Raw genomic sequence first — 55,756 nt, 5'->3', positions numbered from 1 at the left:
TCTTTTCCCTCCGAGGCTCGAATACAGCACTTAATTTCCGTGGCACTCGCGAGAATTTCATTAAGAATAGCTCTGATTTCACCCCGGTTTGGCGCCGTTTCCCGCATTTTTGCGGCTTTTGGCGCCAACAGCGACTGGAACTGACGACCGCAACAGGCGACTGAGGCACATGGCGAACGGCGAGCGGATTTTCGTCCAGGCGATCAAGCGCTATTGCGCAACCCATGGCATCGCGCTCCAGGTCCGCGCCGATGGCTGGCTGCTGGCGATGCGCCGGGGCGAGCAGCGCCGCTTCGCGTTCGGCTACGACATCGGCCTCAACAGCGCCATCGCGCACCGGCTGGCCAACGACAAATCGGCCACCGCCGAGGTGCTCACGCTCGAGGGCGTGCCTTGCATTCCCCATCGCCTGTTCCTCAATCCGAAGTTGGGCGAGGAGGTTGTCGGCGTCGCCTGGCGAGAGGCAATGCTGGCGCTGCTTCACGACAATCCGCAAGGTGTGGTGGTGAAGCCGAACGAGGGGACGTCGGGACGATCCGTCTTCAGGGTCACGACGGAAACAGAGCTCGATCATGCGGTTGGCGAAGCCTTTTCGATGAGCGCCGGACTCGTGATCTCACCCTATGTCGTGATCGAGGACGAAGTTCGCGTGGTGCTGCTCGATGACGCACCACTCGTCGTCTACAGCAAGCAGCGCGGCTCGGATTGGCGGCACAATCTCGATGCGGGCGCAAAGCCCGTACTGATGCAGGACGGCGATCTTCGCGCAGCCTGCGCAAAGCTCGCCATCGACGCCGCCAATGCCATCGGCATCACCTTCGCCTCGATCGACCTCGTCCGCGTCGACGGCGTCTGGCGCGTGCTCGAGATCAATTCCGGCGTGATGATGGAGACGCTGGCGAAGCTGCATCCGGAGCTGGTGCAGAGGACGTACGATGCGGCGCTGGATCGGGTGTTTGGGGACGAACGCTGAGCAACACGCGCGCTGGCGACTTCAACTCACCGCCAACCGATACGCGGCCTTGGCATTCACGCCGAACGCCTTCTCCCGCACCTGCGGTCCGAGCTTCATCAGGCAGGACTCCAGCGCGCCCTTGATCTCACCATAGCTTCCCGCGAGCAAGCATACCGGCCAGTCCGAGCCGAAGATCAGGCGATCTTCGCCAAAGCATGTCGCGGCGTGCGCGACGAACGGAAACAGCCGCTCCGCATTCCAGTCGCTCCACACCGCCTCCGTCGCCAGCCCCGAGACCTTGCACCAGACATTGCCGCAGGCCGCGAGTGACGCGATGCCATTGGACCATTCAGTGCTTCCGCCATCGGCGATCGGCGGCTTGGCGGCGTGGTCGAGCACGAAGCGCGCCTGCGGGAACGCTTGCGCGGTTGCGATCGCGGCCGGCAGCTCGCGGGTGCGGACCAGGAAATCGTAAGCGAGATCGTGCGCAAACACGGCCGTGAGGCCGCGCTGGACGTCCTCGCGCAACAACCAATCCGGGTCGGCCTCGTCATGGACCTGGTGGCGGATGCCGACCAGCTTGTCGCCGCCGGGCAAAGCGCGCAGCCGGTCCAGCGTCTCGCCAAGTGCAGCGTCGGTCAGATCAGCCCAGCCGACGACGCCGATCACCGAGGGCGTCGCATGCGCGATCCGCAGGAATTCCTCGGTCTCCGCCAGCGCGGAGCGGCACTGCACCAGGATGCTCGCGTCGATGCCGTTGGCTTTCAAGAGCGGCGCGAGATCGGCCGGACCGAAGGCACGCCGGATCGGCGTGAGCTCCGGCGCGTCCATCCAGGGATAGTCGGCGCGCGCGGGATCCCAGAAATGCTGGTGGCCGTCGATGATCATGCCTTACGCTCCGCCCGGCAATGGCGCGCGGGCGTCAACGAATTTTCGCGCACGCAGCTCCTGCCAGAACGCCGCCGGCACCGCCATCTCCGACATCGCGATGTTGTCGGCAATCTCCGCGGCGTTGCGCGCGCCCATCACGGCGACCGTGACCGCCGGATGGGCCATGCAGAACTGCAGCGCGGCGGCTTTCAGTTCGGTGCCATGCTTTCGGCAGAGCTCGTCGAGCGCGAGCGCGCGGGCGACGAGTGCCGCATCGGCATCCTGATAATTGAACTTCGCGCCCGGGTGCGGATTGGCCAGGATGCCGCTGTTGTAGATGCCGCCGAGCAGGACGCCGATGTGCTTCGCGGCGCAGACCGGGAACAGCGCATCCAGCGCGCCCTGGTCGAGCAGCGTGTAGCGGCCGGCGAGCAGGAAGCAGTCGACCGGAACGGCCTCTGCAAACCGGACCAGCATGTCCGACTGGTTCATGCCCGCACCAATCGCCTTGACGGTACCGTCCGCGCGCAGGCGCTGGAGCGCGCGGAAGGCGCCGGCGACGGCGTCGTCGTAGTGGTCGTCGGGATCATGCACGAGCAGGACATCGACGCGGTCGAGCCCAAGCCGCGCGAGGCTTTCCTCCACCGACCGCATCACGCCGTCATGACTGAAATCGAACACCGGCCGCTCGCGCGGCGTGCCCTTGTAATGCTCGTCCTCGGCGGCGGCGCCATCGGGCGCACGCAGCAGACGACCGACCTTGGTCGAGATGGCATAGGAATCCCGGGGCTGTTGCCGCAGGAATGCGCCCAGGCGTCGCTCCGCGAGGCCAAAGCCGTAGAGCGGCGCGGTGTCGAAGAAGCGGATTCCGAGCGACCAGGCGCGGGCGATGGTCGCCTCCGCATCGGCATCGCTGACGGGGGTGAACAATCCGCCGAGCGGGGCGGAACCGAGGCCGAGTGAGGTAACATCGAGAGAGCCGAGCCGCGACCTTTTCATTCCCATAGCCTCAACAGTCTTCTCCAAGCCAAAATCATCTCTCCCGCTTGCGAAAACCGCAAGCGGGAGAGGCACGCAGGAGCGCGGGGCTGGCGACGCTCCTACTTCAACATCTGCGCAACGTTGTCCTTGGTCACGAGATCGAGGCCGGTATAGACGATCTCCGGCACCTTCTCGCCTTTCTTGATGGCGAGCAGCGTGTCCATCGCCTTCTCGCCCATCTCAAACGGACGCTGACCAACCAGCGCATTGGCATAGCCATCGCGCAACAGCTCGAGCTGCATCTTCAGCGTATCGGCCACGACAAGCGTGAACTTGCCGGAATCGATATCTTTCTTGTACCTGGACGCGAAGGCCTTGAAGCCTTCGGGGGCGAACATCGGCCAGCCGCCGATGGGAACGATCGCGGCGAGGTCGGGCGTCGCGGTACGCATGTCAGTCATCTGCTGAACCGCCAGCGCGGGATCGTCGTTGCAGAACGTCGGAGAGCCCGCGACCTCGGTCCATTTCGAGCCCTTCAGCGCCTCGCGGACGCCATCGACGCGTTCGGCGAGGTTCTTGGCGCCGGGGCCACCCGAGACCATGGCGTATTTGCCGCCGTCGGGCCGCAGCTTCAGGAGCTGCTTGCCGAGGGCCACGCCGAACTCCTTGTTGTTGGTGCCGATATAGGCGATGCGCTTGGCGCCGGGCGCATCGGCGTCGAAGGTGATGACGGGGATGCCGGCCGCGGTCGCCGCGTCGATCGACTTGGTCATCGCCGCGACATCGGCAACCGAGATGGCGAGGCCGTCGACCTTCTGGGTGACGAAGTCCTGGATGATCTGGGCCTGCGTCGCCGGCTCGTGCTCGACCGGCCCCTTGTAGATGCACTCGATATTGCCGAGCTCCTTGGCACGCTTCAGGCAGCCGTCGCGCGCGAAGTCGAAGAACGGATTGTTCATCGCCTTGGGCACGATCACGAACCGGTAGTTTGCGGCAAACGCCGGCGTAGCCATTATCGCGACAGCGATGCCGGCAAGTAGAAATTTCCTCATCGTCTCCTCCACCCTTCTTTGGCGCCTGTCCTCTTGAGATCGTCCGGGAAGCGGACAGGCGGCATTTTCGTTGCCGTCCCGGAACGATTTCGTTTCAGATCATCCGCGAGCGGATGCGGTCGACCAATACGGCCAGGATGATGATCACGCCCACCAGGGTCTGCTGCCAGTAGGAGCTGACCTGGGCGAGCACGAGGCCGTTGCGGATCACCTCGAGCAGCACGCAGCCGACGATGGCGCCGAGCGGACCGCCGATGCCGCCGGCGAGATTGGCACCACCGATGACGGCCGCAGCGATCACGTTGAGCTCGTAGGACGTCGCCATGTTGGCCGGCGCCGACCCAAGCCAGCCGGAGATGATGATGCCCTGGAGGCCTGCGGCGAGCGCGCAGATCACATAGACCTCGATCTTCACCCGCACGACCGGGATGCCGGTGAGTTCAGCCGCCTTCTCGTTGCCGCCGAGCGCGAACACGTGGCGGCCGAACGCGCTGTGGTGCAGCACCACGGCCATCGCCAGCGCGAGGACGATCAGATAAATGAACGGCACGGGCACGCCGAGCACGTCGCCCGAGGTGAGCGCGTAGAAATGATCGGCATCCGGCCCACCTGGAAAGCTGCCGCGTCCGTTGGAGACGACATAGCCGAGCCCACGCACGATCGAGAGCATGCCGAGCGTGGTGACGAACGGCGACAGGCCGAGCACCGCGATACAGAAGCCGTTGACGAGGCCGGCGAGCAGCGCGACGCCGAGGCCGGCGAGGAGCGAGACCACCAGGATGAGGCCGGGGACATTGGCGAGCACGGTCTTGCCGTCGGCCGCCATGTGCACGAACAGGGAGCCCGCCGGCGAGGCGGGCGCCGACAGCTCGGTCATCACCATCGAGGTGACCATGGCGGAGAAGCACATCATCGAGCCGACCGACAGATCGATGCCGCCGGTGATGATCACGAAGGTGACGCCGAGCGTGGCAATGGCGATGAAGGAGAAATTCTTCGCCACGTTCTGCATGTTGCCTTCAGTGAAGAAGTACGGGCTAGCGAAATGCATGACCACCAGCAGCACTGCCAGCGCGAGCAGGACATAGCCGGTCTGGGACGCGAAGATGCCGCGCTGCCACCATCTGATCTTGCCGACATTCGAGAAGGTGATCGGGGATTCCATGGGCATGGCCATCACGCCGCCTCCTTCGCGCCGGTGATCAGGGCGGTGACTTCCTCGGGGGAGGTCTGGTGGATGGGCTTGTCGGCCCGCTTTTCGCCGCGGCGCATGACGATGACGCGATCGCACACCGCGAACACGTCGGGCATGCGGTGCGAGATCAGCATCACGGCAACGCCCTGCTCTTTCAGCCGGTGGATCAGGCCGAGCACCTGCTCGACTTGGCGGACCGAGATCGCGGCGGTGGGCTCGTCCATCATGACCAGCTTCGCATTGGAGAGCCGCGTCCGCGCGATCGCAACCGCCTGGCGCTGGCCGCCCGACATCTGCTTGACGAGATCGTCGGGGCGCGTCTCCGAGCGCAGCTCGCCGAACAGCTCCAGCGCACGCGCCGCCATCGCCTTGTGGTCGAGCAACGCGAACGGCCCGATCCTGCGCTTCAGCTCGCGGCCGAGAAAGACGTTGGCCGCTGCGGTGAGATTGTCGGCCAGCGCGAGATCCTGATAGACCACCTCGATGCCGACGCCGCGGGCGTCGATGGGCCGGTTGAAATGAACCGCGCTGCCGGCGAAGCGGATTTCGCCATGGCTGGGGCGGAAATTGCCGGCGATGATCTTGACCAGCGTCGACTTGCCCGCGCCGTTGTCGCCCATCAGGCCGACGACCTCGCCGGGGAGGACGTGCATGTCGACATCATGCAACGCGCGGATCGCGCCGAACTCCTTGCCGATGCCGGTCAGCTCGAGGACCGGTGTCGCTTGTGCATTTGTCATCAGCGGCCTTCCTCAGACGTAGCGGTTGACGAGGGATTCCAGATATTCCTGCCGACCCGAGCGCGGCTGCGGGTCAAAGCCCGGGCCGTGCGCGCGGTCGGCAAGGTCGGCGAGCGAGCGCTGGCCGTCGAGAATGGCGCGGCCCTCGGGCCCGGCCCATCCCTCGTAGCGTTTCGCGAGCGGCGCAGTGAGCACGCCGGCGTCGAGCATGTCCGCGGCGGCGAGCAACGCACGCGCGCAGGCATCCATCGAACCGACATGAGCATGGATCAGATCGTCGGGATCGATCGACTGGCGGCGGATCTTGGCGTCGAAATTCAGCCCGCCGGAGCTGAAGCCGCCGCGGCCCAGGAGCTCGTGGAACACCAGGGCGAGCTCGGGCACGTTCATCGCGAACTGATCGGTGTCCCAGCCGAGCAGATCGTCGCCGCGGTTGATGTCGAGCGAGCCGAACACACCCAGCGCCTCGGCGAGCGCAACCTCGTGATGGAAGGAGTGGCCGGCGAGGATGGCGTGGTTCTGCTCGATGTTGAGCTTGACGTCCTTCAGCAGGTCGTAACGCGCGAGGAAGCCGTAGCAGGTGGCGACGTCGAAATCATATTGATGCTTGGTCGGCTCCTTCGGCTTCGGCTCGATCAGGATCGGCCCCTTGAAGCCGATCTTGTGCTTGTGCTCGACGACCAGCGAGACGAAGCGGCCGAGCTGGTCGAGCTCGCGCTTGAGATCGGTGTTGAGCAGCGTCTCGTAGCCCTCGCGCCCGCCCCACAGCACGTAGTTCTGGCCGCCGAGACGGTGCGTCACCTCCAGCGCGGCGCGGACCTGGCCGGCCGCATAGGTGAATATCTCGGGATCTGGATTGGTGGCCGCGCCCGCCATGTAGCGGCGATGCGTGAACAGATTGGCGGTGCCCCAGAGCAGGCGCACCTTGCTTGCGGCCATCTTCGCTTCGAACAGATCGGCGATGGCATTGAGGTTGGCGACGGATTCCGCGAGTGAGTTCCCTTCCGGGGCCGCATCGACGTCGTGGAAGGTGAAGAAGGGCACGTCGAGCAAGCGAAACAGCTCGAAGGCGACGTCGGCCTTGGCGCGCGCCTGCGCCATCGCATCGGTGCCGTGGTGCCAGGGCCGCAGGAACGTCTCGCCGCCAAAGGGATCGCCGCCGGGCCAGCACAACGAGTGCCAATAGCAGACCGCAAAGCGCAGATGGTCTTCCATCCTGCGACCATGGACGAGGCGGTCCTTGTCGTACCAGCGGAAGGCGGGCGTGTTTCCCGTATCCCCGCCAGCGAAAGCGACAGGTACGCTTGTATCAAAGAATTTCACAGACGCGTTCACTCAGGCATACTCCTTCAACGCAGGATAAAGCTCGCGCCAGCGGCAATAGGCCTCGTCATAGGCCGCAGCCACGGATGCGCGCGGCGTAAAGCTCGCGAGCCGGCGCGGACGGGTGCAAACCGCAGCCGCGTCTTCGCCGGTGGCGGCGAGCCGTCCGAGCTTGGCGGCACCGAGCGCCGCCCCGACCTCGCCCTCCTCGACCCGGTGGACGGGAATGCCGAGCACATCGGCGCAGATCTGCGCCCACAGCGGCGAGCGCGAGCCGCCGCCGACGAGATCGACCTCGGCAAGCGGCCCGCCCGCCGCGCTCAGTGCCGCGAGATTGTCGCGCGCGGCGAAAGCGACGCCTTCGAGCACGGCCTGAACGATTTGGGAGCGCCCGGTCGCACCGCGCAGGCCGACAAAGGCGCCGCTGGCGGCGGCATCGTTGTGCGGCGTGCGCTCGCCGTCGAGATAAGGCAGGAATTTGACCGGGCTCGGTCCATCGACGCGCTCGCCGAGCGACGCCAGCAGCGCTGCGGCCGGAACCTCCATCACGCCCGCGAGCCAGGCCGGCGAAGCCGCTGCCGACAGCATCACGCCCATCTGATGCCAGCGGCCGGGCAGTGCGTGACAGAACGCATGGACCGCCGAGGCCGGAGCCGGTGCAAACCGATCAGTGACGCGGAACACCACACCGGATGTGCCAAGCGACAGGAAGGCATCGCCCGGCGCGATAGCCCCGAGCCCGATCGCGCTCGCGGCGTTATCGCCAGCGCCGCCGGCGACCACGACATTCCTAGCCATGCCCCAGCGTTGCGCGTAGTCCGGCGCGAGCGTCGCGCTGACCTCGCTGCCCTCGACAAGGCGCGGCATGTGATGGAGATCGAGCCCGGTGGCATGCAGCAGCAGGGGCGACCAGCGGCGCAGACCGACGTCGAGCCACAGCGTGCCGGCCGCGTCCGACATGTCCTCGACCATCTCGCCGGTCAGGCGATAGCGGACATAGGCCTTCGGCAGCAGCACCTTTGCGATGCGCGCGAAGATTTTTGGCTCGTGCCTGGCGACCCAGAGCAGCTTTGGCGCGGTGAAGCCGGGCATGGCCAGATTGCCGGCGATCGTGTGCAGCGACGGGCAGCGCCGCTCCAGCGCGACGCATTCGGCGTGCGAGCGGCCGTCGTTCCAGAGGATCGCGGGACGCAGCGGCGCTCCGTCCTCGTCCAGCAGCGTCGCGCCATGCATCTGGCCCGACAGCCCGATGCCGCGCACCCGCGCGACCTCGCGCGGATGGCGAGCGGCAAGATCGTCGACCGCGCCGACCGCCGCATCGGCCCAGCCATCGGGATCCTGCTCGGACCACAGCGGCGCGGGATGCGACAGCGCAAGCTCGCGCGCCGCCGTCGCGACAACCGCGCCGGCTTCGCTGACGAGCACCGCTTTCACACCCGATGTGCCGATGTCGATTCCGAGATACACGCCGTCCTCCCTTTCGCCTGTTGCGGTGCGCGAACTCAAAGCCGCCTTATCCGCAACGGGTCGTTTTGAATTCCACCTGCCGCTAGGGCAGATTGTCCCGCATCACGATGTCGATCCTGATCTTCTCCTGTTCGCGCAAGATCGGCTCGCCACGGGCGAGCGCGAGCAGCACGCGCACGGCGGCGCGCGCTTCATGTCCGGGGTTCTGCGAGATCGCGGCATGCATCACGCCCTGCAGCAGCAGCCGGCGCGTCAGCGCGGTGAGGTCGTGTCCGACGAACACCACCTGCTTGTCGCGGCCGGCATCGCTCAAGGCCTTTTCATTCAAAGCGTTGGCGACACCTTGGGTGCCGGCGCCGACATTATAAAGACCCACGATGTCGGCATGCCGGCTCAACAGCCGCGCCAACAATTGTTCCGAACGCGCGTCCTCGTCGCGTCCTTCGAGCACCGGCAGCACGCTGAGGCCGGGGAATTCAGAGGCCATCACCTGGTTGAAGCCAAAAATGCGCTCGGCATGGTCGCGCAGGCCCTGCGAACCCGCGACGATCGCGACCTTGCCGGACTTTTGTCCGACCAGCCGCCCGACCAGCGCGCCGGCGGTGCGTCCCGCGGCAATGTTGTCGATGCCGACATAATGGTGCCGGCGCGACGACGGCACGTCCGAGACCAGCGTCACGACCTTGGCGCCGGCATCGACAAGATCGTCGATGGCGGCGCGGACGCCGGGATGATCCAGCGCCACCACGGCGATGCCGTCGTAATCGTCGGAGAGCCCTTCCAGGGAAGCCGCGAGCACGGACGGATCGAACACGTCGGTTGCGACCGTCTCGACGCCGAGGCGGCGGGACGACAGCCAGCCCGACATCTCGCCGAGATAGTCCTGGATCTGCTGCATGAACGGATTCGGCCCCGACGGCATCACGAAGGCAAAACGGCGGGCGCGGCCGCGGGCGAGCTCGGCGGCGGCCACATGCGGCTGGAACGAATTGCGCTCGATCGCCTCTTTGACGCGCCGGACCGTATCCGGCCGCACGCCCGGCCGATTGTGCAGGACGCGGTCCACCGTCGCGAGGCTGACGCCGGCCTGGCGGGCGATGTCCTTCAGCGTCAGCGCGGTCGTGGTGAGCGTCTCGGCCATGGCTGAAGGCTAGCAGAGGTGTTTTGAGGTACGCAACTCATTTTGAGGGCGACAGGCATTTTCCGGCAGCTGAGTCCAGGAACAGCCGCTTCCGTCCGCCGTTTCTGCCCCGTGCGTAACGATATCACCCATGATCCCGGCGAGGGATTGAGCCCGACGCTCGAGCGCAACATCCAGGCCCTGGTCGAGCGCCGCCGCCGCGAGCAGCGCGGCGCCAAGGGTCAGGAAAAACTTGCCGATGCGATCACGGCGTTCACCGGCAGCATGGCGTTCGTCTACCTCCACGTCGCGGTGTTCGGCTTCTGGATCATTGCCAATCTGCACTGGCTGCCGGGAATCCCGGCCTGGGACGAGAGCTTCGTGGTGCTGGCGATGATTGCTTCGGTCGAGGCGATCTTCCTGTCGACCTTCGTGCTGATCTCGCAGAACCGCATGAGCGCAGCAGCGGACAAGCGCGCCGATCTCGATCTCCAGATCAGCCTGCTCGCCGAGCACGAATTGACCAAGGTTGCTCGCCTCCTCACGCAGATCGCCGAGCGGCTCGACGTCCAGCCCGATTCGAAGCGCGATCTGGAGGAGGCAAGCCGCGACATCGCCCCCGAGCGCGTGCTCGACAGGATCGAGGAGACGCGTTCCTGAGCTAGCGGCTCGCCGACAGATCCAGGGTCAGGAACAGGCTGTTGGGATCGTCGACATAGCCTTGGAACGGGCCGCAGAGGACAAAGCCATGCGCCCGGTAGAGCGCGTGCGCCGGCTTGAAATAATCCCACGAGCCGGTCTCGAGGCTGAGCCGCGCCATGCCGCGCGCGCGGGCTGCCGTGATGATGTGGCGGAGCATCTCACCGCCAAAGCCGCGCCGGCGCGTGGTCTCGAGCGTGTGCATCGACTTCACCTCGCCATGCGCTCCCGACAGCGACTTCAGCGCCCCGGTGGCGACCAGCGTGTCGCCGTCCCAGCCGGTCCAGAACGCGACTTCCGGGGCACGAAGCCCGGCGAGATCAAGCGCATGCGCACTGCCCGGCGCGGTCTGCGCTCGCGCCGCCGTGACGTGATGGTCGAGCAGCGCGATGACGCGCGGATCAAAGGTGTCGCCGGTGCGGATCTGCATCGTCAGGGCCTCACATCTTGCCGTAGGACGCGCCGCGGCGCGTGATGATGACGTAGCGCGCATCCTGTCTGGTCTCGTTCTCGAAGATCACCGCGCGCATCACGTCAAAATCGAGACAGTCGCCTTCGCGCAGGCGAACCGCCTTGGCGTCGATGTGCACGGCGATCGCGCCCTCCAGCATCAGGAGCTGCTGGGTGAAGGCATTGCGCCCCCAAGGGCTGTATGGCACCCGCGCACCCGCCGGCAAATCGACGACGATGATCTCGATGCCGCTCGCCGCGTCCGTCGGCGAAGCGTGGCGGCGGCGATAGCCGCTATCGGGATCGCGCCAGTGCGGCTGGTCGGCGAGCCGCACCAGCCGCTCCGGCGGCTTCTCCGCGAGCGCGACGACGTCGCTCAGCGTGACATCGAGCGCCGCGCAGAGCTTGTTGAGCAGCGCAGCCGTCGCACTGCTCTGCGCCCGCTCCACCCGCCCGATCATCGCCCGGCTGACGCCGGAGCGCGCGGCAAGCTCGTTCAACGTCATGCCGGCCTGCGTCCGCACCGTTTTCAACCGACGACCGATCGCGCGATCGAGCTTTTGCTGGTCCATAGCCCTATCCGAACGTTGTTTCGGCAGCCGCATTTGCTTGGGAGAGAGCCTAGTGCGGGAAACAGCGAATGCCGGGGATGAGATGCTAATATATTAGAATTTCGGCGCACGCGAATGCATCCTCGGCGCAAAATCCGTTCATCGTCCTCGGGATTCGACCGTCGCGTTCGTCCAGCGACAGGCGCTTGCGAGCCTAGCGCGGACGGCATCGACGCCGGCGAGCTCGAAGATGGCGCTGGTGTTGCGCCCCGCACCGTCGGTAACGGAGATAGACGCCTTTCCGGCGCGCAATGCGCGCACCAATTGGACCGGATCCTCCGGCATGGACGCCGTGCGACCGTCGGATGCCAATCGCCAACGCATTGGCCGCGCCGTGATCTGGTCGGGAGAGATCGCGACGTCGACTTCCCCTCCGCGCAACGCGCGCCAGAGGCCATTGGAGCCGAGGGACAGCTCGGTCCGCTGGTTACGGCAACGTAGCACGAGCATTTCTGGTGCATTGGCCGTCACGGGGGCAAGCGCATACAATTTGGCGACGAAGAGCGGCGAGAAGTCCCTTGGAGACGTGGTCTCGCTGATCAACCAGCCCTCGGCGATTGACGGTCCCGCGATTGCGTCGTCCCGATTGGCCGGCGTCATCGCCGGCGCCGGTTCAGCTTCGAGTGGCAACGGCTGCATATCGGCTTGCGGTTTGGAGGGGATATCGCTGGGTTGTCGGACCTCGTCTTTGTTGGCGAACAGGCTATCGAGGCACCGTTTCTCCGCGCTGTGTGCCTTCAGCCTGCATCCGAGACGCAGCGCGGTGTCGATGCCCGCCTGATCGCAGGCGGCTTCCGCTGCACGCGTCTGGGCAAAGCACTGGTCCAGACCCCTAAGCGTGCTGGAGGCGGATTGACCATGGGCTTCCGCGATCTCAAGGCTGGCGAAAAGGACGGCGGCGAGCCGTCTCATGGACGTCCCGTCCGATTGGACATTGGGGACTCCTGCCAGTTCTCAGCCGCCTTGAGGCGCTGGAGTCCGGGAACGCCCGCACCGGGATTGGCCTCCTTCCACTTCGGATCGAAGCCGGACGCGCGCAGCTGATCGAGCCTGCTGAACAATTCATTCACGAAAGCCGTGACCCTGTCATGGCGTGGGGTGCCAGGATTCCAGTTATAGGCGACCAGCACCGTCGGCACCGCGATCGTCTCGATATCCCGCCCTGCTTGCACCAAAGCAGGATAGTCGGCCGACGTTAGAGAGGCCGGCACATAATAGTCCGCCAGCTTGGCACCCCAGGGGACCGGCAGGAACTTGAAGCCGTCGTCCCATTTGCGTTTGACGAACGCGTCCACCGGCTTCGACGTGACGAAAACCACAGCCGCCATCTCGCCTTTGCGCATCTGCTCCAGCGCGGCCGGGTGAGGCACGAAGGCCTTCTCCACTTCGATGCCGAGACGACTGAAGATGAGTGGACCCGAATAGGCGGCGGCCGTGCCCTGCGTGTTGAAGTTCACCTTCTTGCCCGCGAGGTCGGCCAGCGAATTGATCTCTGGACGCACGAAGACATGCAGCTCCGACGGGAATAGGTTCATCACATGCACGATGCGCTTTCCTATCTCGGGCACCTGCGCGCGATACTCGTCGAGCGAATCGCTGTTGATGATCGCGATGTCGATCCCCTTCAGATAGAGCACATCGTTGACATTCTCGGTCGGTCCGCGCGTCACCACCGGAAGCACGTGCACCTTTCCGCTCTCGTTGACCACGCGCGAGATCTCGGTCGCGAAGCGGAGCGGTGCGCCTTCCAGGAGCCCGGCGGCTAATCCGACCGTGCCTGCATTGATGCGATCTCTCACGTCCTCTTCGGCCGTCCGCTGTTGAGCGGGCCGCACCGACCGGTTCCCTCGCGCGGGCGCCAACGCGACCGATTCCGCCGTCTGTTTGGCAGCGCCGGGCCTTGTGGCAGTTTGGGCGGACGCGGGCAACGCGAATAGCGACACGGCCAGCACGAACAGCAGCTTGCGCATCATCCCGGCCTCCCCTCGTTGGTTCCTGTCTACGGCCGGACGTAGCTCCAGCCCTTTTCCTGCAGCTCCATCATCCGCACGACACCCGAGGCAACCATGGAAGCCTCCGGCAGCAGCTCGAGCGGCTTGCCTTCCTTCTTTTCCATCCCCTCCCGAGTGACGCCGCATGCGGCGAAGCGAACCTTGTTCGGGAAGGCGAGGTCCGTCATGGCGTGAATGCGATCGGCGACCGGCGTCGTGTCCTTGCGCAGCATGTGCAATCCAGGACCGAACGCCACGATTTCGACGTCGGCCTCTTCGCCCTTCTTGCGGTAATAGTCGAGCACATTGGTGGCGTTGTTGAGCGCGAGATTCATCACGGCGGCGTCGTTCTGGTTGACCTGGATCACGAGCCGATGCGGCGCCGCCTTGACCGGGCGCACGGCTGCTTGCTTCCTGGGGATCATAGCGTGGGCAGAAGTCGCAGAGGCCGGCGGCTGTTGCACCGAGCTCATGGCATACACCGAACCGATTGCGAATGTCGCGAGCATAGCTGCGGCGATATGGATTCGTGCATCACGCATGGACCATCTCCGTCTGCGATTTGCGCTCGACCCGGAGTGCAACTCGCTTGATCCGGACCAGGCCCTCAGTGAGCCCGCAGGTGTTGCGCACTGGACTTGCGTTGGCGGTGACCCGGACCGGGAAACATGAACTCCCGGCCCGCCCTTCGACAGCCTGCAGTTCGTGCTAAGCGCAATGGATTAAGCGCAGCGAGCGTCAGCTCCACGTCCCATTGCGCCCGGGCGGATCGCCAAGGGAGACTTCAAGTCAGTGCGACTGTGCTGCGGCCAAGGCTTTGGAGCGGGCGAAGGGAATCGAACCCTCGTATGCAGCTTGGGAAGCTGCCGTTCTACCATTGAACTACGCCCGCGGATGCGCAGCCTGCGCCCGCTCTGATTAGCCGAGACGGCGCATCTCGCCAAGCGCTTTGGCGCAGCCCGCCTAGCCCTTCTTGAGTTTCCGTCAAGATTTTGGGTGCGCCGGATTGTGGCGGTGTTATGATCGCCTGTCTGGGGAGACGTGCACTGAGTGGGGCGTGTGCATGGTGGGGCGTGGCTACGCGATATTCGACACGACCATAGGGCGCTGCGGCATCATCTGGAGCAGCACCGGTATCGTCGCCGTGCAATTGCCGGAGGCGCGGGAGATCGACACCCGCCGCCGGATTTTCCAGGTCCATCCCGAGGCGCGCGAGCAGCGGCCTTCCGCGAACGCCGCGTTCGCGATCGAGGGCATCGTGGGCTTGCTGCAAGGCAGCGATGCTGATTTTTCCGAGGTCAGCCTAGACGCGAGCGGGGTGCCCGGTTTCAACCGGCGGGTCTATGAAGCCGCCTGCGCCATCCCGCGCGGGGAGACGCGGACCTATCACGAGATCGCCAAGACGCTGGGCGCCTCCGGCGCCGCGCATTCGGTGGCGCAGGCAATCGCGAGAAATCCCTACATGCTGATCGTGCCGTGCCACCGGGTGCTGGAGGCCGGCAATTACACCGACCGGCTCTCGCCCTATGGCGGGGTGATCTCCAAGCGGCGGCTGCTGTCGCTGGAGGGCGCCCATCCGATCGCCAGCAAGACGCTGTTCGACGTCCTGCTGCCCGTTGCCCCGCCGAGACCCTCCACCTAGATAGGCGGGATGGATGCAACCACGCTGCTGACCACGCCCTCGATGACCGTCTCCGAGTTTCGCTGCGACGCGGGACCGGACGACAGCCCGTTTGCGGAGTGCCGCACCGGCCATTCCATCGCCTATGTCCGCGCGGGCAGCTTTGGCTGTCATTGCCGCGCCGGCTTCTTCGATCTGGTCGCGGGCTCGATGCTGGTCGGCGCGCCGGGCGAGGAATACACCTGCACGCATGAGCACGTCTCAGGCGATGTCTGCCTGTCCTTTTTCCTCAGCGAGGATCTGGTCGAGGCGCTCGGCGGCCGGCGCGACGTCTGGCAGCTCGGCGCGACGCCGCCGCTGCCCGAGCTGATGGTGCTGGGCGAACTCGCCCAGACGGCGGCAGATGGCAACAGCGACCTCGGTCTCGACGAGATCGGTCAGATCCTCGCCGGCCGCTTCGTCGATGTCGTCTCGGGCAAGGCGCGCAAGCCGACGACGCCGACCGCGCGCGACCGCCGCCGGGCCGTGGAAGCCGCGCTGTGGATCGACGCCAATTCGCATGCCGAGGTCGACCTCGAACAGGCCGCGCGGCAGGCCGGGCTCAGCCCGTTCCATTTCCTGCGGCTGTTCTCCGCCGTGCTCGGCGTCACCCCTCATCAATATCTGGTGCGCTCGCGGCTGCGGCACGCGGCGCGGCTGCTGACCGACGACGACATCGCAGTCACCGACATCGCCTATGACGTCGGCTTCGGCGATCTCTCCAACTTCGTCCGCACCTTCCACCGCGCCGCCGGCGTCTCGCCGACCAAGTTCCGTCAGGCCTCGAAGGGAGAGCGCAAGATTCTCCAAGAGCAGCTCGCCCTCAACTGACTAGGTTCGTCTCCGGCGCGCGCCGATTGCGGCGCGCTTTGGCAATGGAGACGACCATGTACGACCATATCGGATTGCGCGTTGCCGACCTCGATGCCGCCACGCGCTTCTACACCGCGGTGCTGGCGCCGCTCGGTTACGTCCTGTGCTCGAGTGGCGATGGTTATGCCGGCTTCGGGCCGAAGGGCGCGCCGGCGCTGTGGCTGCACCTGAACAAGGGGCGCAAGGCCGATGGCGCGCATATCGCGTTTCGCGCAGGCGATCATGATTCGGTCAAGGCGTTCCATAGCGAGGGCCTGAAGAGCGGCGGCCGCGACAATGGCGGCGCCGGCCCGCGCAAGGATTACAGCCCAACTTACTACGCGGCGTTTTTGATCGATCCCGATGGCAACAATGTCGAGGCGGTTTGTGTGTGAGTACGCTCCGTCATTGCGAGGAGCCCTTGCGACGAAGCAATCCAGACTCCAACCGCGGAAACATCTCTGGATTGCTTCGCTGCGCTCGCAATGACGGTGTGCTTGGCGACCACCCTCGCAAATCAAGGATACTTACCAATGGCCTCCATCCACCACGACATTCCCCTCCCCGCCCCGGCGCGCGACGTCTGGGATGCGGTGCGCGATTTCGGCGCGCTGCATCGGCGGCTGGCGCCGGGCTTCGTCACGGCCTGCACGCTCGACGGCGACGCGCGCGTCGTCACCTTCGCCAATGGCTCGGTGGCGCGCGAGGTGCTGGTCGATTGCGACGAAGCCGGGCGGCGGCTGGTCTACGCGATCAACAACGAGCGTCTGAAGCATTACAGCGCCTCGGTGCAGGTGATCGCCGAGGGCGAGGCGAGATGCCGCCTGGTCTGGATCATCGACATGCTGCCGAACGAGCTCGCGCCTTATGTGCAGGGACAGACCAAGGACGCCGTCGCCGCCATACACCGAGCGTTTCCAGCCGCGGCTGCGTGATCTTTCTCACGGAGCTCAGCCCTCGTCCGCACTAACCATGGCGGCGTGCGTCCGGTTGGCTCCGCTCTCCCGGCGGCGCCCCGCACGCGAGGAGCAGGCCATGAGAGGTGCGGACAAGGTGATCTGCCAGGCGGCCGCCGTGCTGCTGATGTTTTCGATTTCGAGCGCGCCGGCAAAGGCGCAGTTCCTCGGCGGCGGAGGTGCCGGCGGCGAGGACATGATGACCCAGATGGCGCCGATGCTGGAGATGATGAAGGCCAAGATGGGCAAGCGCCGCTTCGGCATGATGATGCAGACCATGGGCCCGATGATGAGCCGCATGATGGAGAATGGCGGTGGTGGTCTTGGCGGCATGATGGGCGGCGGCGGAATTGGCGGCCTCGGCGGCGGCAATCTCGGCGGCGGTTTCGGTGCGCCCAATTACGGCGGCTACGCGCCGATGGCCGGAGGCGGCACCATGCCGACCGGCATGGGCGGCATCGGTGGCGGCGATATCATGGGCATGCTCGGCGGTGCCGGTGGCGGCGACATGATGGCGATGATTCCGCAACTGATGCGGCTCGCCAATGTCGGCGGCGGTGGCGGCCATCGCCGCCACAGGCATCGCTAGTCCGTAGCGGCCGACAGAGCCGGCCTGATCGCAGGTTTGGTTTGGCGCGGTCCCCAGCGCGTCAGCACCACGCTGGAGCACGAGAGCAGGCCGAGCACGACCATCGAGCTCGCCGCCAGCCAGAAGAAGTTTTGCGCGGTGGCATCATGCGTCGACAGCCACCAGCCGACCGCCGAGATGTAGATCAGCCGCGCAGTCTGCGCCAGCACCGGTCCGATCACCTTCGCAGCGCCCTGCGACGAGAAATACATCGTCGAGGCGAGGCCGATGAAGGCGTAGAACGGCGCCACCGTCGACAAATATTGATGGCTGGTGGCGCGCACGGTCGCGCTGTCGGTGAAAATGTTGACCCAGAGATCGGGGAAGGCCGCGACCAGGCACGCCGGCGCGCCGACGGCAACGAAGGCGCTCGCCGCCGCGATCCAGGCGATGCGCCGGGCACGGGCGATGCGGCCGGCGCCGACCGCCATGCCGATCATCGGCACCGAGGCGATGCCGAACGAGAACGCGATCGAGGTCAGCAGGAATTCCAGCCGCGCACCGATGCCGTAGCCGGCGAGGATCGCGGTGCCGAATTTCGCAAGCATGTGGGTGAAGATCGAGATCGTCAGCACCGATTGCAGCGGCGAAAAGCAGGCGATGGCGCCGACTTTGAGGATGTCGAAAAACATCGCCCATTGGATGCGAAGTCCGCGCAGCTTCGGGGTCACGCGGGCGCGGCCGGAGAACAGGTACCAGCCCATCACGCCGATATTCATGCAATAGGCAATCAGCGCGCCGGCGGCGACGCCGCGCATGCCGAATTGCGGCACCGGACCGAGGCCGAGACCGAGCGTGCCGCCGAGCACGATCTGCCAGGCCGCAGAATTGAGGATCAACAGCGACGGCAGCTTCATGTTGCCGGTGCCGCGCAGGACGCCGGCCATGGTGTTGAGCAGCCAAGGCAGCACGGCGCCCCCGAAAAACACCTGGGTGTAGGCGATCGCATGCGTCAGCACATCGCCGCGGCCGCCGAGCATTTCCAGAACGCGCGGCCCGAAGATCAGCATGCCCAGCATGAAGACGAGGCCGAAGCTGATGCCGATCAAGAGCGCGTGCGCGGCGAGCGTCCCGGCGCGCTCGCGATCGCCGGCGCCGAGCGCGCGCGCGATCGCGGAGGCCACCGCGCCGCCCATCGCACCGCCCGACATGGTCATGGTCAGGATCACTGTCGGAAACACCAACGCCATCGCGGCCAGCGCTTCCACACCAAGACGTCCGATATAAGAGGTCTCCGCAATCACGGTGCAGGTGCCGGCGGAGAGCGCGACGACGTTGGGCCAGGCGAGCCCGAGCAGCGTGCGCAGGATCGGCCCGTCCATCAGCGCGCTCCTGACGGGGCGCGGAGGCGGCGGCAGCGGACGCTCCTGCTCATCGACCGGGATTTCGGCGATGTCTGACATGTCCTCTCCGGGCGAAAGCGCCATTTGCGGCGCAGCAATGCTTAGGTGTGCCAATGAATTGGTTCGCGCTCAGGGCGCAACGAGAGGCTTGTTAGCACGACACGCAGCGATTCCTCCTGCGCCAGGTGCAGGCGTGCCCTGCGGCAGCGCATTTCGTGGAGGAATTGGACTCCTCTTTCTTTTCCCTCTCCCCGTTCTTACGGGGCCGCGACGAGCTTCGCTCGCGCTGAGAGGGTTGGGTGAGGGGCTGCTTCAGCAAATTCGGTGACGTCTGCCCTCGCGGAGACTCCCCCTCACCCGGATTGCATCTTCGATGCAATCCGACCTCTCCCCGCAAGCGGGGCGAGGTGAAGGTGCCGTGGCGGCCGTCGTCTACCCAATCGTCCAGAGCAATGGCGGACGGCCGCCCGTTGTCGGGGACAGGTGCACGCCGATGTGCCGCCCGCATCCGGCCGCGAGCCCTTCGAACAACCCCGCCAACACCTTGGCGCAAGCTGGGTGGTGATCGGCGACGTCGTCCATCAACCTCCAGCTCTGCTGACGGATTTCGAACGTGCCTTCGGATCGCGTCGTCTCAGACGCATCGTCCTGCGCGACCAACAGCGCGTTGAGGAACGTCGCGAATTCGCTCGCACCGCCGCGGCCCATCGACAGCGCCGCAGCGACCTCGTCGAAATATTGCATCCCGATCAGCTTGCCCGTGAGGTGCAGGAGATAGCCGGCATCCTCCGGGCCGAACAGCTGCACCATCACGGGTGCGGCGGTGCGCACATATTCCATCGCATAATTGCGATAGGCTTTTTCCAGTCGCGGTCTTGGCCAGCTTGCGACCGGCAAGGCCGGAGCCGCGGCTGCATCGAACAGCGGCGCTTCGAGATGCCGTGCGAACACGAGGCGCTGGTCGAGCTCGAGCGGTTGGTCATATTGGTAATAGTAGCCTTCGAGCCCATCCTGGCCGTCGACGCTCTGCTTGGTGCAGACGAACCCCAATCTGGTATCGCCGAGCGCCACGCCGTTGTTGGCGTGCCAGCCGCGCAGCATCGCGCGCGAGACTTCGCCCGGCACGCCGCAGATGGCAGTGCCTTTCCAGATCCAGCGCGGCGGCGGATAGCGGATCCAGGCTTTGCGATCGCTCTCATACATGTATTCGACGTGCACGCCGCCGATCCAGTTCGAGAGGTAGTGATATTGCGCGGCTGCGACTGCTGGCGGCAGATGGCTCAGCCCGAGCTTCTCCAGCCCCGGCAGGAAGCGCTCCTGCTGCTGGCGGCGGAACACGCGAAAGACGAACTCCGCAGCATCCGCCGTGCCGCGACGCGTGACCACGGTGAGGATCAGGCCGGTGAAATAGGCGTGATAGAGATCGGCAACCGCGCGCCAGCGTTTCCACTGAGCTTCCTGCGCGGGGTCAGATGCGGCGGTCATGTTCGCTCCCGATCGTTGTTTTGATCGAGTGTGTCACTGCAGCCGGTGTCGGACAAGCTGAGCCGCACGCAGGGCGCCCTGCACGCCGGCTCGCCAATTCCGCATCACGAAGTTTGCGCAGGCTTAGTTTTGCGCAGGCTTAATTTTGCGAAGCCTTGGCGGCCCGCTCGCGCTCGACGCGCTCGGTGACGTCACGCGCCATCGCCACCGATCCCTGCACCACTCCAGCGGCGTCCCGTACCAGCGCGAAGGTCATCTCGATGTAGAGCTTGCGTCCGTCCTTGTGCAGCGCGCGGGTCAGTGTCGGCTTGCCCGCAAGCTTCATCGCGCCGCTGGCAAGCGCGGCCTCGAAGCCTTTCCAATGCGCGGCGCGCAGATGTTCGGGAATGATCAGGTCGAGATTCTGGCCCAGCGCTTCGTCCACGGAGAAGCCGAACAGTGCGGACGATGCGCGATTCCAGCGCATGATGGTGCCGGAGCGATCCGAGTAGATCAGCGCATCGGCGACGTCGTCGAGGATGTTTGCGTCGAGTTGGGATGGATTGGTCATGTCAGCACCTGGTGGCCCGGATGGAGCACAGCGTAAGCCGGGATCGTGCCACAAGTGAGACTTTCCCGGATGACGCTTGCGCTCCATCCGGGCGACGGATGATCGCTACACCCGGAAATGCTTGCTCAGCTTCAGCCCCTGGGCCTGATAGTTCGAGCCGATGCGCTGGCCGTACATGGCGTCGGGGCGGGCCAGCATCTTCTCGTAGACGAGGCGGCCGACGATCTGGCCGTGCTCGAGGATGAACGGCACCTCGCGCGAGCGCACTTCGAGCACGGCGCGCGACCCCAGCCCGCCGGCGCCGGCATAGCCGAAGCCGGGATCGAAGAACCCGGCGTAGTGCACGCGGAACTCGCCGACCAACGGATCGAACGGTACCATCTCCGCGGCGTAATCGGGCGGCACCTGCACGGCCTCTTTCGACGCGAGGATATAGAACTCGCCGGGATCGAGGATCAGGCTGCCGTCGGGGCGGGCCGAGATCGGCTCCCAGAACTCCTCGACGGAATAGCCGGCGCGGCGATCGACGTCGATGACGCCGGTGTGGCGCTTGGCGCGGTAGCCGACGAAGCCGCCGCTCTTTTCGCCGGAAAGATCAACCGAGACGGCGACGCCGCCGGTGAGATCGGCATCGTCGATATCGACCAGACGCTCGGTCGCATGCAGCGCCTCGAGGTCGTCGATGTTGAGGATGGCATCGCCGGTACGGAAGCGCACCTGGCTCAGGCGCGAGCCCTCGCTGACCAGCACCGGGAACGTCTTCGGGCTGATCTCAGCATAGAGCGGACCGTGATAGCCGGCACCGATCATGTCGAAGCGGCGGGTGCCGTCGGCGATCACGCGGGTGAAGACGTCGAGCCGTCCGGTCGAGCTTTTCGGGTTGGCGGCCGCGACGATCTCCGGCGGCAGCGCGAGACTTTCGAGCAGCGGCACGATGTAGACGCAGTTGGTCTCCAGCACCGCGCCGTCGGCGAGGCTGAACTCGTGCAGCTTCAACTCGTCGATGCGCTCGGCGACGGTGGCGCCGGGACCGGGCAGGAAGCTGGCGCGAACGCGATAGGCGATGTCGCCGAGGCGCAAATCGAGGCTCGCCGGCTGGATCTGGCTTTCGACGAAGTCGTAAGCGGGCAGGATGAGACCGCCCTCCGCCATCGCCGCGATCATGCGGTCGGGCAGGATACCATTGGCGTCGGCGGCGACCGTGAACGTCAACCCGGGGTCCTCATCAGGGATCAAACACATCCCGACATGCGGGAAATATGAGCGTTTTACGGCTATCCGATGGACGTCTTGACGGAAAGGGCATTGCGGAATATGAGCATGACTTATCCCGTGGTGATTTGAGCCGGCCGGCTTGCAGCCACGTTAAATAAGTCGCTAAACAGGCCGGGGACCTCTGTGATCCCGGCCCGTGGAAATATTCCAGGCCGGTTTTTTTGTGACCATTTCGATGGTCACTTCAGGAGGTCCTATGTCGAAGTCCCCGGCGCCAACCGCCCACTACCGTCCCGAAACTCGCCTGGTTCATTCCGGCACCTTACGCTCGCAATATGGCGAGACGTCGGAGTCGCTGTTCCTGACCCAGGGCTACGTCTACAACAGCGCCGAGGAGTGCGAGGCGCGGTTCAAGGGCGAGGACCCCGGCTTCATCTATTCACGCTACTCCAATCCGACCATCTCGATGTTCGAGCGGCGCATGATCGAGCTCGAGGGCGCCGAGGCGGCACGTTCGGCGGCGACCGGCATGGCGGCGGTGACGACCGCGATCCTGGCGCCGCTCAAGGCCGGCGATCACGTCGTGGCCTCGCGCGCGCTGTTCGGCTCGTGTCTCTACGTCGTGCAGGATTTGCTGCCGCGCTACGGCATCGAGACCACGCTGGTCGACGGCCTCGATCTCGACCAATGGCAGCGCGCCATGAAGCCGAACACCAAGACGTTCTTCCTGGAGAGCCCGACCAACCCGACGCTCGACGTGCTCGACATTCCCGGCATTGCCGAGATCGCGCACAGCGGCGGCGCGCGGCTCGTCGTCGACAACGTGTTCGCCACCCCGATCTGGCAGAGCCCGCTCGCGCTCGGCGCCGACGTCGTGGTCTATTCCGCGACCAAGCACATCGACGGCCAGGGCCGCTGTCTTGGCGGCATCATCCTGTCCTCGGAAGCGTTCATCGCCGAGCACATCCACAATTTCATGCGCCAGACCGGCCCATCGATCTCGCCGTTCAACGCCTGGGTCCTGCTCAAGGGTCTGGAGACGCTCGCCGTGCGCGTGCGCGCGCAGACCGAGACGGCGGCGCGCATCGCGGACGTGCTGGCGAGCCATCCGAAGATTTCGCGGCTGGTGTTTCCCGGCCGCGCCGATCATCCGCAGGCTGCATTGGTAAAGAAGCAGATGCGCGGTGGCTCGACGCTGGTCGGCCTCGAGGTCAAGGGCGGCAAGCAGGCGGCGTTCCGCGTGCTCAACGAGCTCAAGCTTGCCAAGATCTCGAACAATCTCGGCGACGCCAAGAGCCTCGTCACGCATCCGGCCACCACGACGCATCAGCGCCTCAAGCCGGAGGACCGCGCCGCGCTCGGCATCAGCGAGGGCTTCATCCGCTTCTCGGCGGGGCTGGAGCACGCGGACGATCTGATCGAGGATCTGACCGCGGCGCTGGAGAAGGCGTGAGCTTGAATCGTAGGGTGGATTAGCCGAAGGCGTAATCCACCAACTTCGTTCGGCATTCGCTGAAGCATGGTGGGTTACGCTAGCGGACTGCGCTTCGCGCAGCCGCGAGCTAACCCACCCTACCGCAGCGGAGCTCACATCGGCCGGTACGTCCGCACGTCCGCGGGCACGTTGACGCCGAGCTTGATCTGGCCGACGGAGCGGATGATGTCGTCGCCGAGGAGCTGGGCGAAGCAGGCATAGCCCCAATCGTTCATGTGCAGGCCGTCGGCGATCACGAAACTCTCGACCGGAAGCGATTGCTTCTCGTGCCAGTCGCGCATCACCTCGAAGCGCGGGAAGATGCCGACGTGACGGAGCTCGGCGACCTTGCCGAGCAGCTTCACCATCTTGCCGGCGCTCTCGGCGCGCTGGTTGACGGCGGGCGAATATTGCGGATCGACCAGCACGACGTCGGTGCCGCCGGCAGCCTGGATGCGGCTGATGCCGTCCTCGACCAGCTTGGCGGTATCGCCGGGATCGAGATTGCGCAGCACCGCATTGGTGCCGACCTGCCAGATCACCAGATCCGGATGCACGTCGATCACCTCTTTCTGGAGGCGCTTCATCATCTCGGGCGCGTCCTCGCCGCCGACGCCGGCATTGACGACGGTGATGTCGGCGGTCGGATAGTGCCGGTGCAGCTGCGCGGCAAGGCGATTGGGATAGTTGAACTCCGGCGAGCTCGCGCCGAATCCCGCGGTCGAGGACGAGCCGAACGCGACGATGACGACGGGCTGGCCGGCGACGAGCTTGCCCGCGACATGCGGCAGCGAGCCCATCGCCTTCGCGCCGCCCTTCGGCGACAGGCAGGGCACGCGGCTGAAGACGTCGCCGGCGGATTTCGCGACCTGCTTCACCTTGTCGATCGCGCGCGCAGTGATGCCGCGCTGCTCGGGGGACGTCGCTGCGACAGCGGTTTGGGACGGTGAAGCGGGTGCCGGATTAGCCGACTGCTGCGGGGCCGGCGTTGCCTGCGCGGCCTGCGTCTGCGCGTGCGACTGCGAGGCCGGACTCAGCAACAGCAGCAGCGCTGCTGCGGGCACAGCCAGCCATGCCGTCAGGCAAAAAGGGCGGAGAGAACTCATTAACGCTAGACCTCAATTTTGCTGCTGGGCCGGCTCCAGATGGGCAGCGTCGATCACGAACTGTGCCAACGCCCGGCCAAGGCAATCATGGACCTGTTTCGCCAGCTCAGGCCCGCGCGACGGGCTGAACAGGTCGAACTGCCCCTGGTCATTCCACTGCCGCATGATCGCGAAACGATCGAACAGCGGAATATCGTGCTCCTGCGCCACCACCCGCATATTGTCGAGGTATGGCGGCACCGAGATCATGGTTTCGGTACGCGGACTGTACTGCAAATTCATCAAGACGACGTCAGCCCCTGCCTTTTGCAACGCAACAACCCCTTCGGTCACCGCGCCGCGAAAATCATCGGGATCGATGGCTCGAATAGCATCGACAGTCCCGGTCTGCCAGATGACCAAAGTAGGCGCTTTTGCTTCCATGAGCTTAACGAAGCTGGCGGCCGCCTCCTCGGCCGTTTTCTTGCTCTGTATTTCTACGGAGACGTGCACAGTCTCGGACGGCGGCAGCTTGTCCTTCAGGATGGCCTGCATCCGCGCCGGATAAGAGGCGTCCTCGGAGGCCGGAATCGTGGTCGAGCGGCTGCCGATGACCAGGATTTCGAGCGGTTTGCCGGCCTTGATGGCATCGGCGACCTTGGGAAGCTGGCTTTCGCTGGTGAGCAGATAGGACGGCACTTCGCAGGCTGCAGGCACGGCTGAAGCAGCAGGTGCCGCCGAAGCAGCAGGCGCAGCATCGTCCGCGCGCGCCGGAGGCGCGGCGAGACCACCGCACAGCAGGATCAGGCTCAGGAAAACCTTCGCCTTCATCAGCCCCCTCCCGCCATATCGGCGCTGCCGACGGCGCTTTTGGTTTTCGAACCGCTCTTGTCAGCCACCCGCTTGTACCACGAAATCAGCCAGGCCATGGCCCACATGATCAGGATTCCGGAGAGACTAATTAGCGCATGCATGACCGGGCCGCCCGAGACCTCGGCCAGGATGAAATGGCCGGCAAAGGCGAGGAAGACGCCGAGACAGAATATCTCCAGGGAATGCGAGCCGCACAGGATCAGCGGCCGCAGCCAGGGCGATTTCAGGCCCGGCCAGTCCCGGGGCAGGACGCGCACGGTGAGCGCGGCCAGCGCCAGGAAATGCGTGAAGCGCAGCACGTCAAGGTCGGCCTTGTCGATCGGATACATCCACTGCTCGAGCCGCTTCGGCATGAAGTGGGAGAGCTGCGGCACATACCAGGTCAGCGTCACGTAAAATGCCGCGACCAGATAGGCGATCGCGATCCACATCGTCACTCGCGAAGCCAGAATGTGCGACATGCGTCGCGCACCCCCGAGCGCGCACCATGCCCCGAACACGAACAGCAATTGCCAGGCGAAGGGATTGAAGGCCCAGAAGCCGTTCGGATAGGCCGACAGATAGAGATCGTATTCCCAGGTCACCGCGTAGAGTGCGACCGAGAGGCCGAGCGTCACGTCGGGGCGCCATTTCATCAGCCACAGGATCAAGGGCAGCGCCAGCATCAGCACGATGTAGAGCGGCAGCACGTCCATGTTGACGGGACGGAAGCGCAGCAGCAGCGCCTGCACGATCGTGACGTCGGGCTGCTTGAGGAAATCCATGATGCCCATCTCTTCGGTGTAGAGCGGGTTCTCGAACCTGGTCGCGACGTAGGAGATTTCGGCAAGGAAGATCGTGAACAGGAAGACGTGGGCGACATAGATCTGCCAGACGCGCCGCAGGATGCGCGCGGTGGCGACGACGATGCCGGATTCCAGCATCGCCCGACCGTAGACGAAGGCGGCGGTATAGCCGGAGATGAAGATGAAGATCTCGGTGGCGTCGCTGAAGCCGTAATTGCGGATCGTGAACCAGGTCAGAAGGCTCGGCGGCAAATGGTCGATGAAGATCAGCCACAGCGCGAGGCCGCGGAACAGGTCGAGCCGGAGCTCGCGCTCGCCGATGGCGGGCAGCGAAATGGCCGGCGCGGCCGCGCGCCGCTTCGCCCCCGCGGACTTGACCTCCACAGGTTTGGCGGTTCCCGCGATCGTCGATCCCGTCACTTGGTCGGCAATGGTCATCGGGGGCCTAAAAACCCTTCCGCAAATCGCGACGTGGCAAGGAGTGTACCGGTCCGGCCGTCATCTCGCAAAGCGACCGGATCACATGCAAATACACTTGGACGTGTACTTCCCTGCGAATTCTGGCGGGACGATGTCGCTAGAACCGCCTCCGGCGTTTGGTTCCCGAGCGGTTTTCGGTATGATGGCAATCATGTACCGCGCCGTGACCCGCCAGATCGAAGTGACCGTCGAGCCGAACTTTGTTCCGGAGCAGTCGTCGGCCGACCGCTCCCGTTATTTCTGGGCCTACACCATCGTCATCACCAATTCCGGCGACGAGACCGTGCAGCTCAAGACGCGGCACTGGATCATCACCGACGCCACCGGCCGGCAGCAGGAGGTGAAGGGCGAGGGCGTGGTCGGCGAGCAGCCGACGCTCGCCCCCGGCGAACGCTTCGAATACACCTCCGGCGTGCCGCTCACGACCGCCTCGGGCTTCATGACCGGCCGCTACCAGATGGTCAGCGCAACCGGCGAACGCTTCGAGATCGACGTGCCGACGTTCTCGCTGGACAGCCCGGACAACAAGCGGGTGTTGAATTAGCGCTGGAAATGGTGGGCACGCTTCGCTTTGCCCACCTACGGCACCGCGCTACGCGTCCTCGACGCCCGCCTCATCCGGTGTGAACTCGTACACCGAGCTGCAGAACTCGCAGGTTACGACGACCTTGTCGTCCTTGACCATCGCGGCACGGTCGTCGGACGAAAAGCTCTTCAGCATCGATGCGACCGCATCGCGCGAGCAGGAGCATTGCGCCTTCAAGGGCAGTGGATTGAACACGCGCACGCCGCGCTCATGGAACAGGCGGTAGAGCAACCGCTCGCCGGACAACTCGGGATCGATCAGCTCGACGTCTTCGACGGTTTCGATCAGCGAGCGCGCCTCGACCCAGGCATCGTCTTCAGCGACGGCATGGACCTCGACGCCTTCGGGCGCATCGCCGGGATGCAGATCGGCCTGCCGCGCGCGCTCGGGCGCCTTCGGCAGGAACTGCATCAGCATGCCGCCGGCACGCCAGCGATGCTTGCCGCCGTCGTTCGACCGCCACTCCTCGCCCACGGCAAGGCGCACGCGCGTCGGAATCTGCTCGGAGCGCAGGAAATATTCGTGAGCGGCGTCTTCCAGGCTGCCGCCGTCGAGCGCGACCAGGCCCTGGTAGCGGCTCATGTCGGGGCCCTGGTCGATGGTCATGGCGAGATGACCGTGACCCAGCAGCGCGCCGGAAGCCTTGCCGGAATCCTGGACTTCGCCGAGGCGCGCGGCGTCGTAGCGCGCATAGGCGCGCAGGCGATCCGGCGCCTGATAGTCCACGACCAGGAACGACACCGGACCGTCGGTCTGGGCCTGGAGGATGAAGCGGCCCTCGAACTTCAGCGCCGAGCCGAGCAGCGTGGTCAGCACGATGGCCTCGCCGAGCAGCTTGCCGACCGGCGCCGGATAATCGTGCTTGGTCAGGATCTCGTCGAGCGCCGGACCAAGCCGCACCAGCCGACCGCGCACATCGAGCGCATCGACCTCGTAGGGCAGTACGGCGTCATCGATCGGAACCGCGGATGGCGCGCGAACCGGGCCCTCGGGCCCGGTTTTCATGTCAGGGGATTGGGAAACCATGGCGCTTTATCTGGGGTCGGAAGGCGGAATTGGAAGGGGGGTGAGGGCTGTGGTCCGGAGGCGGTTGGGGGATTGCAGAACGATACCGCAACATGGGTGTCGTCCCGGCGAAGGCCGGGACCCATAACCGCAATCTTAGTTTGGCGAAGACCTCGGCCTCGGCCCGCCTGCCACAAGAGAGATTCCGCGGTATGGGTCCCGGCCTTCGCCGGGACGACAAGATTACTTCACCGCGTCGAAGCACCAGGCCAGAATGCCCTTCTGCGCGTGCAGGCGGTTTTCGGCCTCGTCGAACACGACGGATTGCGGACCGTCGATCACCTCGTCGGTGACCTCCTCGCCGCGATGGGCGGGCAGGCAGTGCATGAACAGCGCATCGGGCTTGGCCAGCGACATCAGCTGGGCATTGACCTGATAGGGCTTGAGCACGTTGTGGCGGTGCTCGCCTTCCTTGTCGCCCATCGACACCCAGGTGTCGGTCACGACACAATCGGCGCCGCGCACGGCGGCTTCGGCGTCGGTGCCGAGCATGATCGGCGCGCCGGTCGCCTTGATGAAGTCGCGCATCGCCTTTTTCGGCGCGAGCTCCGGAGGCGTCGCGACATTGAGCTGGAACTTGAAGCGCTCGGCGGCGTGCGCCCAGGACGCCAGCACGTTGTTGTCGTCGCCGGTCCAGGCCACGGTCTTGCCCTCGATCGGGCCGCGATGCTCCTCGTAGGTCATGAGGTCAGCCATCACCTGGCAGGGATGCGAGCGCCGCGTCAGGCCGTTGATGACGGGCACGGTGGCGTTTGCCGCAAGCTCCAGCAGGGCATCGTGATTGAGGATGCGGATCATGATGGCGTCGACATAGCGCGACAGCACGCGCGCGGTGTCGGCGATGGTCTCGCCGCGGCCGAGCTGCATCTCGGCGCCGGTGAGCATGATGGGCTCGCCGCCGAGCTGACGCATGGCGACATCGAAAGACACCCGCGTCCGCGTCGAGGGGCGCTCGAAGATCATCGCCAGCGTCTTGCCTTCCAGCGGCCTGACCGGCTGATGCGCCTTCTGCTTCGCCTTCATCGCGGTGGACGCGGCCAGCATGCGCTTGAGCTCCGACAGCGGCAGCTCGTTGATGTCGAGGAAGTGCTTCGGTGCTTTATCGGGCGACTTGCTCATCAGCTTGCCGCCCGCTTGTTGCCGGACAAGGCCGTGCAGGCGCGCTCGAGCCGCCCGACGCTGTCCTCGATCTCGGCTTCGGTGACGATCAAAGGCGGCAGGAAACGCACGACATTGTCGCCGGCGCCGACGGTGAGCAGCTTTTCGGCACGCAAGGCGGCAACGAGATCGCCGGAAGGCACCACGGCCTTGATGCCGATCAGGAGGCCCTCGCCGCGCACTTCGCTGACGACATCGCCGTGACGGTCGATCACGGAGGCAAGCTTCTGCTTGAGCAGCAGCGACATCCTCTGCACGTGGTCGAAGAAGCCGGGCTTGAGCATGACGTCGAGCACGGCGTTCGCAGCCGCGATCGCGAGCGGATTGCCGCCGAAGGTCGAGCCGTGCGAGCCCGGCGTCATGCCGGATGCCGCTTCCGCGGTCGCAAGGCAGGCGCCGATCGGAAAGCCGCCACCGAGCGCCTTGGCCAGCGACATCACGTCGGGTTCGACGCCCAGGCGGCGGTATGCGAACAGATCGCCGGTGCGGCCCATGCCGGTCTGCACCTCGTCGAAGGCGAGCAACAGACCCTTCTCGTCGCAGAGCTGGCGCAACGCCCTCAGGAAGGCGGGCGTTGCCGAACGCACACCGCCCTCGCCCTGGATCGGCTCGATCAGGATGCCGGCGGTCTGCGGACCGATCGCCTTTTTCACCGCGTCGAGATCGCCATGCGCAACCTGATCGAAGCCCTCCATCGGGGGTCCGAAACCTTCGAGATATTTTGCCGAACCGGTCGCGGCCAGCGTCGCCAGGGTGCGGCCATGGAAGGCGCCTTCGAAGGTGATCATGCGATAACGGTCTGGATGGCCCTTCGCGGCGTGATAACGGCGCACGACCTTGATCACGCATTCCAGCGCTTCGGCGCCGGAATTGCAGAAGAACACGAAGTCCGCGAAACTTTCATTGCACAGGCGCGCGGCGAGCTTTTCGCCGTCCGGGCTCTGGAACAGGTTCGACATGTGCCAGAGCTTCGTGGCCTGCTCCTGCAACGCCGCGACCAGCGCCGGATGGGCATGGCCGAGCGCATTCACCGCCACCCCGGAGGTGAAATCCAGATAGCGCTCGCCATTGGTCGCGATCAGCCAGCAGCCTTCGCCACGCTCGAAACCGAGGTCGGACCTGGCGAAAACGGGGAGCAAATGCGGCGCTGCGCTGTTAGTCATGACGGTCACTTGAATGTTGCGGACGGTGTGAGCGTGCATTGCGCAACGCACCATCGACCGGCCCGGAAAACGAAACGTGCCGCCTCTTGAGGGCGGCACGCACGACCATCTTAGGCCTGGTGAAACGGGTGTCAATGCCGCCCGGAAAGCCTCGCGAAACGCTGAATCCGTAGTCTTGCGGTGCCGATTTTGCGGGATTTAGCCACGGAACATGTGGAAGCGAGTCGGCGGACTCTTGCGCGGGAGTCACGCCATATTGTAGCGTTTGGATTGTCAGATACGACATCTCGTGCAGTGGTTCTGATCTTTAAGTCCTTATGTACCGGCGTAAACGTTCGGGCGTTCAAGACGCGCCCGGCGAGCCTTAAGGGATTCTGACGGCACGGGTTTTTGAAGGCTTAGGCATTCGCTGCGAGGCCCCAGGATGGCTGGCGCGCAGCGAGGGAAAGGGTGCAATGACGGTTTTGACCTGGTCCGATGATCGCGTCGAGCAGCTGAAAAAGCTCTGGGAGGCCGGACTTTCGGCCAGCCAGATCGCGGCGGAGCTCGGCAATGTGACCCGCAATGCCGTGATCGGCAAAGTGCACAGGCTCGGCCTTTCGGGCCGCGCCAAGAGCCCTTCGTCGGCAGCGCCGCGGCCGCGCAAGGCGCGCCCCGCGCAGCACATGATGCGGGTGACCCGCCCGATCTCGCGCGGCAACACTGCGCTGGCGCAGGCCTTCGAGGTCGAGGCTGAGCCGGATCCGGTCACCTACGACAACGTGGTGCCGATGAGCCAGCGGCTGTCGCTGCTGGAATTGAACGAGGCGACCTGCCACTGGCCGGTCGGCGATCCCTCGAGCCCGGACTTCTTCTTCTGCGGTGGACGGGCGTTGTCCGGCCTGCCCTATTGCGCCCAGCACTCGCGCGTTGCGTACCAGCCGGCGTCGGATCGGCGCCGCGCACCGGTGAAGCCGGGTCCGCGGTAAGCTAGCGCACGATCAGTCATCACGCGCGGCGCCTCAATAAATGCAGTGCCGTCCCGGCGAAGGCCGGGACCCATACTCCGAGCACTTAGTTGTTGTGCGAAAGGGTAACTCCGAGTCTTCGCCAAACCGCGCCCTGTGGTTATGGGTCCCGGCCTTCGCCGGGACGACATCGGACATGTCACGGCAGGTAGTAACCTAACCGCAGAAACCTACACCTGCTCCGCCTTGGCAAACCGATCATCCAGCGCGTAGCCGGCGCCGCGGACGGTGCGGATCGGATCCTGCTCGCGGCCGAGATTGAGCAGCTTGCGCAGGCGGCCGATATGCACGTCGACGGTACGCTCGTCGATATAGATGTCGCGGCCCCAGACGCTGTCGAGCAGTTGCTCGCGCGAGAACACCCGCCCCGGATGCTCCAGGAAGAACTCCAGCAGGCGATATTCGGTCGGACCGAGATCGATCGGCCGGCCCGAGCGCGCCACGCGGCGCTTGTCGCGGTCGAGCTCGATGTCACCGAAAGCAAGCACGGTGGCGAGCCGCTCCGGGCTTGCGCGCCGCAGCAGGCCTTTCACGCGCGCCAGCAGCTCCGGCACCGAGAACGGCTTGACGATGTAGTCGTCGGCGCCGGTCGCAAGACCCCGCACCCGCTCGCTCTCCTCGCCGCGCGCGGTGAGCATGATGATCGGGAGCTGCTTGGTCTCGGGACGGGTGCGGAGCCGCCGGCACAATTCGATGCCTGACAGGCCCGGCAGCATCCAGTCGAGCACGATCAGGTCGGGGATGTGCTCCTTGAGACGGGTGTCGGCGTCGTCGCCGCGCATCACCGTCTCGACGTCATAGCCGTCGCCTTCGAGGTTGTAGCGGAGAAGCTCGGTCAGGGCTTCCTCGTCCTCAACCACCATAATGCGTGCGCCCATCGGGTCGTCGCTCCTTAAGTCTTCAGGTGTTCGGTACCGTGTTGGCGAAGGTCGTCATGTCGCCCTTCGGCCGCTTGTCGGTGATCGCCTGGCCCTCGATCATGTAGAACACGGTCTCGGCGATGTTGGTGGCGTGGTCGCCGATCCGCTCGATGTTCTTGGCGCAGAACATCAAATGAATACAGAACGAGATGTTGCGCGGATCCTCCATCATGTAGGTGAGGAGCTCGCGGAACAGCGAGGTGCAGATGGCGTCGACCTCCTCGTCGCCCTTCCACACCGCCATCGCCGCCGGCAAATCATGCGCGGCATAAGCGTCCAGCACCGACTTGACCTGCTGCTGCACGAGGTCGGTCATGTGCTCGAGGCCGCGGAACAGCTTGAGCGGATGGAAGTCCGTCTCCAGCGCCGCGACGCGCTTGCCCATGTTCTTGGCGAGGTCGCCGATGCGCTCGAGATCGGTCGCGACGCGCATGGCGCCGACGATCTCGCGCAGATCGACCGCCATCGGCTGGCGACGTGCGATGGTGAGCACCGCGCGCTCCTCGATGCGCTTCTGCAGCGCGTCGAGCTCGGTGTCGATGGCGACGACGCGCTGGCCGAGCGGGACGTCGCGGCGGATCAGTGCGTCGACGGACTCGACGATCATGCGCTCGGCGATGCCGCCCATCTCGGCGACCAGGCGCGTGAGTTCCTGGAGGTCGGTGTCGAAGGCCTTTGCGGTATGTTCAGAACCCATGTCGCGTCTCCTAGCCGAACCGGCCGGTGATGTAATCCTGCGTGCGCCGGTCGGTCGGCGACGTGAAGATCTTGCTGGTGTCGTCGAACTCGATCAGCTCGCCGAGATACATGAAGGCGGTCTTGTCGGAGACGCGCGCCGCCTGCTGCATGTTGTGGGTGACGATCGCGATCGTGTAATCCTCGGACAGCTCCTGGATCAGCTCCTCGACCTTGGCGGTCGAGATCGGGTCGAGCGCCGAACAGGGTTCGTCGAACAGGATCACCTCGGGCCGCACCGCGACGGTGCGGGCGATGCAGAGACGCTGCTGCTGGCCGCCGGAGAGCGACAGGCCGGAGGCGTTGAGCTTGTCCTTGACCTCGTTCCACAGCGCGCCGCCGCGCAGCGCCTTCTCGACGCGGCCGTCCATCTCGGACTTCGAGATCTTCTCATAGAGACGGATGCCGAACGCGATGTTCTCGTAGATCGTCATCGGGAACGGCGTCGGCTTCTGGAACACCATGCCGACGCGGGCGCGCAGCAGATTGAGGTCCAGCTTGCCGTCGAGGATGTTGGTCTGATCGAGCATGAGCTGACCGGTGGCGCGCTGGCCGGGATAGAGGTCGTACATCCGGTTGAAGATGCGCAGCAGGGTCGACTTGCCGCAGCCCGACGGGCCGATGAACGCGGTGACACGGTTGGCGCCGAGCGTCAGGTTGATGTTCTTCAGCGCGTGGTGCTCGCCGTAATAGAAATTCAGGTTGCGTACGGTCACCTTGGGCGGCGCCTCCGGCAGCACTGCCGTGTGCGGCAGTCCACCGGACGCGCTCATCGATACGGAAAGATCACTCATTTTGCGGTCCTCTCGGCGCCAAGGATGCGCGCGCCAATATTAAGGGCAAGAACGGTCAGGGTGATGAGCAGCGCTCCGCTCCAGGCCAACTGCTTCCAGTAGGCATAGGGGCTCTGCACGAAGTTGTTGATCGTCACCGGCAGGTTCGCCATCGTCTTGTTCAGGCCGAGGCTGAAGAACTGGTTCGACAGCGCGGTGAACAGCAGCGGCGCGGTTTCACCGGCGACGCGAGCGGTCGCGAGCAGCACGCCGGTGATGAGACCCGATCGGGCAGCCCGATAAGCGATCCGCTTGATCACCAGCGAGCGCGGCAGGCCGAGCGCCGAGGCCGCCTCCCGCAACGCGTTCGGCACCAGCAGCAGCATGTCCTCGGTCGTGCGCAGCACCACTGGGATCACGATGACCGCGAGCGCGAGCGAACCCGCGATCGCCGAGAACCCGCGCATCGGCACCACCACCGCGCCGTAGATGAACAGGCCGATGATGATGGAGGGCGCCGAGAGCAGGATGTCGTTGATGAAGCGGATCACCGAGGTCAGCCGGTCGTTGCGGCCGTATTCGGCGAGATAGGTGCCGGCGAACATGCCGAGCGGCGCGCCGATGCCGACGCCGATCACGGTCATGATCAGCGAGCCGACGATGGCGTTGAGCAGGCCGCCCTCGTTCGATCCCGGTGGCGGCGTGTTCTCGGTGAACAGCTGGACATTGAGTCCCGCTACGCCATTGTAGAGCAGCGTAATCAGGATCAGCGCGAGCCAGGTGACGCCGAAGGCGGTTGCGGCGATGCAGAGCCCGCGGACGACGATGTCGTTGCGGCGGCGGCGTGAGTAGATCGGATTCATGGCGCTAGTTCCCCGCCTTCTTTTCCAGCCGCATCAGCATCAGCCGCGCCGCCGCGAGCACGAAGAAGGTCAGCACGAACAGCAGGAGGCCGAGCAGGATCAGGCCGGACTGGTGCAGGCCGTCGCTCTCGGCGAACTCAGATGCGATCGCCGCCGAGATCGTGGTGCCGGGGGCGAAGATCGAGGACGAGATCCGGAACGAGTTGCCGATAATGAAGGTCACCGCCATGGTCTCGCCGAGCGCGCGGCCCAGCGCCAGCATGACGCCGCCGATGACGCCGACGCGGGTGTAGGGGATCACCACGCTGCGGACGACTTCCCAGGTGGTGCAGCCGACGCCGTAGGCGGCTTCCTTCAGGACCGGAGGCACCGTCTTGAACACGTCGACCGAGATCGAGGTGATGAAGGGCAGCACCATGATGGCGAGGATCAGCGCGGCATTGAACAGGCTGAGATAGGACGGGGGACCCGCGAAGATCGCGCCAAGCACGGGCACGCCGTCGAAGATCTTGATCATGAAGGGCTGGAACGTGTTGGCGAGGAACGGACCCAACACGAAGAAGCCCCACATGCCGTAGATGATCGAGGGGATGCCGGCGAGCAGCTCGATCGCCATTCCGATCGGGCGGCGCAGCCATTGCGGGCAGAGCTCGGTGAGGAAGATCGCAATGCCGAGACCCACGGGAATTGCGATCAGCATCGCGATGAAGGAGGTGACGAGCGTGCCGTACATCGGCCCGAGCGCGCCGAGCACCGGCGGATCGGCGGACGGCGCCCAGCGCTGCGTCCACAGGAACGAGACCCCGAATTCCTTCATCGCCGGGAAAGCGCCGACGATCAGCGAAATGATGATGCCGCCGAGGATCAGAAGCACCGAGATCGCGGAGAGCCGCGTGATCCAGTAGAAGGTGACGTCGCCGAGCTTGAACGCGCTCAAGGCCTTGGCGCGATCATACGGTCCGGCGTCGTCGATTACATCGCTCTGAACGGCCATTTCCGCCACGCCGATCCCCTGTACCAAATAGGATACGTTTTTTGTTGGTCCCGTGCCCCGGATGCGGCGCAGCGCATCCGGGGCACGAGCGTCGCGAGCCTAGCTCTTGATTTCGGCAGCCCAGGTCTTCTCGATCAGCTGAACGACCGGGTCCGGCATCGGGATGTAGTCGAGCTCTTCAGCCGCCTTGCCGCCGCTCTTGAAGGCCCAGCGGAAGAACTTGATGGCTTCCTGCGAGGCCGCCTTGTCGGTGGCGTCCTTGTGCATGAGGATGAAGGTCGCCGCCGTGATCGGCCAGGACTTCTCGCCGGGCTGGTCGGTCAGGATGACATAGTAGCCGGGAGCCTTGGCCCAGTCGGCGTTGGCGGCGGCCGCCTGGAAGGCTTCGACGGTGGGCTGCACCGGCTTGCCGGCCTTGTTGACGAGACCGGTGTAGGTCAGCTTGTTCTGCTTGGCATAGGCGTACTCGACATAACCGATCGAGTTCTTGGTCTGGCTGATGTTGCCGGACACGCCTTCGTTGCCCTTGGCGCCGACGCCGACCGGCCACTCGACCGCGGTACCTTCGCCGACCTTGCTCTTCCAGTCCGCGCTGGCCTTGGCGAGGTAGTTGGTGAAGTTGAAGGTGGTGCCCGAACCGTCCGAACGGCGGACCACGGTGATGGCCTCCGAGGGCAGCTTCACGTTCGGGTTCAGCTTCTTGATCGCGGCGTCGTCCCATTTGGTGATCTTGCCGAGATAGATGCTGGCCAGCGTCTCGCCGTCGAACACCATCTCACCGGGCTTCACACCCTCGATGTTGACGACGGGAACGATGGCGCCCATCACCATCGGCCACTGGACGAGGCCGTCCTTCTCGAGCTGCTCGGCCTTGAGCGGCGCGTCGCTGGCGCCGAAAGTCACGGTCTTGGCCTGGATCTGCTTGATGCCGCCGCCGGAGCCGATCGACTGGTAGTTCAGACCGTTGCCGGTCTCCTTCTTGTAGGCGTCAGCCCATTTGGAATAGATCGGGAACGGGAACGTGGCACCGGCACCCGTGATGTCGGCAGCAAAGGCCGCCGTCGTCGATGCGGCGACGATGCCAGCAGCGACGAGTGTTTTGAGGAAATTCATGCTGGTCTCCATACAGGGGAGCGAAGCGCCATCAGCGCCCGATCGCGCTCCCCGTGCCGCTCCTTTAGGAGTGGACAGCTGAGCTTTTACGAAGGTTTGGTGACAGTCGGATGACAGTCTTAAGCATTTGAAAATGCTGGTGTTTAGCTCAAAGCCGCAGGCTTGCCCTGGGGAAAACAAGCGGTGAAAGTGGCGCCCTGTTTGGGCACGCTTTCGATCAGAAGCCGGCCGCGATGGCGGTTAAGAATATGTTTCACCAGGGATAATCCGAGGCCGGTCCCGCCCTGCGAGCGGCTGTCGCCGACATCGACCCGGTAGAACCGTTCGGTCAGCCGCGGCAAATGCTCCGGCGCGATGCCGGGGCCGAAATCCCGGACCAGGACCCGGATTTCCTGAGTTCCATCAGGGGCGGGACTGGACGTCAGCGACACGATGACGCGACCGCCCGAGGCGCCGTATTTGAGCGCGTTCTCGATCAAATTCTCGAACAGGCGGAGCAGCTCCTCACGGTCGCCCGCGATCAGCACCGGGGTCTCAGGCAGCTGGGTCTCGACCTCGACCTGGCGTTCCCTCGCCAGCGGCTCGAGCCCGTCGGCGACCTGCAAGATGATCGGCAGCAAGTCGACCAGGGTGTCGGGCCGCACATGGGCCGACAGCTCCACCCGCGACAGCGACAAGAGATCGTCGATCAGACGCGCCATCCGGGTGGCTTGGTTGTGCATGATGCCGAGGAAGCGCTCGCGCGCCTTGGGATCGTCCTTGGCTTGGCCCTGGAGCGTGTCGATGAAGCCGGACAGCGCGGCCAGCGGCGTGCGCAGCTCGTGACTGGCATTGGCGACGAAATCGGCCCGCATCTCCTCGACCCGGCGCAGCGGCGTCTGGTCGTGGAAGGTCATCAGCATGCATTTGTCGGTGCCGCCGAAAGTGGTCGGCACCGGCACCGGCGTGATGGTCAGCTCCATCCAGCGATCGACCGGAACATGGTCGAGATAGGTCGCGCGCCGCGGCTCGGTGGTCGCGATCGACTCGCGCAACGCCGTGATGATCTCGGGCGAGCGCAGCGCGAACTGGGCGAGCTCATTCCGGCGCAGCGCCGGCGCGAGCTGGGCGGCCGCGGCGTTGAGATGGATGACGCGGCCGGCGCGGTCGAGCAGCACCGCGGGATCGGGCATGCCGGCGACAACAGCGGCGACCGCCGCGCTCTCGACCGGGTTGACGCGGCGGGTCTCTTCGCGCGAGGCGGCGGTATCGTGCAGGCGCCACGGGATCAGCGCTGCGGCCGCGATGCAGACGAACACCGCAATCGCATGCAGCGCCGACAATTCGCCCAGCGAGACCACCACCGACAGTGCCAGCGCCGCGGCGATCAGGATGACGGTCGAGTGCCGCAGCCGGTCGGACCACGGCTGGGAGGAGGGAGAAGATGGGGCGTCGATCGCCATCGGGGCGGGCTTCTCCAAAGGACCTTGCGCCGGTCAGGCGCCGCTGTCGCTGCGCTTTCTCACGTAAGCGGCTTCAGGTGCGGGGCCGGGGTCGAGCTTGAGCGCGGCCTGCTGCAGGCGTTTCGATCGTGCGCCGATGATAACTTCGCGAAACGTCAGCAAGATTACAGAAATGACGAAAGGGGACAGATAATAGAGGACGCGGAACAGCAGCATCCCGCCCAGCAGTTCCTCCCGGTCCATCTGCCAGAGCCCGACCAGCATGGCCGCGTCGAACACGCCAAGGCCTCCGGGCGAATGGCTGGCAAAGCCAAGCAGCGTGGCCGAGACGAAGATCACCGCGACCACCACGAAGCCGAGATTGGGCTCGTCCGGGACCAGCACGTACATCGCGAGCGCGCAGAAGCCGAGATCGATGATGCCGATCGCGATCTGGAGCAGGGTCAGCGGGCCGCCCGGCAGCATCACGGTCCAGGGCCCGCGGCCGACCATCCGCGGCTGGGTCCAGACCCAGACCACGTAAGCGACCAGCCCGACGATGATCATCATCGCCAGTGTCCGGTTCAGCCAGGGCGGAAGCATGTCGATCGAGGCCGCTGCCTCCGGATGATAGGAGATGCCGAGGCCCAGCACCGCGGCATTGCCGAGCCAGAAGGTCAGGCCGGCGAGGAAGCAGATCTTTGCGACATCGATCGCGTTCAGCCCATAGGCCGAATAGATGCGATAGCGCACCGCGCCGCCAGTGAAGACGCTGGCGCCGACATTGTGGCCGATCGAATAGCTGGTGAAGGCGGCGAGCGCGTTGATCCGATAGGGCACGTGGGCGTGGCCGATCGCGCGCACGGCGAACAGGTCATAGAAGGTCAGCGTGAAATAGCCCGCGGCGACGAACAAAGCCGCCAGCGCAATCTGGCTCGGCTCGGTGCTCTTGATCGCTTCGAGGACCTCGTTGACATCGATGCCGCGCAGCATGTGGTAAAGCACATAGCAAGCGATGCCGATGACCGCGACGCTGATCACAACTCCAAGCTTATGCAGGATTTGCTTCTGGCGCAGAAACGACATCGCCCTGCGTATGGCTTCCAGCATCTAAACCTCGAACAACGCTTCAGCGGCCAGGGTGGCCGGCGAACAGGCGGACGACACGCAGGCACCCGACGAACCACCGCTGCCGGTCCCGGCATCGCGCATACCCGCTATCCCTCCACTAGCGCGTTTCAGGGCGGAGTGGAATTCGGCAATTCGAACAAAAACTCGTGCCTTCAATATTTTAGGCAGGGTTGCGGGCTCCTGATGCACGGTTTGGCGCTTTCGGCGGCAAGACTGACGCGAATCTCCATGGCAATCCTGCGCAGTGGCCATGAAGTTTTGATGATTTCCACCGCACAATGTTCCGTCACGACTTAAGCCGAAATCAATCTATGGGTCGCCCCCGCCTGTTGAAAGAGGGGTGGCCGGCGCGTTTGTTCGCGGTTTTCGATGGGCTGGGAAGGCCGCGCAGCCGCGCTCCTGACGTCCGCAGTCAGGGTGCAGGGCAACATCACAGAGCGGCAGGCGGCATGCTGCGCGCGACCACCCGGTCGCGCAGCCAGGCGCCGATGGCGCCGCCGACGAGGTAGCAGGCGAACATGATCAGGCCGAGGTCGAGCCAGTAGCCGAAGCGACCGGGGACCACATGCGCGAGCGATGCCGCGACCAGGCCGGCAACAAGCACGGCGAGCCAGCGCGCGGTCACCTTCGAGGTGCCGTTGCCGCGTTGGACCACCGAGATCCAGCCCATGCAAAAGCCGAGCAGCAACGAGCCGATCAGCCAGCCCAGATGGAACGAGACGAGATAGGGCATCGTCACCTCACCAGAAATTCGATGCGGCGGTTCTGCGCCTTGGCGTCTTCGCTGTCGTTGCCGGCGACGGGCTGCGTGCTGCCGTAGCCGACCGCGGTGAAGCGGCTGGCAGGCAGGCCGGCCTTGACCAGATAGTCGATCACCGCCTGCGCGCGCTTCTCCGAGAGTGCCTGGTTGAAGGAATCCTCGCCGTCCGCATCGGTATGCCCGGCGACCTCGATATTGGTGGTGGGACATCGCAATGCCGTCTCGATCAGATGATCGAGAATGCCGGCGGAATCCGGATCGATGTCGGCGCGCTTCGCCCCGAAGCGAATCTTGGCCTTGGCCAAGAGCTCGGAGAACAATTGCTGGCACACGGTGCCGTCGACGGGGCCGGCTGCGGGTTTCACCGTGATTTCCGGCTTGTATTGCCAGTTTTTCGGAAAGTCCTTGCCAAGGCCTGCGCGGATGTCGCTGGCGGCACCTTCATAGAGCGCGTCGCCCGACAGCTTCACCTCGCGGTCGGACACGACGAGCGTGCCGGTCGACAGTCGCGACAGCGCGCCGAGCGCTGCGACCACGGCGGGGCTGAATGCACCGGGCGCGCCGACGCTGGCCTTGAGATTGTCGACGACCTTTTCGTTGAAGAATTTCCGCGACGCGCTGGTGGCGATGGCGGCGTGGACGTTGTTGTCGGGAACATAGCCGGTCAGCGTCACGGTCGCGGCCACCGGATCCTTGTAGGCCTGGAAGACGTAAGGCGGCGCCTTGACGTCGTTGGCGGCGATCGAAAAGCCCTCGGGCAGGTTTTTCAGCGCCGCTGCGACGGCTTCGCGGCCGCCGAGATCGCGCGCCATCCCCGACAGCGTGACTTTGGTGTCTGTGATCGTGATCTTGCCGTCCTTGAGCTTGCCGATTTGGTCGAGCAGCAGCATCGCGGCCGCCTCGAACCGCGGCGGTGCGCCGCGCGCCAAACCCATCTGATCGGCCACCTCGGTACCGGCGACCTCCTTGCGGGCTGCCTCGGTCAGGCGGCCCTTCATCGACGGCAGGGGCGCGGAGCCTGACAGCGTCACCCGCACCACGTCGCGTTCGGCGTTCCAGACGAAGGGCTTTGCCTCGGGAACGAGGCGGGTCCGGTCGTCGACCAGGCGCACGCCGGGCACGGTCTCGACCGCCACAACAGCGTCGCGGCGACCTTCCTCGGAAAAGGCCTCCGCAGCCAGGCTGACGTCGCGGCCGTCCACCGCGATCCGGGTCTTGTCCAGAACGGTATCCTTTAGCGCCGCCGAGCTGCGGGCGGAAAGGTCCGCCTCGACCGGCAAAGTGTTATTCCAGGCCGCAAATCCCCACATGACGGCCAGGGGGATGAGCCCCGGCCACCATTTGCTGGCCCACCTGAAAAGCTTCTGCATTCGACGACCCGAACTCTGGAACCGGAGACAAAACAAACCCTTGGCGGGCTGTCAAACCGGAAATGACGCCCTTCCGAAGGCCGGGCGTGACAATTGGAATAACTTTTTCTTCAAGGGTTCTTCCGTAAGTTGAAGGCGGAATGCCAAAGTCCGCCAGCGGGTCATGAAACAACTTCGTAACAACGTCATCCGCGCCGGGCTGGAAGCACTCTATTTCAGCGGCGCCCACCACCTTTTGCGCCCGCTTTTGTCGGGCGTCGGCGCCATTTTCATGCTGCATCACGTGCGGCCGGCCCGCGCCGCGGTGTTTCAGCCGAACCGGCATCTCGAAGTCACACCCGAATTCCTGCGCGCGACATTGTGCCATCTGCGCTCGCGCGAGATCGACATCGTCAGCATGGACGAGCTGCATGAGCGGCTGGTGCAGCGCCGGTTCGACCGCCGCTTCGCCGCCTTCACGCTCGACGATGGCTATCGCGACAATCTCGATTTTGCGCTGCCGGTTCTGCGCGAATTTGACGCGCCTCTGGCGGTCTATGTCGCCAGCGACTTCGCGGAGGGCACGGGTCGGCTGTGGTGGGAGGCGCTGGAGGCCGTGATCGCCAAGGCCGAGCAGATCGAGGTGACGATCGGCAATGCCGCGCTCCGGCTCGATGCGACGACGCCAATCGCCAAGCAGGCGGCGTTCGACCGCCTGCACGACTGGTTGCGCGCATTGCCCGGCGAGCACGATCTCAAGCGCGAGATCGAGGCGCTCTGCACGAAGTACGGCGTCGACATGGCCGCGCTGTGCCGCAGCCTCTGCCTGTCCTGGGACGAGGTGAAGACATTTGCCGCCGATCCCCTGGTCACGATCGGCGCGCATTCCGTCAGCCATTGCAATCTCGCCAAGCAAAGCGAAGCGATCGCCACGCAGGAGATGGCCGTGAGCCGCGCGCGGATCGAGCAGGCGCTCGGCCGGAATGTCCAGCATCTTGCCTATCCCTATGGCGATCGCGAGGCAGCGGGCGAGCGTGAATTTGTGCTCGCTGCATCCGCCGGCTTCAAGACCGCGGTGACGACGCGACCCGGCATGCTGTTCGCCGAAAACGCCGGCCACATGACCGCGCTGCCACGGGTCTCGCTCAACGGCAATTACCAGGACACGCGGATTCTGCCGGTGCTGACCTCGGGCGCCGCGACCGCGATGTGGAACGGCTTCCGCAGGATCGCGGCGGCGTAGTTTCGAATCTCCTCCGTCGTCCCGAATTCAGCCGTCGTCCTGGCGAAAGCCAGGACCCATTGCCACCGCTGTCCATTTTGCGACGCGCTCGGGCCACAGCTCATTCAAACAACTCTATCCTGGGGTAATGGGTCCTGGCTTTCGCCAGGACGACGATGCGGCGCTTTCCTTGACTCCCCTCCCTGCCCCGCTCACAACCGACGCAAACAAAGGGAGGCACCATGTTCAACGATCTGTTCTCGCTCAAAGGCCGCGTCGCGCTGGTGACGGGCGGTTCGCGCGGCATCGGCAAGATGATCGCGGCGGGATTTCTCAGCGCAGGGGCCGCGAAGGTCTACATCACCGCGCGCAAGGCCGGGCCTTGCGAAGCCACCGCGAACGAGCTCTCCGCGCAATATGACGGCGAATGCATCGCGCTGCCGATCGACATCTCGACGCTGGCCGGCGCCGAGCTGCTCGCGAGCGAATTCGCCAAGCGCGAGCCCAAACTCGACACTCGTCAACAATGCGGGCGCGGCCTGGGGCGCAGAGTTCGACGAGTTTCCGGAGAGCGGCTGGGACAAGGTGATGAACCTCAACCTCAAGGCACCGTTCTTCCTGACCAAGGCGCTGGCGCCCACGCTGCGCGCGGCGGCATCAGCAGAGCGGCCGGCGAAAGTGATCAACATCGCCTCGATCGACGGCATCTTCGTCAATCCGGGCGAGACCTATTCCTACGCGGCGAGCAAGGCGGGGCTGATCCATTTGACGCGGCGCATGGCCGTGAAGCTGATCGGCGACCACGTCGTGGTCACCGCGATCGCGCCGGGCCCGTTCAAATCCGACATGAACCGGGCCGCACGCGATCATGCCGACGAGGTCTCGACGCGCGTGCCCGCAGGCCGCATCGGCACTGACGAGGACATGGCGGGCGCTGCGATCTATCTCGCCTCTCGCGCTGGAGATTATGTGGTGGGCGCGACCATCGCGGTGGACGGCGGCATTGTTTATGCGAACCCGGGGATCAAGGGGAGCGGGTGGGATAGTTGAGGCATCGCGCTGCTCGCGGCGTCAGCGGAGCGCTCCCTCGCCCCGCTCTTGCGGGGAGAGGGTTGGGGTGAGGGGCTTCTCTCCACACGTGAGATTGTCGCCGCACCTGTACCCCCTCACCCGGATCGCAAGAGCGATCCGACCTCTCCCCGCAAGCGGGGAGAGGTAAAGAAGTTACGACTCGATCCTCACATACTCGAAATCGCCGGGCTTGTTGTCGATGCCGACTTTCGGCGGCGAGATCCAGGAGGCGAACTGGCCGGTCTCGGTGACGGGCTGCATCAGCGAGGTGATGAAGTCGCCGTCGGCGGTCGACGGCAGCCATTCGTCCTTGCGCTTCGCCCAGGTTGCGTCGTCGATCAGGAGACCATCCGGCGTCGCGTGGATGCTCTTGAACTCGCCGATATGGCGGTGGAAGGCGACGTTGGGCAGCTTGAGCTGAAACTGGTAGCCCGCGGTCGAGATCACCTTGTTCCAGCGCAGCATGCCCTTGACGCAATCCTGACTGTAATCGTCGCGCAGGCGCATGTTGAGCGCGGTCAGCGCCGGCTCGTCCACCAGCTTGATCTCGCCATCAATGAACTTCAGCACCGGATAGGTCGCGTTCTTGAGCTGATGATCGTCGTCGATCTGGGTCTCGTGGTAGCGGCCCTTGATGCCGGTGTTGAAGGCATTCGCCGCGTTGGTCGAGACTTCCGAGCCAAAGAGGTCGAGCGACAGCGTATAGTGCAGGTTCAGCTTCTTCTGGATGGTCGGCAGGTCGATCACACCAAGCGCGCGGACCTTCGCGATATCGGTGGGATCGGTGATGCCGGCTTCCCGCATCGCATCGCAGGTGCGCTGCACGACACGCGTGATGCCGGTCTCGCCGACGAACATGTGGTGCGCTTCTTCCGTCAGCATGAAGCGGCAGGTGCGCGACAGGGGATCGAAGCCGGACTGCGCCAGCGAGTGCAGCTGCATCTTGCCATCGCGGTCGGTGAAATAGGTGAACATGAAAAACGACAGCCAGTCCGGCGTCGCCTCGTTGAAGGCGCCCAGCATGCGTGGCGAGTCGGCGTCACCCGAGCGGCGGCGCAACAAATCGTCGGCCTCTTCACGTCCGTCGCGCCCAAAGTACTTTTGCAGCAGGTACACCATCGCCCAGAGGTGACGGCCTTCCTCGACATTGACCTGGAACAGATTGCGCATGTCGTACAGCGAGGGCGCGGTCTTGCCGAGGTGGCGCTGCTGCTCCACGGAGGCAGGCTCGGTGTCGCCCTGGATCACGATCAGACGGCGCAGCATCGCGCGATATTCACCCGGGACTTCCTGCCAGGCCGGCTCGCCAAAATGCTCGCCGAACGGCACGACGCGGTTCTCTTCCTGGGGAGCAAGGAGAATGCCCCAGCGATACTCGGGCATCCGCACGTAGTCGAACTTGGCCCAGCCGCGCGGATCGACCGAATAGGCGGTGCGCAAGTACACCAGCGATTCCTGGAAGCCTTCCGGCCCCATGTCTTTCCACCAGTCCATGTAGCCGGGATGCCAGCCTTCCAGCGCCTTGAGCACCTGGCGGTCTTCGGCCAGATTGACGTTGTTCGGAATCTTGGTCGAGTAGTCGACGTTCATGATGTTCATGGAGGACCTCCCGTGTGGGACTAGTTCATTAAATCGCGGGCATCGAATTGTGGGCTCGCGAATAGCGAGTGGCGAATGGCGAATGGCGTCTCTATTCGCCACTCCCCATTCGCGCTCTACACTCGCGTCATATCGAATTTCGGCTTCTGGCCGCTGCCGTAGCGGCGCAGCGCGCCTTCCTCGCCGACCGCATTGGGGCGCTGGAAGATCCAGTTCTGCCACGCAGTGAGGCGCGAGAAGATTTTCGATTCCATCGTCTCGGGGCCGACGAAGCGCAGGCTCGCTTCCATGCCGGTGAGGCTGTCGGGCGAGAAGCTGGCGCGTTCCTCCAGGAACACGCGGACCTCGTCGTCCCAGTCGATGTCGTCGAGTGCGAAGGTGACGAGACCGAGCTCTTCCGCCTGCTCGGCGTCCAGCGCCGTGCCCATCGTGGCTTCCGCGCGTTCCACATCGGCCGGATCGGCCTGGAAGCGCGACTGAAGCCGCGTCAGGCCATGGCTCATCGGATACGGACCGAAATTCAACGCTGACAGTTCGATCGACGGCGGCGGGCGGTTGTCGCCCTGACGCGTGCCGATCAGCATGTAGGAGCGGTCGGCGGCGAAGACGAGCTCGGCGAGCGTGCCGGCGAAGCAGGAGCCGGGCTCGACCAGCGTCACCAGCGTGCGCGAGGTGACGTCGATGCGCTTCAAGACGCGCTTCCAGTAATGCCTGATTTCGTTGACCAGCCAGTGCGCCTTGTTGGCTTCGAGGAAGGCGTCGCAGGCGAGCACATGGGCGCGGTCGCCGTGGCTCTTGAACACCAGCATGGCGATCTCGAGTTCGTTGATGCGCAGATGCAGGATGGCGTCGTCGAGTTCGCGCGCGACCTGGAGCGGCCAGAACGCGACACCCTGCGCCATCATGCCGTCGATGTCGCCGGGCGGCGCGGCTTCAGGCGCCTTGATCGAGATCGTGGCGATGCGCGCGGCACGGTCGATGTCGACGCTGACAAAGCCGTAGCGGACGCTGGTCTCATCGATGATGCGCTTGAGCGGCGTCAGCGCGATGCCCTTGCCGCTGCCCTTGCGCTTCGAGCTGTCGGCGAACTCCCTGGCGCGCTCGGCAACCTTGCCTTCGAGCTTGCTGTTCGGCGCGATCTCGTCGACCAGGCGCCATTGCACGGCGCGCTTGCCCTTCACGCCTTCTTCGATGGTGCAGAAGAAATCAGCGTGATCGCGGCGCACCTTGCGCTTGTCGACCACACGCGTGAGGCCGCCGGTGCCCGGCAGCACCGCGAGCAGCGGCACTTCGGGCAAGGCGACGGCGGACGCGCCGTCATCGGCGAGCATGATATAGTCGGTGGCGAGCGCGAGCTCATAGCCGCCGCCGGCGGCCGAGCCGTTCACGACGGTGATGAAGCGCTGGCCGGAATTCTCCGACGAATCTTCCATGCCGTTGCGGGTCTCGTTGGTGAACTTGCAGAAATTGACCTTGTGGGCATGCGTCGAGCCCGCGAGCATGCGGATGTTGGCGCCGGCGCAGAACACGCGGTTCTTGGCCGAGCGCATCACCACGACCTTCACCTCGGGGTGCTCGAAGCGCAGGCGCTGGACCGCGTCGGCAAGCTCGATGTCGACGCCGAGATCGTAGGAATTGAGCTTGAGCAGATAGCCCTCGAACAGGCCGCCATTCTCGTCGACGTCCATGGTCAGGGTGGCGACGTCACCGTCGACCGCGAGCTTCCAGTGCCGGTAGCGGGACGGCTCGGTCTGGAAATCGATGAATGTCGCGCCGCCTGCGAGGCGCCGATCTTCCCCGGCCATGGGCCACCCTTGAGCTTGATTATGCGTTTTGGCTATCGCGCTAGATGCACAATAGTGCACATTCCTGAGCGCGTCTACCCCTTAAGCGAGTGAACATGCATTTTGCTTCATGTCTTCGCGCAAGGCGGCTGCTGCAAATTGCTCAATCGCGTCAAGCGTCTGTCCCGGAGCTTCGCGGTGGGGAGAATGCGCCGCGCCTGAAATGACTTTCAAATCGACAGGGCAATAGCATTCTTGCTGCGCGATCTCGGCCTGATGCAGTGTCCCGTATTGGTCGTCCGCGCCCTGCAGGATCATGACGGGGACGCGGATATAGGCGAGAGATTCCGAGATATCCCAGTCGCGGAATTTCGGATCGAGCCAGGCGGCGTTCCAGCCGTAGAAGGCGTTGTCGACGTCGCTGTGCCAGCGCGCGAGCTTTGCCTTCAGGTCGGTGGTCTCGAAGGTAGTCTTGATGTCCGCAATCGACTTCACCGAGATGTCCTCGACGATGAAATGCGGCGCGATCAGCACGACGCCGTTCAGGCGATGATCCTGGTGTGCGCCGGCATAGATCGTCGCAATCGAGGCGCCGTCGGAATGGCCGAGCAGCAGGCCGCGCCTGAAGCCGATCGCATCGAGAATCTTCGGCAGCACGTCCAGTGCCTCGCGCTGCATGTAGTCGAGCGGCCGCGGCAGCGCGACCTTGCTCGACTGGCCGTAGCCCGCGCGAGAATAGGCGAAAATGCCGGCGGAGGTGGCCTGCTGCAGCTTTTCCGGGAAGTCACCCCAGAGCCCGACCGAGCCGAGGCCTTCGTGCAGCATGACGATGGTGGGTGCATCGGCGGATTGCGGCGCGAGCCATTTGTATTCGAGGCTGGCGTTGCCGATGCTGAGAAAGCCGGTGGGGGAGAGGTTGGTCATGCTGTCGCTCTTCTTCGCGCGCGGACTTGGAACGAGACGCGGCCGCTGGTTCAGTCGTTCCCTCCCCCCTTGTGGGGGAGGGCTAAGGAGAGGGGTGCCACACGGGATTCCCGGCGTGACGAAGAACATTTGGCGCGGGACGACGAATACTATTTCCTGAGCCACCCCTCTCCTCTGCCCTCCCCCACAAGGGGGGGAGGGAGCGTAGCGGGGGTTGCCGCGAAAGTGTCGATCACATTCGACACCACGCACTCAATTCGCCCCGTCCCGCAGCTTGAACCGCTGAATCTTCCCCGTCGCCGTCTTCGGCAGCGAGTCCACCACGTCGATCCAGCGCGGATATTTCCATGGGCCGATCTTCTGCTTGACGTGCTCCTTGAGCATCTCCTGCAGGCCCGTCGTCGTCGCTCCCTGGCGCAGCACGACGAAGGCCTTCGGCTTCAGCAGGCCCTCCGGATCGGCCTCGGGCACGACCGCGGCTTCCAGCACGGCTGGATGCGTAATCAGCGCGCTCTCGACCTCGAACGGCGAGACCCAGATGCCCGAGACCTTGAACATGTCGTCGGCGCGGCCGCAGAAGGTGTAGCGGCCCTCGGCATCCCTGACATATTTGTCGCCGGTGCGGGTCCACGGCCCCTCGAACGTGCGGCGGCTCTTGTGGCGCTGATTCCAGTAGCCCTCGCCGGCGGAGGGCGCATCGACCAGGAGCTCGCCGACCTCGCCGTCGGCGACATCCTGTCCGGCCTCGTTGACGAGCCGCACCGCATAGCCCGGCACCGGCTTGCCGGAGCAGCCGTATTTGATATCCCCGGGCGCATTCGAGAGGAAGATGTGCAACAGCTCGGTCGAGCCGACGCCGTCGAGGATGTCGACGTTGAAGCGCGCCTTCCAGCTGTTGCCGACTGATTCCGGCAGCGCCTCGCCGGCCGAGGTGCAGATGCGCAAAGACTTGCCGCCGCGCTCGCCCTTCATGCTCTCGTCATTGAGCATCGCCGCGAACAGGGTCGGCACGCCGTAGAAGATCGAGGGATTGTAGCGGTTCATCAGATCGAACATGCGCGCCGGCGTCGGCCGTTCGCTGTTGAGCACCACGGTGGCGCCGACCGACATCGGAAAGGTCAGAGCATTGCCGAGGCCATAGGCGAAAAACAGCTTTGCCGCAGAAAGACAAACGTCGTTCTCGCGAATGCCGAGCACCTGCTTCGCATAAGTGTCCGCGGTCGCCTGCATGTTCGAATGGATGTGGCGCACGCCCTTGGGCATGCCCGTTGAGCCTGACGAATAGAGCCAGAACGCCGGCTCATCCGGATGTGTCGCGGCGGTGGTGAACCGGTCGCTCTCGTCCGCAATCTCCTCGGCGAGCTGCTTGTGACCGTTCTGCTTGGCGCCGGACACCACGACATGCTCGAGATCCGGCATGCGGCCGACGACGTCCTTGATGACGGGATAGAGCGCTTCCGAGACGAACAGCACGCGTGCGCGGCAATCGGCGAGGATGTAGGCGTATTGATCTGATGTCAGCAGCGTGTTGAGCGGCACCGGCACAATGCCGGCGCGGATCGCGCCCAGGAACACGATCGGGAAGTCGACCGTATCCAGCATGATCATCGCCACGCGCTCTTCGCGGCGGACGCCGAGCCGGCGCAGCATGTTGGCGGCGCGCCGCGTTTCGCGCTGGAGCTCGCCATAGGTGAGCCGGGAGACGGTGTCGTCGAAGGCGAGCTTGTTGCCGCGTCCCTCCTCGACATTCCGGTCGAGCAGCCAGGTCACCGCGTTATAGGATCCCTCGCTCACGGACTTCTCCCCTGAATTTAGAATTATAATTCATAGAAAGACATCGCATTGGCTTGCTGTCAATGCCAGCAGGCACTATGTTTCATTAATACGCGCCGCAGGACCTCTTTAAAAGAAGACATCCGCTCAAGCAGGCCCATGATCCGTAGTCCATGACTGACAGTCCCGACGCCGAATCCCGATTTCTCGAACAGCTCGGCCAGCGCGTGCGCACCATGCGCGCGCTACGCGGCATGTCGCGCAAGGTGCTCGCCAAGGTATCAGGGATATCGGAGCGCTACATCGCGCAGCTCGAAAGCGGCAAGGGCAACGTCTCCATCGTGCTGCTCCGCCGCGTCTCCGACGCGATGGGCGCGCATCTCGAGGACCTGCTTCCCTCGGCCGATCCGACCCCGGACTGGCAGATGTTTCGCGATCTCTTGCGCAAGGCGACGCCCGCGCAGATCGCGCAAGCCAAGGATCTGCTCGCGGGCGGCAGCGCCTCCGCGCCGCGGCGCGCGCCGTTCTGCGGCATCGCGCTGATCGGCCTGCGCGGCGCCGGCAAATCGACGCTTGGGCGGATGCTGGCGAAGAAGGTCGGCTGGAGTTTTGTCGAGCTCAACAAGGAGGTCGAGCAGCAGAACGGCCTCTCGGTCGCCGAGATCATCGCGCTCTACGGCCAGGAAGGCTTTCGCCGCATGGAGCAGGCGGCGCTGCAGCAGCTGCTCGCGCGCAACGAGCTGATGGTGCTGGCGACCGGCGGCGGCATCGTCTCGGAGCCCCTGACGTTCGACCAGATCCTGTCGTCGTTCTACACGATCTGGCTGAAGGCCGAGCCGGAGGAGCACATGGCCCGCGTCCGCCGGCAGGGCGATTTGCGCCCGATGGCCGACGACCGCTCCGCAATGGCCGAGCTGCGCAACATCCTCTTGAGCCGCGAGCCGCTATATGCGCGCGCGACTGCGGTGGTGGACACGGCGGGACTGTCCGTCGATGCCGCCGCGGCGCGCCTGGTTGATGCGGTGCGGCCGGTGCTGCAGAACGAAGCGCGCAGCTTCGGGCTGCGCAGCGTGGCGCTGTAGATCCGAACTCCCATGACCGACAGCGACGTTGCAATCTCCATGTTCGAGCGGATCGGCGGCAGCGCCACGATCGACCTGTTGGTCGATCGCTTCTATGAGCGGATGGATACACTGCCGGAGGCGAAGATCATCCGCGCGATGCATGCGGACGACCTTGGCCTCATCAGGGATGTGCTGAAGCGCTATCTCACGGAATGGACCGGTGGCCCAAAACTCTATTCGGTCGAGAAGGGCCATCCACGGCTGCGCCAGCGCCACCTCGGCTTTGCCATCGGCGATGCCGAGCGCGACGCGTGGATGCTCTGCATCCGCGGCGCGCTGGAGGAAACGGTTATGGATGCTGCCGCGCGGCAGGACCTCGACAAGGCGTTGTCCGGTCTCGCCGACTGGATGCGCAACCAGTAGCGATTTTGCACGGCGCGTAGCCCGGATGAGCGAAGCGATATCCGGGTCTTCACGATGACTTTCCCGGGTATCGCTTCGCTCACCCGGGCTACAAGAGTTGCGACCGCACGGCTTCCGCGCCCTCACGCAACAGCGGCAAAAATCGCTCGATCAATTCCTGCGCCGGCACGCGGTCGACATGGGCGCCCATGTTGATCGCAGCGACGATCACGCCGTCGTAGCGGCGGACGGGGACCGAGATCGAGCGGAAATGCGGCTCGGCCTCGCGATCGACCAGCGCGTAACCTTGCGCGCGGTCGGCAACGATGCGCGCGAGCAATGCCTTGGGATTAGTCTCCGTGTGCGGCGTCAGCGCCTCGCGTCTGACCGCACTCAGCCGCGCGGCAAGCTCGGCATCGGTGAGTTGGCCGAGCATGGCGCGGCCGACCGAGGTGCAGAAGGCCGGCAGGCGGTAGCCGATGTCCAGCCCACCTGAAAACATCCGCGCCGGACTGCTGCGCGCGATGAACACGACCTCATCGCCGTCGAGCACCGCGAGCGAGGCGATTTCGTTGGCCGCTGTCGCGACGCGGTCGAGCACCGGTTGCAGGACCGTGACGAGCTGGCTCGACCGCAGATACGACGCGGCGAGTGTCAGCACATGTGGCGTCAGTGAGAACAGCTTGCCGTCGCCGCTGACGAAGCCGCCGCGCTGGAGCGTGAACAGCATGCGCCGCGCGGTGGCGCGTGGAAGCTCCGCGGCACGGGCGAGATCGCTGAGTGTCATCGGGCCCGCCGTGGTGCCGAAGCATTGCAGCAGGCGCAGGCCGCGATCGAGGCTCTCGACGAAATCCGTCGCGCGCTCGTCGCTCTCGCTTCGCTTCAGCTTGGGCATGGTGTCGGGATCCTGCAAAATAGTGCTTGCTGCCAGACCAAGGCATGTCATAATTCGCCCATTCGTTCAATAGGCGAACAAACGCCACTCCACAAAGGATGTACTCGCCATGATGAGCCAGGAGCAGAACGACCTGATCACCCGCACCGGTGCAAAGGACCCCTGCGGGAAGCTGATGCGAAGCTACTGGCAGCCGGCGGCGCTGGTGGACGAGCTCGACGGCGATCGACCGATCCGTCCCGTCAGATTGCTCGGCGAAAACCTGGTGCTGTTCCGCGACGAGCGAGGGCGCTACGGCCTGATCGATCGGCACTGCGCGCATCGCGGCGCCGATCTCGCCTTCGGACGGCTCGAGCATGGCGGCCTGCGCTGCGCCTTCCACGGTTGGCTGTTCGACGCGACCGGGCAATGCATCGAGACTCCGGCGGAGCCGAAGGATTCAAAACTCTGCCAGAACGTCCGCCAGCGCTCTTATCCCGTGGTGGAGAAGAGCGGCATCCTCTGGGCTTATCTCGGCGAGGGCGAGCCGCCGGCATTTCCCGAGCTCGATTGCTTCGTCGCGCCCGGCACGCACACCTTCGCGTTCAAGGGCCACATGGCCTGCAACTGGCTCCAGGCGCTCGAAGTCGGCATTGACCCCGCGCACGCCTCCTACCTGCATCGCTTCTTCGAGGACGAGGACACCTCGACGGCCTACGGCAAGCAGTTCCGCGGCGCATCAGCAGGCTCCGACTTGCCGATGACGAAGATTTTGCGCGAATACGACCGCCCGATCATCAATGTCGAGCACACCGAATACGGCCTTCGGCTGATCGCGCTACGCGAGATCGACGAGGAGCGCACCCATGTGCGCGTCACCAACCAGCTCTTCCCGCACGGCTTCGTCATCCCCATGAGCACGGAGATGACGATCACGCAGTGGCACGTGCCCGTCGACGACGAGAATTGCTACTGGTACGCGATCTTCACCAGCTATTCGAACCCCGTCGACAAGAAGAAGATGCGCGACCAGCGGCTCGAGCTCTATGAGCTGCCGGACTACAAATCACGCAAGAACAGCAACAACGATTACGGTTTCGACCCGCACGAGCAGCAGACGGCGACCTATACCGGCATGGGCACCGACATCAACGTCCACGACCAATGGGCGGTGGAGTCGATGGGCGCGATCCAGGATCGCACCCGGGAGCACCTCGGCACGAGCGACAAGGCGATCGTGCAACACCGGCGTCTGCTGCGGCAGGAGATCGAGAAGGTCGCAGGCGGTGAGAAGCCGATGCTGCATCTCGACGAGGCCACCGCACGTTCGATCCAGGGCCCGGCGACCATGGACGGCATCGGGCCGACCCGAGGCTGGGAGATCTACTGGATGGAAGTCGACGTCAAGCGCCGCCGCAGCGCGCCATGGACGGCGCCGGTGCCGAAGGAGATTGCGGACAACGTGCATCGGCTGACGGCGGCGGAGTAGCGCAGAATGCAGGTCCCTCCTCCGTCATTGCGAGCGAAGCGAAGCAATCCAGACTGTCTCTGCGGAGGGATCCTGGATTGCTTCGCTGCGCTCGCAATGACGGAGAATGTGGCGCATGCTTCGCCTCTCACGGATAGAGGAGTGAAAAAGTGACTTTCGTCGCGCGTCATGCGCTGTGGTCGGATGAGCAGAAGGACGCGGCGACGCGCATGCGACGCATCGTCGAGGAGAAGAACCTCGAGGTCATCCGCCTCGCCTTCCCGGACCAGCACGGCATTCTGCGTGGCAAGACCATCATTGCATCGGAGGCGCTTGCGTCGCTCGAAAGCGGCTGCTCCATCACCACCACCATGCTCGCCAAGGACACCTCGCACCGCACGGTGTTTCCGGTGTTCACGTCGGGCGGCGGCTTCGGCATGAAGGAGATGGAGGGCGCGGCCGACGTGCTGATGGTCGCCGATCCCACGACGTTTCGCGTTTTGCCCTGGGCGCCGACCACGGGCTGGGTTCTCTGCGACCTCTATTTCAACGACGGCCGTCCCGTCCCGTTCGCGACACGCGGGCTCTATCGCAAGGTGCTCGGCGAGCTCGCAAGCCGCGGCCACGATTTCGTCGCGGGCCTCGAGGTCGAATTCCACATCTTCAAGCTCGACGATCCGCATATGCGGCCCGAGGACGCTGGCCAGCCCGGCACGCCGCCTTCGGTGAGCCTGCTCAGCCACGGCTATCAATATCTCACCGAGCAGCGCTTCGATCAGATGGAGCCGGTGCTGGAGATTTTGCGCCGTGACATCGTCGCGCTCGGTCTGCCCTTGCGCTCCGTCGAGGTCGAGTTTGGGCCGAGCCAGTGCGAATTCACCTTCGCCCCGAAGAAGGGCCTCGAGCCCGCGGACAACATGGTGCTGTTTCGCTCCGCCGTGAAGCAGATCGCGCACCGCCACGGCTATCACGCCACGTTCATGTGCCGGCCGAAGCTGCCGAATTTGTTTGCGAGCGGCTGGCATCTGCACCAATCGGTGGTCTCACGCGCGAGCGGCGAGAACCAGTTCATGGCGAAAGACGGCGGCGAGCCGCTCAGCGCGTTCGGCCGCGCCTGGCTTGCGGGCCTGCTCGACCACGCCCGCGCGTCGACCGTGTTCACCACCCCGACCATCAACGGTTACAAGCGCTACCGCTCCTATTCGCTGGCGCCGGACCGCGCGATCTGGGGCCGCGACAATCGCGGCGTGATGATCCGCGTGCTCGGCGCGGCCGGCGACGCCGCCACGCGCCTGGAAAACCGCATCGGCGAGCCCGCGGCCAATCCGTATCTCTACATGGCCTCGCAGATTCTCTCCGGCCTCGACGGCGTCGACCGCAAGCTCGATCCAGGCCCGTCGGCCGACACGCCCTACGAAACCAAGGCGCCGCTGTTGCCGAAGTCGCTGCGCGATGCGGTCAGCGCACTGAAGGACGATCCGTTCTTCCGCGAAAAGCTCGGGGCCGAGTTCGTCGATTATTACACCCACATCAAGAATGCCGAGATCGACCGCTTCCTGTCCGAGGTGACCGACTGGGAGCACCGCGAATATTTCGAGGTGTTTTGACCTCGGCTCTCTCCCGTCATTGCTGTGCATGTTCACTAATTCGCTGATCGAATTCATCCTGTACGGGGAGAATTCAGATGCGAGACAACA

53 protein-coding genes, 1 tRNA gene, 1 pseudogene and 1 riboswitch are annotated in these 55,756 nt (G+C 64.9%); of the genes and pseudogenes, 16 read left to right on the top strand and 39 right to left on the bottom strand.

Annotated features, from left to right (window positions below; genetic code table 11):
- The first annotated feature begins 169 nt into the window (after positions 1 to 169).
- Complete coding sequence (locus tag AC0L3U_RS26940; protein ID WP_473363855.1) at positions 170 to 973, top strand: ATP-grasp domain-containing protein; 804 nt, start codon at positions 170 to 172, stop codon at positions 971 to 973.
- 21 nt (positions 974 to 994) lie between these two features.
- Here AC0L3U_RS26940 and AC0L3U_RS26935 read toward each other — a convergent pair whose 3' ends face one another.
- The 8 genes from AC0L3U_RS26935 to AC0L3U_RS26900 form a co-directional block, all read right to left on the bottom strand.
- The gene (locus tag AC0L3U_RS26935; protein WP_473363854.1) at positions 995 to 1,843 is read right to left on the bottom strand and encodes an amidohydrolase family protein; all 849 of its coding nucleotides are present in this window, start codon (positions 1,841 to 1,843) and stop codon (positions 995 to 997) included.
- Between the two features lie 3 nt (positions 1,844 to 1,846).
- Positions 1,847 to 2,824: an aldo/keto reductase gene (locus tag AC0L3U_RS26930; protein WP_473363853.1), complete on the bottom strand. Its 978-nt coding sequence runs from the start codon at positions 2,822 to 2,824 to the stop codon at positions 1,847 to 1,849.
- Positions 2,825 to 2,925: 101 nt separating this feature from the next.
- Complete coding sequence (locus AC0L3U_RS26925; RefSeq protein WP_473363852.1) at positions 2,926 to 3,858, bottom strand: sugar-binding protein; 933 nt, start codon at positions 3,856 to 3,858, stop codon at positions 2,926 to 2,928.
- 94 nt (positions 3,859 to 3,952) lie between these two features.
- The gene (locus AC0L3U_RS26920) at positions 3,953 to 5,035 is read right to left on the bottom strand and encodes an ABC transporter permease (protein ID WP_473363851.1); all 1,083 of its coding nucleotides are present in this window, start codon (positions 5,033 to 5,035) and stop codon (positions 3,953 to 3,955) included.
- On the bottom strand, positions 5,035 to 5,793 hold the full coding sequence (locus AC0L3U_RS26915; protein ID WP_106941269.1) for an ATP-binding cassette domain-containing protein: 759 nt from the start codon (positions 5,791 to 5,793) through the stop codon (positions 5,035 to 5,037). Before AC0L3U_RS26915 ends, AC0L3U_RS26920 begins: the two co-directional genes overlap by 1 nt.
- Before the next feature lie 12 nt (positions 5,794 to 5,805).
- Positions 5,806 to 7,128, bottom strand: a complete 1,323-nt coding sequence (gene xylA / locus AC0L3U_RS26910) for a xylose isomerase (RefSeq protein WP_473363850.1) — start codon at positions 7,126 to 7,128, stop codon at positions 5,806 to 5,808.
- Entirely contained in the window at positions 7,129 to 8,583 is a 1,455-nt protein-coding gene (gene xylB, locus AC0L3U_RS26905; protein ID WP_473363849.1) for a xylulokinase, read from the bottom strand.
- Positions 8,584 to 8,665: 82 nt separating this feature from the next.
- Positions 8,666 to 9,724 (bottom strand): LacI family DNA-binding transcriptional regulator, encoded by a 1,059-nt coding sequence (locus AC0L3U_RS26900; RefSeq protein ID WP_473363848.1) that lies wholly within the window; start codon positions 9,722 to 9,724, stop codon positions 8,666 to 8,668.
- Positions 9,725 to 9,835: 111 nt separating this feature from the next.
- Between AC0L3U_RS26900 and AC0L3U_RS26895 the strand changes: the two genes are divergently transcribed.
- On the top strand, positions 9,836 to 10,363 hold the full coding sequence (locus AC0L3U_RS26895) for a DUF1003 domain-containing protein (RefSeq protein ID WP_473363847.1): 528 nt from the start codon (positions 9,836 to 9,838) through the stop codon (positions 10,361 to 10,363).
- Position 10,364: 1 nt separating this feature from the next.
- On the opposite strand, the gene AC0L3U_RS26890 is transcribed toward AC0L3U_RS26895, so the two are convergent.
- From AC0L3U_RS26890 to AC0L3U_RS26865, 6 genes are all read right to left on the bottom strand, one after another.
- A complete protein-coding gene (locus tag AC0L3U_RS26890) occupies positions 10,365 to 10,832 on the bottom strand; it encodes a GNAT family N-acetyltransferase (RefSeq protein WP_473363846.1) in 468 nt (155 codons plus the stop codon).
- A 10-nt stretch (positions 10,833 to 10,842) separates the two neighbouring features.
- Positions 10,843 to 11,424 (bottom strand): helix-turn-helix domain-containing protein, encoded by a 582-nt coding sequence (locus tag AC0L3U_RS26885; protein WP_473345605.1) that lies wholly within the window; start codon positions 11,422 to 11,424, stop codon positions 10,843 to 10,845.
- A 138-nt stretch (positions 11,425 to 11,562) separates the two neighbouring features.
- Positions 11,563 to 12,375 (bottom strand): hypothetical protein, encoded by an 813-nt coding sequence (locus AC0L3U_RS26880; protein ID WP_473363845.1) that lies wholly within the window; start codon positions 12,373 to 12,375, stop codon positions 11,563 to 11,565.
- Positions 12,372 to 13,436 carry a TAXI family TRAP transporter solute-binding subunit gene (locus AC0L3U_RS26875; RefSeq protein ID WP_473363844.1) on the bottom strand — a complete coding sequence of 355 codons (1,065 nt, stop codon included), beginning with the start codon at positions 13,434 to 13,436 and terminating at the stop codon, positions 12,372 to 12,374. Before AC0L3U_RS26875 ends, AC0L3U_RS26880 begins: the two co-directional genes overlap by 4 nt.
- Positions 13,437 to 13,462: 26 nt before the next feature.
- Positions 13,463 to 13,996, bottom strand: a complete 534-nt coding sequence (locus tag AC0L3U_RS26870; RefSeq protein WP_473363843.1) for a DsrE family protein — start codon at positions 13,994 to 13,996, stop codon at positions 13,463 to 13,465.
- 276 nt (positions 13,997 to 14,272) lie between these two features.
- Positions 14,273 to 14,346: transfer RNA gene (locus AC0L3U_RS26865), tRNA-Gly, on the bottom strand.
- Positions 14,347 to 14,517: 171 nt separating this feature from the next.
- Between AC0L3U_RS26865 and AC0L3U_RS26860 the strand changes: the two genes are divergently transcribed.
- From AC0L3U_RS26860 to AC0L3U_RS26840, 5 genes are all read left to right on the top strand, one after another.
- Positions 14,518 to 15,096, top strand: a complete 579-nt coding sequence (locus AC0L3U_RS26860; protein WP_247404420.1) for a methylated-DNA--[protein]-cysteine S-methyltransferase — start codon at positions 14,518 to 14,520, stop codon at positions 15,094 to 15,096.
- A gap of 9 nt (positions 15,097 to 15,105) precedes the next feature.
- The gene (locus AC0L3U_RS26855; RefSeq protein ID WP_473363842.1) at positions 15,106 to 15,945 is read left to right on the top strand and encodes a helix-turn-helix transcriptional regulator; all 840 of its coding nucleotides are present in this window, start codon (positions 15,106 to 15,108) and stop codon (positions 15,943 to 15,945) included.
- Between the two features lie 56 nt (positions 15,946 to 16,001).
- Complete coding sequence (locus tag AC0L3U_RS26850) at positions 16,002 to 16,361, top strand: VOC family protein (RefSeq protein ID WP_473363841.1); 360 nt, start codon at positions 16,002 to 16,004, stop codon at positions 16,359 to 16,361.
- Between the two features lie 138 nt (positions 16,362 to 16,499).
- Entirely contained in the window at positions 16,500 to 16,901 is a 402-nt protein-coding gene (locus tag AC0L3U_RS26845) for an SRPBCC family protein (protein WP_473363840.1), read from the top strand.
- 100 nt (positions 16,902 to 17,001) lie between these two features.
- On the top strand, positions 17,002 to 17,511 hold the full coding sequence (locus AC0L3U_RS26840; RefSeq protein WP_473363839.1) for a hypothetical protein: 510 nt from the start codon (positions 17,002 to 17,004) through the stop codon (positions 17,509 to 17,511).
- On the opposite strand, the gene AC0L3U_RS26835 is transcribed toward AC0L3U_RS26840, so the two are convergent.
- The 4 genes from AC0L3U_RS26835 to AC0L3U_RS26820 all read right to left on the bottom strand — a co-directional run bounded on the left by AC0L3U_RS26835 (position 17,508) and on the right by AC0L3U_RS26820 (position 22,170).
- A complete protein-coding gene (locus tag AC0L3U_RS26835; RefSeq protein ID WP_473363838.1) occupies positions 17,508 to 18,953 on the bottom strand; it encodes an MATE family efflux transporter in 1,446 nt (481 codons plus the stop codon). The two genes, AC0L3U_RS26840 and AC0L3U_RS26835, sit on opposite strands and share 4 nt — an antisense overlap.
- Positions 18,954 to 19,325: 372 nt before the next feature.
- A complete protein-coding gene (locus tag AC0L3U_RS26830; RefSeq protein WP_473363837.1) occupies positions 19,326 to 20,378 on the bottom strand; it encodes a hypothetical protein in 1,053 nt (350 codons plus the stop codon).
- 139 nt (positions 20,379 to 20,517) lie between these two features.
- Positions 20,518 to 20,928, bottom strand: coding sequence for a PAS domain-containing protein (locus AC0L3U_RS26825; protein ID WP_473363836.1), 411 nt, complete (start codon positions 20,926 to 20,928; stop codon positions 20,518 to 20,520).
- Between the two features lie 105 nt (positions 20,929 to 21,033).
- Positions 21,034 to 22,170 carry a 2'-deoxycytidine 5'-triphosphate deaminase gene (locus AC0L3U_RS26820; RefSeq protein ID WP_155809444.1) on the bottom strand — a complete coding sequence of 379 codons (1,137 nt, stop codon included), beginning with the start codon at positions 22,168 to 22,170 and terminating at the stop codon, positions 21,034 to 21,036.
- An 80-nt stretch (positions 22,171 to 22,250) separates the two neighbouring features.
- Positions 22,251 to 22,330: riboswitch (SAM riboswitch) on the top strand.
- A 69-nt stretch (positions 22,331 to 22,399) separates the two neighbouring features.
- On the opposite strand from AC0L3U_RS26820, the gene AC0L3U_RS26815 reads away from it, so the two are divergent.
- Positions 22,400 to 23,596, top strand: a complete 1,197-nt coding sequence (locus AC0L3U_RS26815) for an O-succinylhomoserine sulfhydrylase (protein WP_007615678.1) — start codon at positions 22,400 to 22,402, stop codon at positions 23,594 to 23,596.
- A gap of 134 nt (positions 23,597 to 23,730) precedes the next feature.
- Here AC0L3U_RS26815 and AC0L3U_RS26810 read toward each other — a convergent pair whose 3' ends face one another.
- Genes AC0L3U_RS26810 through AC0L3U_RS26800 form a run of 3 tightly spaced genes read right to left on the bottom strand, consistent with a single transcriptional unit; the run spans position 23,731 to position 26,798 of the window.
- Positions 23,731 to 24,723, bottom strand: a complete 993-nt coding sequence (locus AC0L3U_RS26810) for an SGNH/GDSL hydrolase family protein (RefSeq protein ID WP_456767230.1) — start codon at positions 24,721 to 24,723, stop codon at positions 23,731 to 23,733.
- A 12-nt stretch (positions 24,724 to 24,735) separates the two neighbouring features.
- Positions 24,736 to 25,533: an SGNH/GDSL hydrolase family protein gene (locus tag AC0L3U_RS26805; RefSeq protein WP_473363835.1), complete on the bottom strand. Its 798-nt coding sequence runs from the start codon at positions 25,531 to 25,533 to the stop codon at positions 24,736 to 24,738.
- Entirely contained in the window at positions 25,533 to 26,798 is a 1,266-nt protein-coding gene (locus AC0L3U_RS26800) for an OpgC domain-containing protein (RefSeq protein ID WP_085349686.1), read from the bottom strand. The genes AC0L3U_RS26805 and AC0L3U_RS26800 overlap by 1 nt, the downstream gene beginning before the upstream one ends.
- Positions 26,799 to 26,991: 193 nt before the next feature.
- Between AC0L3U_RS26800 and apaG the strand changes: the two genes are divergently transcribed.
- On the top strand, positions 26,992 to 27,384 hold the full coding sequence (gene apaG, locus AC0L3U_RS26795; protein ID WP_027514422.1) for a Co2+/Mg2+ efflux protein ApaG: 393 nt from the start codon (positions 26,992 to 26,994) through the stop codon (positions 27,382 to 27,384).
- A gap of 48 nt (positions 27,385 to 27,432) precedes the next feature.
- Here apaG and AC0L3U_RS26790 read toward each other — a convergent pair whose 3' ends face one another.
- The 3 genes from AC0L3U_RS26790 to AC0L3U_RS26780 form a co-directional block, all read right to left on the bottom strand.
- Positions 27,433 to 28,452 carry an Hsp33 family molecular chaperone gene (locus AC0L3U_RS26790; RefSeq protein WP_473363834.1) on the bottom strand — a complete coding sequence of 340 codons (1,020 nt, stop codon included), beginning with the start codon at positions 28,450 to 28,452 and terminating at the stop codon, positions 27,433 to 27,435.
- A 222-nt stretch (positions 28,453 to 28,674) separates the two neighbouring features.
- Entirely contained in the window at positions 28,675 to 29,610 is a 936-nt protein-coding gene (gene argF / locus AC0L3U_RS26785) for an ornithine carbamoyltransferase (protein ID WP_106941287.1), read from the bottom strand.
- Positions 29,610 to 30,812 carry an acetylornithine transaminase gene (locus AC0L3U_RS26780; RefSeq protein WP_473292906.1) on the bottom strand — a complete coding sequence of 401 codons (1,203 nt, stop codon included), beginning with the start codon at positions 30,810 to 30,812 and terminating at the stop codon, positions 29,610 to 29,612. The genes argF and AC0L3U_RS26780 overlap by 1 nt, the downstream gene beginning before the upstream one ends.
- Before the next feature lie 455 nt (positions 30,813 to 31,267).
- Between AC0L3U_RS26780 and AC0L3U_RS26775 the strand changes: the two genes are divergently transcribed.
- Positions 31,268 to 31,780: a GcrA family cell cycle regulator gene (locus AC0L3U_RS26775; protein WP_211395398.1), complete on the top strand. Its 513-nt coding sequence runs from the start codon at positions 31,268 to 31,270 to the stop codon at positions 31,778 to 31,780.
- 209 nt (positions 31,781 to 31,989) lie between these two features.
- On the opposite strand, the gene phoB is transcribed toward AC0L3U_RS26775, so the two are convergent.
- The 10 genes from phoB to AC0L3U_RS26725 form a co-directional block, all read right to left on the bottom strand.
- Complete coding sequence (gene phoB / locus AC0L3U_RS26770; RefSeq protein WP_007597871.1) at positions 31,990 to 32,697, bottom strand: phosphate regulon transcriptional regulator PhoB; 708 nt, start codon at positions 32,695 to 32,697, stop codon at positions 31,990 to 31,992.
- A 22-nt stretch (positions 32,698 to 32,719) separates the two neighbouring features.
- On the bottom strand, positions 32,720 to 33,436 hold the full coding sequence (phoU, locus tag AC0L3U_RS26765; protein WP_018456067.1) for a phosphate signaling complex protein PhoU: 717 nt from the start codon (positions 33,434 to 33,436) through the stop codon (positions 32,720 to 32,722).
- Positions 33,437 to 33,446: 10 nt separating this feature from the next.
- Entirely contained in the window at positions 33,447 to 34,268 is an 822-nt protein-coding gene (gene pstB / locus AC0L3U_RS26760; RefSeq protein ID WP_473363833.1) for a phosphate ABC transporter ATP-binding protein PstB, read from the bottom strand.
- Entirely contained in the window at positions 34,265 to 35,110 is an 846-nt protein-coding gene (gene pstA, locus AC0L3U_RS26755) for a phosphate ABC transporter permease PstA (protein ID WP_473363832.1), read from the bottom strand. The genes pstB and pstA overlap by 4 nt, the downstream gene beginning before the upstream one ends.
- Before the next feature lie 4 nt (positions 35,111 to 35,114).
- Positions 35,115 to 36,104: a phosphate ABC transporter permease subunit PstC gene (gene pstC / locus AC0L3U_RS26750; protein WP_007615692.1), complete on the bottom strand. Its 990-nt coding sequence runs from the start codon at positions 36,102 to 36,104 to the stop codon at positions 35,115 to 35,117.
- A 99-nt stretch (positions 36,105 to 36,203) separates the two neighbouring features.
- The gene (gene pstS, locus AC0L3U_RS26745; protein WP_456767224.1) at positions 36,204 to 37,217 is read right to left on the bottom strand and encodes a phosphate ABC transporter substrate-binding protein PstS; all 1,014 of its coding nucleotides are present in this window, start codon (positions 37,215 to 37,217) and stop codon (positions 36,204 to 36,206) included.
- Between the two features lie 143 nt (positions 37,218 to 37,360).
- Positions 37,361 to 38,659: an ATP-binding protein gene (locus tag AC0L3U_RS26740; protein WP_473363831.1), complete on the bottom strand. Its 1,299-nt coding sequence runs from the start codon at positions 38,657 to 38,659 to the stop codon at positions 37,361 to 37,363.
- Positions 38,660 to 38,692: 33 nt separating this feature from the next.
- The gene (locus AC0L3U_RS26735; protein WP_473363830.1) at positions 38,693 to 39,748 is read right to left on the bottom strand and encodes a UPF0104 family protein; all 1,056 of its coding nucleotides are present in this window, start codon (positions 39,746 to 39,748) and stop codon (positions 38,693 to 38,695) included.
- Between the two features lie 451 nt (positions 39,749 to 40,199).
- The gene (locus AC0L3U_RS26730; protein WP_473292900.1) at positions 40,200 to 40,502 is read right to left on the bottom strand and encodes a hypothetical protein; all 303 of its coding nucleotides are present in this window, start codon (positions 40,500 to 40,502) and stop codon (positions 40,200 to 40,202) included.
- A 2-nt stretch (positions 40,503 to 40,504) separates the two neighbouring features.
- On the bottom strand, positions 40,505 to 41,899 hold the full coding sequence (locus AC0L3U_RS26725; protein ID WP_473363829.1) for an OmpA family protein: 1,395 nt from the start codon (positions 41,897 to 41,899) through the stop codon (positions 40,505 to 40,507).
- Between the two features lie 163 nt (positions 41,900 to 42,062).
- Here AC0L3U_RS26725 and AC0L3U_RS26720 point away from each other — a divergent pair, with 163 nt between their 5' ends.
- Together AC0L3U_RS26720 and AC0L3U_RS26715 are read left to right on the top strand one after the other, a co-directional pair.
- Positions 42,063 to 43,121, top strand: coding sequence for a polysaccharide deacetylase family protein (locus tag AC0L3U_RS26720; protein WP_473363828.1), 1,059 nt, complete (start codon positions 42,063 to 42,065; stop codon positions 43,119 to 43,121).
- Positions 43,122 to 43,342: 221 nt separating this feature from the next.
- A pseudogene (locus AC0L3U_RS26715) lies at positions 43,343 to 44,150 on the top strand (SDR family oxidoreductase).
- Positions 44,151 to 44,324: 174 nt separating this feature from the next.
- On the opposite strand, the gene boxB reads toward AC0L3U_RS26715, so the two are convergent.
- The 4 genes from boxB to AC0L3U_RS26695 form a co-directional block, all read right to left on the bottom strand.
- Complete coding sequence (gene boxB / locus AC0L3U_RS26710) at positions 44,325 to 45,761, bottom strand: benzoyl-CoA 2,3-epoxidase subunit BoxB (protein ID WP_473363912.1); 1,437 nt, start codon at positions 45,759 to 45,761, stop codon at positions 44,325 to 44,327.
- Between the two features lie 125 nt (positions 45,762 to 45,886).
- Entirely contained in the window at positions 45,887 to 47,575 is a 1,689-nt protein-coding gene (gene boxC, locus AC0L3U_RS26705) for a 2,3-epoxybenzoyl-CoA dihydrolase (RefSeq protein WP_473363827.1), read from the bottom strand.
- Positions 47,576 to 47,656: 81 nt separating this feature from the next.
- On the bottom strand, positions 47,657 to 48,478 hold the full coding sequence (locus tag AC0L3U_RS26700; protein ID WP_473363826.1) for an alpha/beta fold hydrolase: 822 nt from the start codon (positions 48,476 to 48,478) through the stop codon (positions 47,657 to 47,659).
- Positions 48,479 to 48,730: 252 nt separating this feature from the next.
- Positions 48,731 to 50,272 carry a benzoate-CoA ligase family protein gene (locus AC0L3U_RS26695; protein ID WP_473363825.1) on the bottom strand — a complete coding sequence of 514 codons (1,542 nt, stop codon included), beginning with the start codon at positions 50,270 to 50,272 and terminating at the stop codon, positions 48,731 to 48,733.
- A 152-nt stretch (positions 50,273 to 50,424) separates the two neighbouring features.
- Here AC0L3U_RS26695 and AC0L3U_RS26690 point away from each other — a divergent pair, with 152 nt between their 5' ends.
- Together AC0L3U_RS26690 and AC0L3U_RS26685 are read left to right on the top strand one after the other, a co-directional pair.
- Positions 50,425 to 51,333 carry a helix-turn-helix transcriptional regulator gene (locus AC0L3U_RS26690; protein WP_007615721.1) on the top strand — a complete coding sequence of 303 codons (909 nt, stop codon included), beginning with the start codon at positions 50,425 to 50,427 and terminating at the stop codon, positions 51,331 to 51,333.
- Between the two features lie 12 nt (positions 51,334 to 51,345).
- Positions 51,346 to 51,738 (top strand): group II truncated hemoglobin, encoded by a 393-nt coding sequence (locus AC0L3U_RS26685; RefSeq protein WP_473363824.1) that lies wholly within the window; start codon positions 51,346 to 51,348, stop codon positions 51,736 to 51,738.
- Between the two features lie 88 nt (positions 51,739 to 51,826).
- Here the strand turns inward: AC0L3U_RS26685 and AC0L3U_RS26680 are convergent, their stop codons facing one another.
- Entirely contained in the window at positions 51,827 to 52,612 is a 786-nt protein-coding gene (locus AC0L3U_RS26680; protein WP_473363823.1) for an IclR family transcriptional regulator domain-containing protein, read from the bottom strand.
- A 109-nt stretch (positions 52,613 to 52,721) separates the two neighbouring features.
- Between AC0L3U_RS26680 and AC0L3U_RS26675 the strand changes: the two genes are divergently transcribed.
- Positions 52,722 to 54,080, top strand: a complete 1,359-nt coding sequence (locus AC0L3U_RS26675) for an aromatic ring-hydroxylating dioxygenase subunit alpha (protein WP_473363822.1) — start codon at positions 52,722 to 52,724, stop codon at positions 54,078 to 54,080.
- Between the two features lie 149 nt (positions 54,081 to 54,229).
- Positions 54,230 to 55,666, top strand: a complete 1,437-nt coding sequence (locus tag AC0L3U_RS26670; protein ID WP_473363821.1) for a glutamine synthetase family protein — start codon at positions 54,230 to 54,232, stop codon at positions 55,664 to 55,666.
- Positions 55,667 to 55,756: the final 90 nt, after the last annotated feature.

It is taken from the genome of Bradyrhizobium sp. Kon69 (assembly GCF_055807515.1).
This window is presented reverse-complemented; position numbering and strand designations above follow the sequence as displayed.

Coding starts and splice junctions, on each gene's coding strand:
- AC0L3U_RS26940 (WP_473363855.1), top strand. CDS start 170: ATGGCGAACGGCGAGCGGATTTTCGTCCAGGCGATCAAGCGCTATTGC.
- AC0L3U_RS26935 (WP_473363854.1), bottom strand. CDS start 1,843: ATGATCATCGACGGCCACCAGCATTTCTGGGATCCCGCGCGCGCCGAC.
- AC0L3U_RS26930 (WP_473363853.1), bottom strand. CDS start 2,824: ATGAAAAGGTCGCGGCTCGGCTCTCTCGATGTTACCTCACTCGGCCTC.
- AC0L3U_RS26925 (WP_473363852.1), bottom strand. CDS start 3,858: ATGAGGAAATTTCTACTTGCCGGCATCGCTGTCGCGATAATGGCTACG.
- AC0L3U_RS26920 (WP_473363851.1), bottom strand. CDS start 5,035: ATGGCCATGCCCATGGAATCCCCGATCACCTTCTCGAATGTCGGCAAG.
- AC0L3U_RS26915 (WP_106941269.1), bottom strand. CDS start 5,793: ATGACAAATGCACAAGCGACACCGGTCCTCGAGCTGACCGGCATCGGC.
- AC0L3U_RS26900 (WP_473363848.1), bottom strand. CDS start 9,724: ATGGCCGAGACGCTCACCACGACCGCGCTGACGCTGAAGGACATCGCC.
- AC0L3U_RS26890 (WP_473363846.1), bottom strand. CDS start 10,832: ATGCAGATCCGCACCGGCGACACCTTTGATCCGCGCGTCATCGCGCTG.
- AC0L3U_RS26885 (WP_473345605.1), bottom strand. CDS start 11,424: ATGGACCAGCAAAAGCTCGATCGCGCGATCGGTCGTCGGTTGAAAACG.
- AC0L3U_RS26880 (WP_473363845.1), bottom strand. CDS start 12,375: ATGAGACGGCTCGCCGCCGTCCTTTTCGCCAGCCTTGAGATCGCGGAA.
- AC0L3U_RS26875 (WP_473363844.1), bottom strand. CDS start 13,436: ATGATGCGCAAGCTGCTGTTCGTGCTGGCCGTGTCGCTATTCGCGTTG.
- AC0L3U_RS26870 (WP_473363843.1), bottom strand. CDS start 13,996: ATGCGTGATGCACGAATCCATATCGCCGCAGCTATGCTCGCGACATTC.
- AC0L3U_RS26860 (WP_247404420.1), top strand. CDS start 14,518: ATGGTGGGGCGTGGCTACGCGATATTCGACACGACCATAGGGCGCTGC.
- AC0L3U_RS26855 (WP_473363842.1), top strand. CDS start 15,106: ATGGATGCAACCACGCTGCTGACCACGCCCTCGATGACCGTCTCCGAG.
- AC0L3U_RS26850 (WP_473363841.1), top strand. CDS start 16,002: ATGTACGACCATATCGGATTGCGCGTTGCCGACCTCGATGCCGCCACG.
- AC0L3U_RS26845 (WP_473363840.1), top strand. CDS start 16,500: ATGGCCTCCATCCACCACGACATTCCCCTCCCCGCCCCGGCGCGCGAC.
- AC0L3U_RS26840 (WP_473363839.1), top strand. CDS start 17,002: ATGAGAGGTGCGGACAAGGTGATCTGCCAGGCGGCCGCCGTGCTGCTG.
- AC0L3U_RS26835 (WP_473363838.1), bottom strand. CDS start 18,953: ATGTCAGACATCGCCGAAATCCCGGTCGATGAGCAGGAGCGTCCGCTG.
- AC0L3U_RS26830 (WP_473363837.1), bottom strand. CDS start 20,378: ATGACCGCCGCATCTGACCCCGCGCAGGAAGCTCAGTGGAAACGCTGG.
- AC0L3U_RS26825 (WP_473363836.1), bottom strand. CDS start 20,928: ATGACCAATCCATCCCAACTCGACGCAAACATCCTCGACGACGTCGCC.
- AC0L3U_RS26820 (WP_155809444.1), bottom strand. CDS start 22,170: ATGTGTTTGATCCCTGATGAGGACCCCGGGTTGACGTTCACGGTCGCC.
- AC0L3U_RS26815 (WP_007615678.1), top strand. CDS start 22,400: ATGTCGAAGTCCCCGGCGCCAACCGCCCACTACCGTCCCGAAACTCGC.
- AC0L3U_RS26810 (WP_456767230.1), bottom strand. CDS start 24,723: ATGAGTTCTCTCCGCCCTTTTTGCCTGACGGCATGGCTGGCTGTGCCC.
- AC0L3U_RS26805 (WP_473363835.1), bottom strand. CDS start 25,533: ATGAAGGCGAAGGTTTTCCTGAGCCTGATCCTGCTGTGCGGTGGTCTC.
- AC0L3U_RS26800 (WP_085349686.1), bottom strand. CDS start 26,798: ATGACCATTGCCGACCAAGTGACGGGATCGACGATCGCGGGAACCGCC.
- apaG (WP_027514422.1), top strand. CDS start 26,992: ATGTACCGCGCCGTGACCCGCCAGATCGAAGTGACCGTCGAGCCGAAC.
- AC0L3U_RS26790 (WP_473363834.1), bottom strand. CDS start 28,452: ATGGTTTCCCAATCCCCTGACATGAAAACCGGGCCCGAGGGCCCGGTT.
- argF (WP_106941287.1), bottom strand. CDS start 29,610: ATGAGCAAGTCGCCCGATAAAGCACCGAAGCACTTCCTCGACATCAAC.
- AC0L3U_RS26780 (WP_473292906.1), bottom strand. CDS start 30,812: ATGACTAACAGCGCAGCGCCGCATTTGCTCCCCGTTTTCGCCAGGTCC.
- AC0L3U_RS26775 (WP_211395398.1), top strand. CDS start 31,268: ATGACGGTTTTGACCTGGTCCGATGATCGCGTCGAGCAGCTGAAAAAG.
- phoB (WP_007597871.1), bottom strand. CDS start 32,697: ATGGGCGCACGCATTATGGTGGTTGAGGACGAGGAAGCCCTGACCGAG.
- phoU (WP_018456067.1), bottom strand. CDS start 33,436: ATGGGTTCTGAACATACCGCAAAGGCCTTCGACACCGACCTCCAGGAA.
- pstB (WP_473363833.1), bottom strand. CDS start 34,268: ATGAGTGATCTTTCCGTATCGATGAGCGCGTCCGGTGGACTGCCGCAC.
- pstA (WP_473363832.1), bottom strand. CDS start 35,110: ATGAATCCGATCTACTCACGCCGCCGCCGCAACGACATCGTCGTCCGC.
- pstC (WP_007615692.1), bottom strand. CDS start 36,104: ATGGCCGTTCAGAGCGATGTAATCGACGACGCCGGACCGTATGATCGC.
- pstS (WP_456767224.1), bottom strand. CDS start 37,217: ATGAATTTCCTCAAAACACTCGTCGCTGCTGGCATCGTCGCCGCATCG.
- AC0L3U_RS26740 (WP_473363831.1), bottom strand. CDS start 38,659: ATGGCGATCGACGCCCCATCTTCTCCCTCCTCCCAGCCGTGGTCCGAC.
- AC0L3U_RS26735 (WP_473363830.1), bottom strand. CDS start 39,748: ATGCTGGAAGCCATACGCAGGGCGATGTCGTTTCTGCGCCAGAAGCAA.
- AC0L3U_RS26730 (WP_473292900.1), bottom strand. CDS start 40,502: ATGCCCTATCTCGTCTCGTTCCATCTGGGCTGGCTGATCGGCTCGTTG.
- AC0L3U_RS26725 (WP_473363829.1), bottom strand. CDS start 41,899: ATGCAGAAGCTTTTCAGGTGGGCCAGCAAATGGTGGCCGGGGCTCATC.
- AC0L3U_RS26720 (WP_473363828.1), top strand. CDS start 42,063: ATGAAACAACTTCGTAACAACGTCATCCGCGCCGGGCTGGAAGCACTC.
- boxB (WP_473363912.1), bottom strand. CDS start 45,761: ATGAACGTCGACTACTCGACCAAGATTCCGAACAACGTCAATCTGGCC.
- boxC (WP_473363827.1), bottom strand. CDS start 47,575: ATGGCCGGGGAAGATCGGCGCCTCGCAGGCGGCGCGACATTCATCGAT.
- AC0L3U_RS26700 (WP_473363826.1), bottom strand. CDS start 48,478: ATGACCAACCTCTCCCCCACCGGCTTTCTCAGCATCGGCAACGCCAGC.
- AC0L3U_RS26690 (WP_007615721.1), top strand. CDS start 50,425: ATGACTGACAGTCCCGACGCCGAATCCCGATTTCTCGAACAGCTCGGC.
- AC0L3U_RS26685 (WP_473363824.1), top strand. CDS start 51,346: ATGACCGACAGCGACGTTGCAATCTCCATGTTCGAGCGGATCGGCGGC.
- AC0L3U_RS26680 (WP_473363823.1), bottom strand. CDS start 52,612: ATGCCCAAGCTGAAGCGAAGCGAGAGCGACGAGCGCGCGACGGATTTC.
- AC0L3U_RS26675 (WP_473363822.1), top strand. CDS start 52,722: ATGATGAGCCAGGAGCAGAACGACCTGATCACCCGCACCGGTGCAAAG.